The organism is Occallatibacter savannae (genome assembly GCF_003131205.1).
GTDB classification, from domain to species: Bacteria; Acidobacteriota; Terriglobia; order Terriglobales; family Acidobacteriaceae; genus Telmatobacter; species Telmatobacter savannae.
Genome location: NZ_QFFY01000005.1, coordinates 345,899 through 403,569, shown reverse-complemented (window position 1 = coordinate 403,569; position 57,671 = coordinate 345,899). Strand labels below are relative to the sequence as shown.

General features: G+C 59.3%; 47 protein-coding genes (2 of these 47 running past the window's edge). 22 read left to right on the top strand and 25 right to left on the bottom strand.

Annotated features, from left to right (window positions below):
• The 3 genes in view from DHV10_RS19685 to metG are tightly spaced (at most 26 nt apart) and all read right to left on the bottom strand, a layout consistent with a single transcriptional unit that may run on beyond the window.
• On the bottom strand, positions 1-611 hold the 5' portion of the coding sequence (locus DHV10_RS19685; protein WP_239461941.1) for a TatD family hydrolase. It extends 217 nt beyond the left edge of the window; 611 of the gene's 828 nt are visible here — the first part of the coding sequence; it begins with the start codon at positions 609-611; the stop codon falls past the left edge of the window.
• Between the two features lie 22 nt (positions 612-633).
• Positions 634-900: a hypothetical protein gene (locus DHV10_RS19680; RefSeq protein WP_109488096.1), complete on the bottom strand. Its 267-nt coding sequence runs from the start codon at positions 898-900 to the stop codon at positions 634-636.
• Between the two features lie 26 nt (positions 901-926).
• Positions 927-3,239 (bottom strand): methionine--tRNA ligase, encoded by a 2,313-nt coding sequence (gene metG, locus DHV10_RS19675; protein ID WP_109488095.1) that lies wholly within the window; start codon positions 3,237-3,239, stop codon positions 927-929.
• A gap of 326 nt (positions 3,240-3,565) precedes the next feature.
• Here metG and DHV10_RS19670 point away from each other — a divergent pair, with 326 nt between their 5' ends.
• The gene (locus DHV10_RS19670) at positions 3,566-5,545 is read left to right on the top strand and encodes an arginine--tRNA ligase (RefSeq protein WP_109488094.1); all 1,980 of its coding nucleotides are present in this window, start codon (positions 3,566-3,568) and stop codon (positions 5,543-5,545) included.
• 131 nt (positions 5,546-5,676) lie between these two features.
• Positions 5,677-7,293 carry a formate--tetrahydrofolate ligase gene (locus DHV10_RS19665; RefSeq protein WP_239461940.1) on the top strand — a complete coding sequence of 539 codons (1,617 nt, stop codon included), beginning with the start codon at positions 5,677-5,679 and terminating at the stop codon, positions 7,291-7,293.
• Positions 7,294-7,431: 138 nt separating this feature from the next.
• Here DHV10_RS19665 and DHV10_RS19660 read toward each other — a convergent pair whose 3' ends face one another.
• Together DHV10_RS19660 and smpB are read right to left on the bottom strand one after the other, a co-directional pair.
• A complete protein-coding gene (locus DHV10_RS19660) occupies positions 7,432-8,958 on the bottom strand; it encodes a leucyl aminopeptidase (protein WP_109488092.1) in 1,527 nt (508 codons plus the stop codon).
• A 67-nt stretch (positions 8,959-9,025) separates the two neighbouring features.
• Positions 9,026-9,577 (bottom strand): SsrA-binding protein SmpB, encoded by a 552-nt coding sequence (smpB, locus tag DHV10_RS19655; protein ID WP_109488091.1) that lies wholly within the window; start codon positions 9,575-9,577, stop codon positions 9,026-9,028.
• A gap of 200 nt (positions 9,578-9,777) precedes the next feature.
• On the opposite strand from smpB, the gene DHV10_RS19650 reads away from it, so the two are divergent.
• From DHV10_RS19650 to DHV10_RS19630, 5 genes are all read left to right on the top strand, one after another.
• On the top strand, positions 9,778-12,186 hold the full coding sequence (locus DHV10_RS19650; RefSeq protein ID WP_109488090.1) for a cohesin domain-containing protein: 2,409 nt from the start codon (positions 9,778-9,780) through the stop codon (positions 12,184-12,186).
• Between the two features lie 13 nt (positions 12,187-12,199).
• Complete coding sequence (locus tag DHV10_RS19645) at positions 12,200-12,670, top strand: type II secretion system protein (protein ID WP_109488089.1); 471 nt, start codon at positions 12,200-12,202, stop codon at positions 12,668-12,670.
• Positions 12,671-12,770: 100 nt separating this feature from the next.
• Positions 12,771-13,172 (top strand): competence type IV pilus major pilin ComGC, encoded by a 402-nt coding sequence (locus DHV10_RS19640; RefSeq protein WP_109488088.1) that lies wholly within the window; start codon positions 12,771-12,773, stop codon positions 13,170-13,172.
• 14 nt (positions 13,173-13,186) lie between these two features.
• Positions 13,187-13,663: a hypothetical protein gene (locus DHV10_RS19635; RefSeq protein ID WP_162601699.1), complete on the top strand. Its 477-nt coding sequence runs from the start codon at positions 13,187-13,189 to the stop codon at positions 13,661-13,663.
• An 11-nt stretch (positions 13,664-13,674) separates the two neighbouring features.
• Positions 13,675-14,457, top strand: coding sequence for a urocanate hydratase family protein (locus DHV10_RS19630; RefSeq protein ID WP_162601698.1), 783 nt, complete (start codon positions 13,675-13,677; stop codon positions 14,455-14,457).
• Between the two features lie 7 nt (positions 14,458-14,464).
• On the opposite strand, the gene yihA is transcribed toward DHV10_RS19630, so the two are convergent.
• Positions 14,465-15,049: a ribosome biogenesis GTP-binding protein YihA/YsxC gene (gene yihA / locus DHV10_RS19625; protein ID WP_109488085.1), complete on the bottom strand. Its 585-nt coding sequence runs from the start codon at positions 15,047-15,049 to the stop codon at positions 14,465-14,467.
• A gap of 157 nt (positions 15,050-15,206) precedes the next feature.
• On the opposite strand from yihA, the gene DHV10_RS19620 reads away from it, so the two are divergent.
• Positions 15,207-15,485: a hypothetical protein gene (locus DHV10_RS19620; RefSeq protein ID WP_109488084.1), complete on the top strand. Its 279-nt coding sequence runs from the start codon at positions 15,207-15,209 to the stop codon at positions 15,483-15,485.
• 109 nt (positions 15,486-15,594) lie between these two features.
• Positions 15,595-16,005 (top strand): nuclear transport factor 2 family protein, encoded by a 411-nt coding sequence (locus tag DHV10_RS19615; RefSeq protein ID WP_162601697.1) that lies wholly within the window; start codon positions 15,595-15,597, stop codon positions 16,003-16,005.
• Between the two features lie 749 nt (positions 16,006-16,754).
• On the opposite strand, the gene lon is transcribed toward DHV10_RS19615, so the two are convergent.
• The 5 genes from lon to DHV10_RS28360 form a co-directional block, all read right to left on the bottom strand.
• Entirely contained in the window at positions 16,755-19,166 is a 2,412-nt protein-coding gene (lon, locus tag DHV10_RS19605; RefSeq protein WP_109488081.1) for an endopeptidase La, read from the bottom strand.
• A 192-nt stretch (positions 19,167-19,358) separates the two neighbouring features.
• On the bottom strand, positions 19,359-20,633 hold the full coding sequence (gene clpX, locus DHV10_RS19600; protein WP_109488080.1) for an ATP-dependent Clp protease ATP-binding subunit ClpX: 1,275 nt from the start codon (positions 20,631-20,633) through the stop codon (positions 19,359-19,361).
• Positions 20,634-20,686: 53 nt separating this feature from the next.
• The gene (gene clpP / locus DHV10_RS19595) at positions 20,687-21,277 is read right to left on the bottom strand and encodes an ATP-dependent Clp endopeptidase proteolytic subunit ClpP (protein WP_109488079.1); all 591 of its coding nucleotides are present in this window, start codon (positions 21,275-21,277) and stop codon (positions 20,687-20,689) included.
• Positions 21,278-21,385: 108 nt separating this feature from the next.
• The gene (gene tig / locus DHV10_RS19590; RefSeq protein ID WP_239461939.1) at positions 21,386-22,801 is read right to left on the bottom strand and encodes a trigger factor; all 1,416 of its coding nucleotides are present in this window, start codon (positions 22,799-22,801) and stop codon (positions 21,386-21,388) included.
• Positions 22,802-22,942: 141 nt separating this feature from the next.
• Positions 22,943-23,197: a CPCC family cysteine-rich protein gene (locus DHV10_RS28360; protein WP_109488077.1), complete on the bottom strand. Its 255-nt coding sequence runs from the start codon at positions 23,195-23,197 to the stop codon at positions 22,943-22,945.
• A gap of 128 nt (positions 23,198-23,325) precedes the next feature.
• Here DHV10_RS28360 and DHV10_RS19580 point away from each other — a divergent pair, with 128 nt between their 5' ends.
• Complete coding sequence (locus DHV10_RS19580; protein ID WP_109488076.1) at positions 23,326-24,453, top strand: Gfo/Idh/MocA family protein; 1,128 nt, start codon at positions 23,326-23,328, stop codon at positions 24,451-24,453.
• 3 nt (positions 24,454-24,456) lie between these two features.
• Here the strand turns inward: DHV10_RS19580 and DHV10_RS19575 are convergent, their stop codons facing one another.
• Positions 24,457-24,936, bottom strand: coding sequence for a nuclear transport factor 2 family protein (locus tag DHV10_RS19575; protein WP_109488075.1), 480 nt, complete (start codon positions 24,934-24,936; stop codon positions 24,457-24,459).
• A 109-nt stretch (positions 24,937-25,045) separates the two neighbouring features.
• Complete coding sequence (locus tag DHV10_RS19570; RefSeq protein ID WP_162601696.1) at positions 25,046-25,963, bottom strand: hypothetical protein; 918 nt, start codon at positions 25,961-25,963, stop codon at positions 25,046-25,048.
• A gap of 143 nt (positions 25,964-26,106) precedes the next feature.
• Between DHV10_RS19570 and efp the strand changes: the two genes are divergently transcribed.
• Positions 26,107-26,667 carry an elongation factor P gene (gene efp, locus DHV10_RS19565; RefSeq protein ID WP_109488073.1) on the top strand — a complete coding sequence of 187 codons (561 nt, stop codon included), beginning with the start codon at positions 26,107-26,109 and terminating at the stop codon, positions 26,665-26,667.
• 61 nt (positions 26,668-26,728) lie between these two features.
• Here efp and DHV10_RS19560 read toward each other — a convergent pair whose 3' ends face one another.
• Positions 26,729-29,176: an ABC transporter permease gene (locus DHV10_RS19560; RefSeq protein WP_109488072.1), complete on the bottom strand. Its 2,448-nt coding sequence runs from the start codon at positions 29,174-29,176 to the stop codon at positions 26,729-26,731.
• Positions 29,177-29,423: 247 nt separating this feature from the next.
• Between DHV10_RS19560 and DHV10_RS19555 the strand changes: the two genes are divergently transcribed.
• The 3 genes from DHV10_RS19555 to DHV10_RS19545 all read left to right on the top strand — a co-directional run bounded on the left by DHV10_RS19555 (position 29,424) and on the right by DHV10_RS19545 (position 32,755).
• On the top strand, positions 29,424-29,849 hold the full coding sequence (locus DHV10_RS19555; protein ID WP_109488071.1) for a BlaI/MecI/CopY family transcriptional regulator: 426 nt from the start codon (positions 29,424-29,426) through the stop codon (positions 29,847-29,849).
• Between the two features lie 3 nt (positions 29,850-29,852).
• Complete coding sequence (locus DHV10_RS19550) at positions 29,853-32,189, top strand: M56 family metallopeptidase (protein ID WP_109488070.1); 2,337 nt, start codon at positions 29,853-29,855, stop codon at positions 32,187-32,189.
• A gap of 74 nt (positions 32,190-32,263) precedes the next feature.
• Positions 32,264-32,755, top strand: a complete 492-nt coding sequence (locus DHV10_RS19545; protein WP_109488069.1) for a DinB family protein — start codon at positions 32,264-32,266, stop codon at positions 32,753-32,755.
• Positions 32,756-32,816: 61 nt separating this feature from the next.
• Here the strand turns inward: DHV10_RS19545 and serA are convergent, their stop codons facing one another.
• From serA to DHV10_RS19530, 3 genes are all read right to left on the bottom strand, one after another.
• On the bottom strand, positions 32,817-34,403 hold the full coding sequence (gene serA, locus DHV10_RS19540; RefSeq protein ID WP_109488294.1) for a phosphoglycerate dehydrogenase: 1,587 nt from the start codon (positions 34,401-34,403) through the stop codon (positions 32,817-32,819).
• A gap of 321 nt (positions 34,404-34,724) precedes the next feature.
• Complete coding sequence (locus DHV10_RS19535; protein ID WP_109488068.1) at positions 34,725-35,906, bottom strand: pyridoxal-phosphate-dependent aminotransferase family protein; 1,182 nt, start codon at positions 35,904-35,906, stop codon at positions 34,725-34,727.
• A 211-nt stretch (positions 35,907-36,117) separates the two neighbouring features.
• Positions 36,118-37,143: a FecR domain-containing protein gene (locus DHV10_RS19530; RefSeq protein WP_162601695.1), complete on the bottom strand. Its 1,026-nt coding sequence runs from the start codon at positions 37,141-37,143 to the stop codon at positions 36,118-36,120.
• 201 nt (positions 37,144-37,344) lie between these two features.
• On the opposite strand from DHV10_RS19530, the gene DHV10_RS19525 reads away from it, so the two are divergent.
• The 3 genes from DHV10_RS19525 to DHV10_RS19515 are packed head-to-tail and all read left to right on the top strand — an operon-like array spanning position 37,345 to position 40,979.
• Positions 37,345-39,537, top strand: coding sequence for a glycoside hydrolase family 36 protein (locus DHV10_RS19525; protein WP_204101477.1), 2,193 nt, complete (start codon positions 37,345-37,347; stop codon positions 39,535-39,537).
• A gap of 48 nt (positions 39,538-39,585) precedes the next feature.
• Positions 39,586-40,068, top strand: a complete 483-nt coding sequence (locus DHV10_RS19520; RefSeq protein WP_109488066.1) for a GatB/YqeY domain-containing protein — start codon at positions 39,586-39,588, stop codon at positions 40,066-40,068.
• A gap of 47 nt (positions 40,069-40,115) precedes the next feature.
• Positions 40,116-40,979: a hypothetical protein gene (locus DHV10_RS19515; RefSeq protein WP_109488065.1), complete on the top strand. Its 864-nt coding sequence runs from the start codon at positions 40,116-40,118 to the stop codon at positions 40,977-40,979.
• Between the two features lie 66 nt (positions 40,980-41,045).
• Here DHV10_RS19515 and DHV10_RS19510 read toward each other — a convergent pair whose 3' ends face one another.
• A complete protein-coding gene (locus DHV10_RS19510; protein WP_109488064.1) occupies positions 41,046-42,446 on the bottom strand; it encodes a DUF4382 domain-containing protein in 1,401 nt (466 codons plus the stop codon).
• Positions 42,447-42,753: 307 nt separating this feature from the next.
• Complete coding sequence (locus DHV10_RS19505; protein WP_109488063.1) at positions 42,754-43,302, bottom strand: hypothetical protein; 549 nt, start codon at positions 43,300-43,302, stop codon at positions 42,754-42,756.
• Between the two features lie 854 nt (positions 43,303-44,156).
• On the opposite strand from DHV10_RS19505, the gene DHV10_RS19500 reads away from it, so the two are divergent.
• Positions 44,157-45,341 (top strand): VWA domain-containing protein, encoded by a 1,185-nt coding sequence (locus tag DHV10_RS19500; RefSeq protein WP_109488062.1) that lies wholly within the window; start codon positions 44,157-44,159, stop codon positions 45,339-45,341.
• A gap of 4 nt (positions 45,342-45,345) precedes the next feature.
• On the opposite strand, the gene DHV10_RS19495 is transcribed toward DHV10_RS19500, so the two are convergent.
• A complete protein-coding gene (locus DHV10_RS19495; protein ID WP_109488061.1) occupies positions 45,346-46,197 on the bottom strand; it encodes a transglutaminase-like domain-containing protein in 852 nt (283 codons plus the stop codon).
• A gap of 160 nt (positions 46,198-46,357) precedes the next feature.
• Here DHV10_RS19495 and DHV10_RS19490 point away from each other — a divergent pair, with 160 nt between their 5' ends.
• Positions 46,358-48,832, top strand: a complete 2,475-nt coding sequence (locus tag DHV10_RS19490) for an ABC transporter permease (RefSeq protein WP_109488060.1) — start codon at positions 46,358-46,360, stop codon at positions 48,830-48,832.
• A gap of 67 nt (positions 48,833-48,899) precedes the next feature.
• Here the strand turns inward: DHV10_RS19490 and ppdK are convergent, their stop codons facing one another.
• From ppdK to DHV10_RS27295, 3 genes are all read right to left on the bottom strand, one after another.
• On the bottom strand, positions 48,900-51,635 hold the full coding sequence (gene ppdK / locus DHV10_RS19485; protein WP_109488059.1) for a pyruvate, phosphate dikinase: 2,736 nt from the start codon (positions 51,633-51,635) through the stop codon (positions 48,900-48,902).
• Between the two features lie 284 nt (positions 51,636-51,919).
• Positions 51,920-52,396 carry a YkvA family protein gene (locus tag DHV10_RS19480; RefSeq protein ID WP_109488058.1) on the bottom strand — a complete coding sequence of 159 codons (477 nt, stop codon included), beginning with the start codon at positions 52,394-52,396 and terminating at the stop codon, positions 51,920-51,922.
• A gap of 193 nt (positions 52,397-52,589) precedes the next feature.
• Entirely contained in the window at positions 52,590-52,955 is a 366-nt protein-coding gene (locus DHV10_RS27295; protein ID WP_162601693.1) for an STAS domain-containing protein, read from the bottom strand.
• Between the two features lie 308 nt (positions 52,956-53,263).
• Here DHV10_RS27295 and queG point away from each other — a divergent pair, with 308 nt between their 5' ends.
• A complete protein-coding gene (queG, locus tag DHV10_RS19470) occupies positions 53,264-54,436 on the top strand; it encodes a tRNA epoxyqueuosine(34) reductase QueG (RefSeq protein WP_109488056.1) in 1,173 nt (390 codons plus the stop codon).
• Positions 54,437-54,474: 38 nt separating this feature from the next.
• Here the strand turns inward: queG and DHV10_RS19465 are convergent, their stop codons facing one another.
• Positions 54,475-55,281 (bottom strand): SGNH/GDSL hydrolase family protein, encoded by an 807-nt coding sequence (locus tag DHV10_RS19465; RefSeq protein ID WP_109488055.1) that lies wholly within the window; start codon positions 55,279-55,281, stop codon positions 54,475-54,477.
• Between the two features lie 193 nt (positions 55,282-55,474).
• On the opposite strand from DHV10_RS19465, the gene DHV10_RS19460 reads away from it, so the two are divergent.
• Positions 55,475-56,233: an ATP-binding protein gene (locus DHV10_RS19460; protein WP_109488054.1), complete on the top strand. Its 759-nt coding sequence runs from the start codon at positions 55,475-55,477 to the stop codon at positions 56,231-56,233.
• A 23-nt stretch (positions 56,234-56,256) separates the two neighbouring features.
• Positions 56,257-56,865: a thymidine kinase gene (locus tag DHV10_RS19455; protein WP_162601691.1), complete on the top strand. Its 609-nt coding sequence runs from the start codon at positions 56,257-56,259 to the stop codon at positions 56,863-56,865.
• Positions 56,866-56,867: 2 nt separating this feature from the next.
• Here the strand turns inward: DHV10_RS19455 and DHV10_RS19450 are convergent, their stop codons facing one another.
• Positions 56,868-57,671: the final stretch of a M61 family metallopeptidase gene (locus tag DHV10_RS19450; protein WP_109488052.1), read on the bottom strand. Its footprint extends 1,128 nt past the window's final position; 804 of the gene's 1,932 nt are visible here — the last part of the coding sequence; its start codon lies off the right edge, out of view; its stop codon occupies positions 56,868-56,870.

The following is a 57,671-nucleotide window of genomic DNA, read 5'->3' as shown; positions in this document are numbered from 1 at the left end:
ACATCGCGGAGCGGCTGCGCTTTGGGGTAGGTCACATTTCCGGCGAAGGAGATGAGGAATCCAAGATCGAGCGAGCGGCGGGCCTGCTCCCAACCGCCGCCGAAACAGTGCATTACGCCTCCGAGGGCAGTGGACGCCCAGTGCTCGTCGAGAACCTCAAAGAGATCGTTCCAAGCGTCGGCTGATTCTTTGGCGCCGCGGCAATGGATGAGGATCGGTCGTTTGCGGTTCGCAGCGATCAGAAGCTGAGCGATCAGGCCCTCCTTCTGAACGGGATGAGGAGCGCCTTCGTGGTAGTAGTCGAGCCCTATCTCGCCGCAGGCGATGACTTCGGGTTGGGCAAGCAGGTTGTCGAGTTTAGCAAGGGCTGCTTCGTCGGCTTCGGGCGTGTTGTGGGGGTAGATGCCGGCGCTCGCATAGAGCCGGGGCAAGCCCGCTTTGCCGTTGTATTTGCGGCAGATCTCCGAGGCACGGTGCATCTCGGCGGGGCCTTCGCCGATGCCGATCGAGAGAACTGCGCCGACTCCGGCCTCCGCCGCGCGGCGAAGCATTTGCTCGCGATCTTCGTCGTAGCGCGGGCTGTCGAGGTGGGCGTGGGAATCAATCAGCAATGAGCAGCCTCAAGGACTTCGTTCACCTACCGTAAATTTCCAACCATTTTGGCTCTTTTACGACAGCTTCGATTGCTTCTCTGACGTTGCTCAACGTGAGGCGGCGAACAAAGATCGCCGGGGATCCAAAGAAGTAGCCGACACCCTCATTCTCCATGCAGCGATAGATGTTATTCGGAGTGGCCAGAAGGAATGTGTATACATGGCCATCATCGAGAGTCACGCTTACGTCGATGTTGTCGTTGTCCGGGTCGATTTCGTTCACATCCGACAAGAACTCAATCTGCATGCGACTTGATCGCCCCTATCATTGAGCTACTTCAAACGCGCACCAAGAGGGACATCTTCGAGGAAGCCTGCGAGTACGGGAGCGCCGTCGGGAGGCAGTGATGCCGCGAGCAACATGCCATTTGACTCGAGACCGCGCATCTTGCGCGGAGCCAGATTGGCGACGATCACAATCTTGCGGCCAATGAGCTTTTCAGGCTCGTAGTATTGCGCGATGCCGGCGAGGATCTGGCGTTTTTCGTAGCCGAGATCGACTTCGAGACGCAGCAACTTGTCTGCTTTTGGGATTCGCTCCGCCACTAACACTTGCGCTACCCGCAGCTCCACTTTGGCGAAGTCATCAATGCTGATGTGGTTTGTCTGCGCCGGCTGTGTCGGCGCCTCGGGAGGGTTTCCCTTGTTCTCCTGCGTATCGAGAGGCTTGTGTTGTGAGGCCGCCGGCGGAGGAGCCGAGTCGAGGCGCACGCTGGTTAACTCCGGCTGCACCTGGCTGACATGGGTCGTGGGCACCGGTTTCTCAGAGCCCGGGGCCTGGGTCGGCGCGGTCTCGTTGCTATGCGGCGTGCTCTCAGTTGGCTTCGGAATTCCTGCTCCAGGCTTCATGCTTGGGTCTTGAACCTGATTCACGGACGGAGATGCCGGCGGTGGGGCGGGAGCGACCGGCAGAGCCGAGGTGGGCGCTTCGGGCTTCGCCCCTTCTTGCTTGCTGGCGGCCTCCACGGCGTTTTTATTGTTTTCGTCTTCGAGATTCTGCATACGGGTGACTGCGTCCTTTTCAGCGCGCGGGAAGAGCGGTGCGGGCTCGCCCAGTTTCGTGCCGGGCTTTAATCCGCCCCACGCAACGTTGGTTAGAAATGCATTCTTCGCAGCGTCGGCGATGTCGCCCTGTCCAAGCTGCTGCCACACCTTGGATGCCGCATCCGGCAGGATGGGATAGACGAGCGCCGTGATGACACGGATGGCTTCGGCTGCAGTGGAAAGGACGCGGGCCTGCAATGAGGCGTGGTCGGCTTCGGAGCGGTCGGCGGGACGCTTCCATGGCGCGTTGGCGGTCAGGTAGCCGTCAGTTTCAGCGACAAGGTTCCAGAGCGACTTGAGAGCTTCAGAGAAGTTCAGCTCGTCGAATAGCGGTGCGAACTCGGCGATTGTTCGGGTTGTGCTTTCGCGAAGAGCAAATTCGGCGGCCGTCTCAGGGCTGGACTCAGGCACAGTTCCGCCGAAGTATTTGTGGACCATGTTGACGACGCGGCTTACGAGATTGCCGTAGCCGTTGGCCAGATCGCCGTTGTAGCGCTGCACCAGCGCATCGAAGCTGAAGTTGCCGTCTTGGCCGAAGGGGATCTCGCGGAGCAGGAAGTAGCGCAGGGCGTCGGCGCCGAGGACTTCGCGCACGGTGTCAGCGCGGACGATGTTGCCGCGCGATTTGGACATTTTGCCCTGATCGAAGAGCAGCCAGCCGTTGGCTTTGATGGAGCGGGGAACAGGGATGCCGGCAGCCATAAGGAAGGCAGGCCAGTAGACGCAATGAAAGCGGCTGATCTCTTTGCCGATGAGGTGAATGTCCGCGGGCCAGAACTTTGCGAAGCGCGCCTGGTCGGCCGGATTATCGGAGCCGTAGCCGAGAGCAGTGATGTAGTTCGCCAGCGCATCGAGCCAGACGTAGACGACGTGCTTCTCGTCGCCGGGAACCGGAATGCCCCAGGTGAAGCTGCTGCGGCTGATGGAGAGGTCTTTGAGGCCGCTGCGAACGAAGGAGATGACTTCGCGACGCGTGGAGTCGGGCTGCATGAAGCCGGGATTCTCTTCGTAGAACTCGAGAAGCTTGCGCTCGAAGGCGGAGAGCTTGAAGAAGTAGTTTTCTTCGCTGACTGTCTCGGTGATGCGGCCGCAGTCCGGGCAGGGAGCGCCGGGAGGGACATCTACCCATGCCTCGTCGGAGACGCAGTACTGGCCAGTGTACGAGCCCTTGTAGATGAACCCACGATCGCGCAGTGTTGCGAAGAGCCTCTGAACGCCGCGCTTGTGGCGGGGCTCGGTGGTGCGGATGAAGTCGTCGTAGGTGAGGCCGAGGCGGTCCCAGAGGGCGCGGAATTCACCAGCTATGTGATCGGCGAAGTCCTGAGGAGTACGGCCCGCAAGCTTTGCGGAGCGCTCGATTTTCTGGCCGTGCTCGTCAGTGCCTGTCAGAAACCAGGTGTCGATTCCCATTGCCCGTTTCCGCCGCGCGATCGCGTCGCACACGATCGTCGAGTAGGCGTGCCCCAGATGCGGGCGCGCATTTACGTAATAAATGGGCGTCGTCAGGTAAAAATGGGCTGAATTGGAATCGGTCTTTGCCATCGAGTCAGGGACAGCTTCCAGCTAAGAGGCTGAAACGATGCCAGAAGCTGCGTCCTCTTCATCTTACGGCATTGAGAGTGCTGCGCTTCAGGCGCTGCAGTGACAGCTACATGCACTGCGGGACGAGAAAGTCGGCAGCTTCAGCCTGTCCGGCGCCCCGCAGCTACGCTCTAGTTCGAGTGCGCGCGGAGGGAGGAGATTCGGGCGCCGCAGGCGCAAAACGACGTGCCTTTTGTCGCGTTACTGACGTTCGCGGCGGCTGAATCGGCAAGAAGTTGTTCTGTTAGAATCAGCTTGATAATCAAGGATTTCCGAGGCATCCAGGCGTGTATCAGGAACTGAAGAACCGGCTCGAGTCGCATCTGCGCGATGTGCTCAAAGCCAAGTACGATCTGGCGGTTGAGAACATTCCGTTGGAGACTCCGCCCGATCTGAAGTTTGGCGAGCTTGCAACGCCGATTGCATTTGAGCTTGCGCGCAAATTGCGCAAGGCTCCTAAAGCGATTGCGCAGGAGATTGTGGCGGAGCTAGGCACGCCGCGCGGGTTTGCTTCATTTGAGATCGCCGGCGCAGGGTACATCAACGCGCACCTCGATCGGACGATTGCGATCAGGATGATGACCAGCGGCGAGGACTCGGAGCCCGCGAAGTCCGACATTCACGCGCTGGTCGAACACACGAGCATCAATCCGAATAAGGCCGCGCACATCGGACACCTGCGGAACGCAATCCTGGGAGACACGTTTGTCCGGCTGCTAAAGGCAGCGGGGCGGCAGGTTGCGGTGCAGAACTACATTGACAACACCGGGGTTCAAGTTGCGGATGTGGTTGTCGGGTTCCTTTATCTCGAAAAGAAAGCGCTGGCTGAGATTCGCACGCTGATCGAAGATCTGGAGCTTCATTTCCAGCGTGTCGACTACTATTGCTGGGACCTCTACGCGCGCACGTCGCAGTGGTACACGAGCGGAAGCGATGCAGAGAACGAGCAGCGCAAGAAGCTTCGCTACCAGACATTGCACGAGATTGAGCATGGCGGCAATGAGACGGCGGCTGTTGCCGATCTGATTTCAACGGCGATTCTGCGGCGGCACCTGGAAACGATGCTGCGACTCGGCATTGAGTACGACTTCTTGCCGCGCGAAAGCGAGATTCTGCACCTGAACTTTTGGGCGCTCGCGTTTGAGCAGCTGAAGCAGAAGGGCGTTCTCTACTTCGAGAATGAGGGCAAGAACAAAGGCTGCTGGGTTATGTCGCGCAGCGGAACGCAGCCGGCTGCGGGCGAAGTGGATGAAGACGCCAAAGTTATTGTCCGGTCGAACGGCACGGTCACGTATGTCGGCAAGGACATTGCGTACCACCTCTGGAAGTTTGGTCTGCTGGGCCGCGACTTCGGATACAAGAAGTTCTTCACCTATCCCAATCATGAGTGCTGGATCTCTGCCGAGAGCGGCGAGGCTGACCATCCGCACTTCGGCGACGCGCAGGCTATTTACAACGTGATTGATTCACGGCAATCGGATCCGCAGGCCAATGTAGTGCAGGCGCTGCGCGGCATGGGCTATACCAAGCAGGCAGACAACTACACGCATTTCGGCTACGAGATGGTGGCGCTGACGCCGCGCTGCGCGGCGGAACTGGGCTATGACGTGCCGGTTGAGGATCGCGACCGTTCGTACATTGAAGTGAGCGGACGCAAGGGATTTGGCGTGAAGGCCGACGATCTGATCGATAAGCTGATCGCGGCAACTCGCGCTGAAGTTGACTTGCGCCAGACTTCGCGCGACGACCAGGAGCGGCAGCAGATTGCGGAGCAGATTGCGATCGGCGCGCTGCGCTACTTCATGCTGAAGTTCACGCGCAATTCTGTTATTGCATTCGACTTCAAAGATGCCTTGAGCTTCGAGGGGGAGACAGGCCCTTATATCCAGTATGCGGTGGTGCGCGCGCGCAATATCTTCCGCAAGGGATCGATCACTCCGGAGGCTGTGCTGCGCGAGTTTGCAGGATCGGATCCGGGTGCGTTCCTGATGGGCGAGGTAGGCGACGATATCTGGTCGCTGTGGCTGCGCGCCGGGCGGCGTTCCGCTGTGCTGGAGCAGTGCATTGCGACTTCAGAGCCGGCTTACCTGGCCAAGCACGCGTTCCAGCTTGCGCAGGAGTTCAACAACTTCTACCACAAGCATCATGTGCTGACGGAGATCGATCCGGAGCGGCGGATGTTTCTGCTGGCGACGGCGGCGATCACGATGCGCGAACTGATTACGGTGCTTGCTATGCTGGGCATTGAAAGCCCGGAGGCAATGTAAGGCGGTTGATGTTGTCGAAGTTCTCTGAGCAATCAGGGATGTAGTGTGCGTCACAAACAGGGATTCGGGCATCAGGAGTATAGTGCTCACCGGCTTGAATAGAAGGACCGGTTGCCATGGAAAATAGCGCCTTGCATACACATACTCTGCTCCCCATTGAAGAGATCGCTCAGAAGCTCTCGCTGCTGCCTTCGGAGTACGAGACGATCGGCGCCCATGGCGCGAAGCTCAAGCTCGAGTTGCTCGATAACCCGGCCTTTCCCGTGCGCGGCAAGCTGATCATGGTTACGGCGACGACGCCCACCACTTCGGGAGAAGGCAAGACTGTTGTGTCTATCGGACTGGCGCAGGGTCTGGAGCGCATCGGCAAGAAATCAATCCTCACGTCGCGCGAGCCATCGCTGGGTCCGGTGTTCGGCATGAAGGGCGGGGCGGCCGGGGGAGGACTCTCGCAGGTTGAGCCAAGCCAGAAGATCAATCTGCACTTTCACGGTGATTTTCACGCGATCACAGCGGCGCACAATCTGCTTGCCGCGATGATCGACGCGCATCTCTTCCATGGCAATGCACTCGATCTCGACCCGGCGCAGATTACCTGGCCGCGCACCATGGACATGAACGATCGCGCGCTGCGGCGGATCACGGTGGACGTGGGCGGGAAGCACGATGGGGCGAATCGTCAGACCGGATTTGTGATCACGGCTGCTTCGGAGATCATGGCCATCATGGCGCTGGCTTCGAGCCGAGCCAATCTGCGGCAGCGGCTCGATGCCATCGTTGTAGGGTCGTCGCGTTCGGGTCGCCCGGTGACTGCCGCTGATCTTGGAGCGACCGGTGCCATGCTCGCGCTGCTGGACGATGCCATCAAGCCCAATCTTGTGCAGACGACGGAAGGCACGCCGGCGCTGGTGCACACGGGCCCGTTCGGAAACATCGCGCACGGTACGTCGAGCATTGTTGCGCAGAAGATGGGCGTGCGGTTGGCGGACTACGTTGTGAATGAGTGCGGATTCGCTGCCGATCTCGGGGCGGAGAAGTACTTCGACATCGTGATGCGCTGCTCCGGAATACAGCCTTCGGCCGCAGTGTTGGTAGTCAGTGTTCAAAGCCTGCGTGCGCAGGGTGAGGGCAAAGTCGAAGCTGGATTTGTAAACCTCGATCATCACATCCGGACGTTGCGCGGTTTCGGTGTGCCAATTGTGGTTGCAATCAACCGGTTCCCGGCGGACAAGCCGGAAGAGTTGGAGATGATCGCGACGGAGTGCTCGCTGCAGGGCGTGCCATGCGCGCTCGTCGAGGCGTTCGCAAGGGGTGGCGAGGGCGCAGTCGATCTGGCGCACAAGGTGGTTTCGGCGATCGAGACCAATCCGCGGCCCGAGATACAGCCCGTGTATCCGCTCGAGGATCCGCTCGATACGAAGATCCTGAAGGTGGCTATCCAGGTCTACGGCGCAGACGGAGTTATCTTCAGCGAAGCTGCGCGCGCGAAGCTCGACCGCTACAGGGAGTGGGGATTTGAGCGGCTGCCCGTGTGCATCGCCAAGACGCAGTATTCACTGACTGACGATCCGAAGCGCATGGGCGCGCCCAAAGGCTGGACGCTGAACGTAAGCGACGTGAGGCTGTCGGCGGGCGCGGGGTTCGTGGTGGCGATTGCGGGCAATATGATGCTGATGCCGGGCTTGCCGAGCAGCCCGCGGGCGATGTCCATCGATGTGGATGCTGACGGAAACATTATTGGAGTTTGAGGAGCCGGTGGTCTTCCTGGAGTTGTCTTTCGCAGCCGTCAGCTATCAGCTTTCAGCCGTCAGGAGATCGCCTCCTGACCAGAGCGCCGCTTTCGAAACTCGACCCGCTGCTGAAAGCTGACCGCTGAGAGCTGAAAGCTAACTCGCGTAGCTCCGCACCCACTCGAGGATCGAGCGCACGCCCACGCCACTCGGTCCCTTGGCGATGAAAGGCTTGTTCTCCTCGATCCAGGCGAGGCCGGCGATGTCGAGGTGGATCCAGGGCGTGTCTTCTGCGAATGCGTGGAGGAACTCGGCTGCGGTGATTGCGCCGCCCCAGCGACCGCCGGTGTTCTTGATGTCGCCGATGTCGCTGCGGATGAGGTCGTAGTACTCGTCGGCGAGCGGCATACGCCAGAACTTCTCTCCTGACGTCGAAAGCGCAGTCTGGAACTTGTCAAAGGTGGCGTCATCGTTCGAGAACGCGCCGCCATTGATCATGGCGAGGGCGACAACGCAGGCGCCGGTGAGCGTAGCGGCGTCGATGAGGTGGGTTGCGCCGAGGCTCTTCGCATATGTGATGCCGTCGGCAAGGACGAGGCGACCTTCCGCATCGGTGTTGATGATCTCAATGGTTTTTCCGGACATTGCGGTCTGAACGTCACCTGGCTTCTGCGCTTTGCCGTCCGGCATGTTTTCCGCCGCGCAGACAATGCCGATGACGCGGACCTTTGGTTTGAGGAGAGCGATGGCGCGCATTGCGCCGAGCATGGCAGCGCCGCCCGCCATGTCGTACTTCATCTTTTCCATGTTGTCGGCAGGCTTGATGGAGATGCCGCCGGTGTCGAAGGTGATGCCCTTGCCTACGAGTCCAAGAACGGGCCCGTCCTTCACGCCCTCGGGCTCGTATTTCAGAACGATCAGCGCCGGAGGCTCGGCGGAGCCCTGCGAGACGCTCCAGAACGCGCCCATCTTCAACTCGTGCAGCTTGTCGGTCGAGTAAATCTCCGACTTGAGGCCGACTTCTTTGGCCATCTCTGCCGCGCGCTGGCCGAGGACGGTTGGGGTCAATTTGTTGCCGGGTTCGTTGACGAGCGTTCGGGTGAAGTTCTGGCTTTCGCCGACGATCACGCCTTCGTTGAACGCGGTTTTCAGAGCATTCTGATCGGCTCCCGCCGGAATTGCGACCGTCAGAGACTGCACGCTGATGTCTTTGCGCTCGGTGCGATAGGTGTCGGCATCGAAGTTGCCGAGGAACGAACCCTCGGCGACAGCGCGCGCGCTGGTCTCGGCGGCAAGGGACACGCCGGAGTCCGCGACGTTCTCGGGCAGAGCGATGGTCAGCTCGCGAATGGCACGCGGCTTGGTGTAGCGCACGGCCGTGCCGGCGGCGTTGCGGACGGCGTGTACGGTGGCTTTGGCTTTTTTGCCGAGGCCGACGATGAGCAGGCGTTTTGCGCTGAGGCCGGTGGGAGAATGCAGCAGGATCGTCTCGTTTGCGCCTGCCTTGTACTCGCCGGTCGAGAGCACGGCGGCAGCGGCTGACCGCACTTTTTCGTCGCTGGTCAGCAGAACGGGCTGCGGTTTTGCGTCAGGGCCCTTGGCGGTCTGAGTGTCTGTGGCGAAGACCGCAAGGAGTTCGGTCTGAATCTGGGCTAAAGGAGAGAAGGAGATCTCAGTGCGCATACTGGATCATTATTTCATTGCGATCCGGTGTGATCTCGCGTGCGCCTCAGGATGACACGGCTTGGGGTTAACGCCCCATGCGGTGTTTATTTGCGTTGATGGCGGAGCGGGCTTCTCGATCGGCTTCGCGACGCTTTTCGGTTTCGCGCTTGTCCCAGTCCTGTTTGCCCTTGGCGACGGCGAGTTCGCACTTTACTTTGCCGTTTTTGAAGTAGAGGCGGGTGGGGATGAGCGTATGCCCCTTGATCTGCGTCTTTGCCATAAGCCGCCGAACCTCGTCCTTATGAAGCAGGAGCTTCCGAGTACGGGTTTCGTCATGGTTGGCTATATTCCCGTGCGAGTAAGGACCGATGTGCATGTTCAGAAGGAAGGCTTCACCATCTTTGACAAGGCCGTAGGAGTCCTTCAGGTTCGCCTTTCCTTCGCGAATGGACTTCACCTCGGTCCCGCGCAGGGCAACGCCAGCCTCGAATTTCTCGAGGAGGAAGTAGTTGTGGCCGGCGGCACGGTTGTGAGCGGCGTCGCGCTCGCCGGAGGCTACCGGGTCCCGGGGCTTGGCCTCCTTCTGCGGGGCCGAAGTGTCCCGGGGTACGATAGTGTGGCTGGTTTGGCGCGGCATGGGGGGAATACCCTTAAACTTTCATCGTAGCATCGCAACCTAACTGCCACATTGCAGTGAGGCTTTGCTAGAATGGGGCATTCGTTTTGGCCGTAACCACCGAGTTCGGGAAGTGTAGTAGACAGAGCGTTTCAAGGATCTCTCCTCGCACGACCAGTCCCGGAGCAGATCCCGATTCTTCTCTAACGCCTGGGAGTCCGATGAAAAGCCGCATCCTTTTTCCTGCGCACTCTGTGTCCGTCGTTTCGAAAGCCCGTCTCTGGATTGTGCTCGCGGGCGTGCTTGCATTTCTATGCGCAGGTTCGGCGGAAAGCTTTGCGCAGTCGGCGAAGAGCTTCTACAAGCGCGGTCAGGATGCCGAAGCTCGGGAAGACTTCGACGGCGCGTTTCAGAACTTCCAGAAGGCCTACACGATGGCGCCGAAGAACGAGGTGTATCGCACCGCCTACCTGAGGGTGCGGTTTACCGACGCGGCGATGCACGTGACGAAGGGCCGCAGCCTGGAAGCGAGCGGCGATCAACAGGCGGCACTGGTGGAACTGCTTCGTGCTGCAGAGATCGATCCGAGCAACGAGGCCGCGCAGCAGGAAATCGCCAAGATTCGGACGAAGCTCTCTGGACAAGCGCCAGTGCAGGCCAACTCTCCCGTGAGCGCGACCACGCAGGCCGACATGGATGCGATTGGCTCGCCTGTACAGCTAAGGCCGATGAATAATGAGCCTTTCCTGCTCCGCATGACAGAGGACTCGAAGACGGTCTATCAGGCCATCGGTAAGGCTGCCGGCATCAACGTGCTGTTCGATCCCGACTACATTTCGAAGCGCATCCAGGTCGACCTCAATAATGTCTCGCTGATGGACGCGCTGCGTATCGTCGGAACGCTCTCCGGCACGTTTTGGAGGCCGATCACACAGAACACCATCTTCGTTGCGGCGAACACGCGCTCGAAGCGCGCGGAACTCGATGAGCAGGCGGTGCAGACCTTCTATCTCTCGAACGCGTGGCAGCAGAACGATTTGAATGATGTTCAGACCGCGCTGCGCAACGTACTGCCGAACGCGAAGGTCTATGGTGTCGCCAGCCAGAACGCGATCGTGATGCGCGCGACGCCAGATGAGCTGTTGCTTGCACAGAAACTCGTCACCGATCTGGATAAGGCACGGCCTGAGGTTGTGGTCGATATCGGCGTTCTCGAGGTGAGCAAGAACTGGGAGCGCAATCTCGGCATCTCCTGGCCATCGAGCGCGAGTGTGCAGTTGCAGTCGCCCTCGGCCAGTACCAGCACAACCTGCCCGACAGGAAGCACGAACTGTACTCCGACCACAAGCACGAACAATCTGACGCTCTACAACCTTGCGCATCTGAATTCCAATGACTTCGCTGTTACGGTGGGCCAGGCAACCGCGAACGCGCTGCTCACGGATAACAACACGCATATTCTGCAGAACCCGCGGATTCGCGCGGCCGATCAGCAGAAGGCGACCATGAAGATCGGTTCGCGCATCCCCATCGCGACCGGTTCGTACCAGACCGGCGCGGCGACGGCACTCGTCAGTTCGCTGGTGAATACGCAATTCCAATATCAGGACGTGGGCGTCAACATCGAGATCACACCGACGGTTCACTACGATCGCGACATTACTCTGAAGATGAGGATTGAAGTGACGGCGCAGAGCGGTTCAGTGACCATCAGCGGCGTGACAGAGCCGATTCTGAGCCAGCGTGTTGCAGAGCAGACGATCCGGCTGCGCGAAGGCGAGGCCAACATCCTCGGAGGCATCAACGAGCAGCAGATTCAGGACAACTGGAGCGGGATCCCGGGGCTGAGCCAGATACCGATTCTGCGTTATCTCTTCGGATCACATGACAAGATCCGCCAGGATGACGAGATTGTCTTCCTTGTGGTTCCCCACGTGGTACGTTCGCAGGATCTGACGCCTCTGAATCTCCGTTCCATCGACACCGGATCGGGGTTGAACGTCGAGTTGCGGCACGCTTCGGCTCCAGTGCAGCCACCGGTAAGCCAGGCTGCTCCCGCGGCAGCGCGGCCTAACTATGGCACGGTCCAGGGAGCCAGTGCCGAGGGTGCGGCGAACACCGCTCTGAATCAGATGAAGAGCACACAGGATGCAGCTCTGGCGCCTCCGGCGGCCAGTTCACCCGCTGCTGCCCAGCCTCCTGCGCAGGCGGGGCCCCCAGGGAACGTGAACCTGATGCTCAACTCGCCAGGAACGGTGGCTAACGGGACTACATTCCAGGTTCCGGTGGTGCTGACCGGCGGTACGGACGTTTCGGCGGTTCCTCTACAGGTTCAGTACGATCCGTCCAAGTTGTCGCTTGTGAACGTGGGTGACGGCGATCTGCTGAACCGGGATGGCCAGGTGGTCCAGATGGCCCACCGGGACGACGGTCCTGGAGACTTGACCGTGAATGTTGCGCGGGCCCCGGGAGCACCGGGCGTGAGCGGTGCGGGGGTCGTCTGCGTCCTTACATTTCAGGCGAAGGCTTCAGGGTCTACGAACCTCAGCATCACACGTGGCGGGGCGATGAACAGCGCGGGCAAACCCCTGCAGGCGCAGACCTCCCAAGCCACGCTGAACGTGCAGTAGGAGCAGCGAATTGATGAAACCGCTACGGCCAATCCGAAAACCTTCGGAGCGGGGCCTGACGCTGGTCGAATTAATCGTCACGGTGGCGATTCTGTCGATTCTGGCATCGGCAGCTATCCCCATTGCGCGGTTTAAGGTCAAACGGGACAAAGAGCGGGAACTCCGCCGCGACTTGTGGGAGATGCGGGACGCGATCGACCACTACAAGGACGCAGCCGATAAAGGAGCGATCCAGACCAAGGTGGACAGCCAAAATTATCCGCCTGATCTGGACACGCTGGTAAACGGTGTAGACATACAGGGGAAAAAGGTGAAGTTCCTCCGCCGTATCCCGGTCGATCCCATGACCGGCAAGGCGGAGTGGGGGCTGCATTCAATGCAGGACGATCCCAAGTCGGACTCGTATGGAGGTCAGAGCGTTTTTGACGTTTATTCGAAGTCGACGGGGACAGCCCTGGACGGAACAAAGTACTCAGATTGGTAGCGGAACCCGCAATTCGGCCCAAATGGCTCACCCGAGGTAACGGCTCGGGGCTTGCCAGAACGGTGCAAACACCAATGGATGTAGGAGAATAGAGTCAGCTATGCGCAGCAAGAGGAAGAACGAGGCCGGCTTCACGCTGATGGAGTTGATGATCGTCATGATGATCATCGGCATCCTGACGACGCTCGCCATTCCGAGTTTCAAAGCTGCGATCAAGAACGCGCAGGAGGCGGTGCTTAAGGAAGACCTGCGCGTGATGCGATCGGCAATTGACTCCTACACCATGGATAAGAACAAAGCTCCCCAATCGCTCGAGGACCTGGTGCAGGAGGGATACTTGAAGGTCATCCCAGAAGATCCAATGACCAAGGCGCGCGACACCTGGACCACGGACACGAGCGACTCGTTGCATTCGCTCGACCAGACCGATCCCGGAATCGACGACGTGCACTCCGGTTCTCAGGAGACAGGATCCGACGGACAGCCTTACTCCACTTGGTAGTTGCGAGAGGGAAAATGGCTCGAAGGACGTCTGGCTCTCTGCTGTTTGTGTGTCTATTTGCGCTTTGTAGCGCTGTGCTTGCCCAGGACACAAAGACGATCACGCTGAAGGTCTTCGATGGCAAGAGCGGCCATCCGGTGATGCCGACGGGATATCAGGTTCGAGCCGATCATCTGAAAGAGATCCACACGGACTGGGTGAAGCCGAACGACGACGGCTCTGCGGAGTTGACCATCCCCGCGGACGTTCACGAAGTCTCCATACACCTGGCCTACGACAACTCGATGGACGTCTATGTCAACTGCGATGCGCAGAAGCCGACTTTCGGCGATGTGTGGTACCTAGTGCCGCAGATCATGTCTGAGGGTATGGTCATGGCGAACGGGTGCGGTCATGCTCATTTAAATGAGAAGTACAAGACCACAGCGCTTCCCGGCGAACTGATTCTTTTTGTGCGTGAAAAGAACTGGTTCGAGAAGGGGAAGGATTAAGATCGTCTTCAGTGCGATCTGAAACCCCTGTACTCGATTCCGCCTCTCTGGCGCTCAAAGCATATTATGCCTATCGACGGCTGATCGAGGCTGCCAGCCGACCCGGCATCGGTGAGCAAAGCCTGGGCGGCAAACTTCTCTACGCCGGTGAACTCGACACAGAGGGCCGGTCAGTCGTGATCGCCGGTAACGTAGCGGGCTGCGCAACGCTTGCGATCACAGCGGATGCCGAAGTTCAGAAGTCAGCGATTCGAGATGGGGTCGTGGATTTTGTGGTCAACTCGCTCGACGAAGCTCTCCGGATACTGAAGAACGAGGTGCGCAAGCGTTCCACGGTGGCGGTATGCATTGCTTCGCAAGCAGAGCCGGTTGAGCGGGAGATGCTGGAGCGCGGTGTGCAGGCCGACTTCACTCGGCAGGATGCATCTGCGGATCAGGCAAGGTCTGCCAATGTGGCATCGGCCGGCACAGCGGACCTGATGCGATCGCAGGCCATTGTTGAATGGACGGTGGAGTCTCTACCGGCGAAGTGGCTGCCCAGGATTGATGCGCTGGCGCTCGAGTCTCTCGACGCTGACGACGAATGGAGCCGCCGCTGGATTCAGCGATCGCCACGTTACCTGGGCCGGGCGGCTTCGAACCTTCGCGTCGTATGGTCCGATCGGGAATTCGCCGCGGCTTTCCTTGTACGCCTACGGCGCGCGTTTGAGGCAGCCGAGATCGGTGTGGCTGCGACAGTATCCGTTGCATCGAACGGCAGGTCAGAGACGCACGACTTCAAACCTGCGGCTTGAAACTGATTCAGTCTTCGAGACCAGTCAAACGCTTCCAAAGCTCCTTGATTCCGGCATTCGTCTTGGCGGATACAGGGAGAACTTCGTCAATGTCGAACTCGCGTTTAATGGCTGACAAATTCTTCGTCCTCTCATTGCCGCTGAGCCGGTCCGTCTTCGTCGCGACGACGAGGAAATCGCGTTCGACGTGGCGGAGCCATTCGAGCAGCTTACCGTCGCTCTGCTGCGGCGGGATGTTTGAGTCGACGAGGCAAACGCAGAGCTTCAGGGTTTCGCGCTCAGCGAGATAGGGCTCGATGAACTTCGGCCACTCTGCTGAAATCGACTTCGAAATCTTGGCGTAGCCGTAGCCGGGAAGGTCGGCGAGAACGACTTGGGGCCGCCCCTTGTCGTCGACAAGCTGGAAAAAATTGATGGCACGGGTGCGGCCGGGAGTGGAGGACACCTTGGCGGCCTTCTCTCCGACAAGCGCGTTCAGGAGGCTCGACTTACCGACGTTCGAGCGGCCTAAAAAGGCGATCTCCGGCACGGACGGTGCGGGGAAGTGAGCTGCATCAAGCGCGGAGAGGAGGAACTTTGTCTGGTATCGCATTCCAGGTTTCAGGATATCGAACTACGCAGAGCCATGTTCCCGATCGCGCCGCGTGCCCGAAGTAATCATCGGTGACGGATGAACATAGAAAGCTGCTTGCGTGTGGCGGGACCTGGCCTATACTGGCCTCACCGCTACAACCTAACTGGAGTCAAACGTGCACGCTTTTGTTGCCATTTGTCTGCTCGCCGCTACCTTCAATGGGTCTGACGTTCACGCCATCAAGTTTGCGGAGCCGCCCGTTACCAGGCCAGCCATCGTTGAGGGCTCCAAAGGCCCCGATCGCCTCACTCTTTTCAACGCAAACGGGGACCGAGTGGCCCAGTGCGAAAAGAAAGACGGCAAATTCTCCAACTGCAAGATGGAGCCTGGCATAACCTTCGACGATGTAATGAACGCCTGGGCCCACGCCTACGAAGACGTCCAGACTCGTTAGATTGCACGTCGAACCGGGACCGTCATTTCGGGCGGAGTTTAGTTGCGGAGTGAGAACTATGGCTCTGAAACTGCTGACAAATGGAGCGGGCGCACTTGTCTGCAGCGTCTTGCTGATCGCAGCGAACTCATCAGGTGCTGACACGCTGGCTGACAAAAAAGAAATCCTCCGGCTCGAAGAGGTTCAGGCCAAGGCGTGGTTGAAACATGATTGGGCCACCATCAGCATGATGGTCGCGGATGACTTCCAGTATTGGTCATTCAAAGGCATTCGCAGAAACAAGGATGATCTGAAGCGCACTCTTGAACAGAGTGGCGAAGGAGACACGAAGATCGAAGATCCCGAAGTGCGAGTTTATGGAAACGCTGCCATCTTTACAGCTCGCATTCTCGACACGGAGAAACTCCCGAATGGACAGACCCACGCTGAGAAAACATGCGTGACGGATGTCTTTATCCGTCGTGCTGGAAAATGGCGCCTTGTCGCCAGTCAGGAAACACCTGTGGCGGAAGGCAAATAGTACAGCGCCTGATGATCCGGGGCAGTCTGCGAGGCTAGAAGTTCGTGGCAGTACCGTAGTGACCTCGTGAAATTTGCTATAAAGGCCCATGCGAATACTCGCTAACGCGCTTCTGCTATTCGCTCTCGGGTCTTTCAGTACCGTGCAAACTCCCCCACTCGACAAAGGGATCTCCTCAACAGAGCAGGCAGCGATCCGCTCCGCCTACCGGTTCATGGCTCACGCATTCGAGCAGCGTCACCCTGAGCGAATGCGGCGGTTTCTTGCAGCCAAGTTCATCGAGACGCGAGAAGGTTCAGAGACAGTCCGAAATCGCGAACAGTTCCTGCAGGAGATAGCAGAAGAGTACAAGCATGCGCAGGCACCCATACACGTACGCTTTCAGTTAGGTGGATTCAAGCTAGATGGAAGCGAAGTTTTAGTCGACGTAGATGAGGACACCACATACCAAGTGCTTGGAAAGGACAGGCGGATCCATGCCGTTGAGTATCGGCAGCGTAGCCGGGACCGCTGGATGCGCCAACCGGGAGATTGGAAGTGCGTGCGTGAATCTGACGAATCACCGTATTCGATTCGTCTCGACGGTCAGAACGCAACACTTCATGACCTCACTGAGCTACTTCCATAAAAGTTGCGATTCCGAGCCGATTGCGCTGAGTTGACAGGTTCCGGGGTTGCATTCCCCGCGCAAGAAAAAAGGGAAGGCCTGAGCCTTACCCTTTTCCGTTGTATCGATCGATGAGATGCGCCTACTGCCGAGCTACCTGACCACCCACAACGTCGCTTGGCGGTGGCACTGCGGCAATCACCTCGTCCTCGGTCTTCGGCGCGGGCAGCGGGCTCTCCAGCGCCAGCGCCAGCACCTCATCCATCGTGTCGACGAAGTGCAGCTTCATCGAGTTCTTGATGTTGTCGGGAAGCTCGCTCAGGTCTTTCTCGTTTGCGCGCGGCAGAATTGCTTCGAAGATGCCGGCGCGCAGAGCAGCGAGCAGCTTTTCTTTGAGTCCGCCGATTGGCAGGACTTTCCCGCGCAGCGTGATCTCGCCGGTCATGGCGATGTCGCGGCGAACTGGGATTTTGGCGAGCGCGCTCGCCAGTGCAGTCGCCATGGTGATGCCGGCTGACGGGCCATCCTTTGGAATCGCGCCTTCAGGTACGTGCAGGTGCAGATCGACGTTGCGGTAGAACTCGCGCGTAAGCCCGAGCGCCTGGGCCTTGCTGCGGATGTAGGCGAGGGCGGCTTGCGCTGATTCCTGCATCACATCGCCAAGCTGGCCGGTGATGGTCATTTTGCCCTTGCCGTCGAGCACCTGAACTTCGGTGGTGAGAATGCTGCCGCCCACTTCGGTCCATGCGAGGCCGGTGACCAGGCCCACTTCGCTCTTTTCGTGAACCTCGGAATCCCGGAAGCGTGCCACGCCAAGGTGCTCTGCAATGCTCGCTGCCGTGATCTCTTCCTTGTGCTTTGCGCCCTTCTTCACGACTCGCCGCGCGACCTTGCGGCAGACGTTTCCGATCTCGCGCTCGAGGTTGCGAACTCCTGCTTCGCGTGTGTACTTGCGGATGATCTCGAGAATGGCTTCGTCGGTGAAGACAATGTTCTTCTCGCTCAGACCGGTTTGCTCACGCTGCTTTTTGACCAGGTATTGCTTGGCGATTTCGAGCTTCTCCTGCTCGGTGTAGCCCTGCAGCCGCAGCACTTCCATGCGGTCCTGCAGCGGAGCGGGGACAGTGTGCAGGACGTTTGCCGTGGCGACGAAGAGTACCTGGGAGAGGTCGTAGTCGACGTCGAGATAGTGATCCTGGAAGCTGGTGTTCTGCTCGGGATCGAGAACTTCAAGAAGAGCTGATGCGGGATCGCCGCGGAAGTCCGAAGCCATCTTGTCGACTTCGTCGAGCAGGAAGACGGGGTTCTTCGTACCCGCGCGCTTCATGTGCTGGATGATCTGCCCCGGCAATGCGCCGATGTAGGTGCGGCGATGTCCGCGGATCTCAGCCTCATCTCGAACGCCCCCCAGCGATAGCCGCACGAACTTGCGGCCTGTCGCCTTTGCGATCGACATACCCAGCGAGGTTTTGCCCACGCCGGGAGGTCCAACGAAGCAAAGGATCGAGCCCTTCGGATTCTTCACGAGTTGGCGGACAGCGAGAAACTCGAGGATGCGCTCCTTGATTTTCTCGAGGCCGTAGTGATCTTCATTCAGAACTTTTTCGGCGAAGTCGATGGACCGCGTTTCCTTGGACTTTTTCTTCCAAGGCACCGCGAGCAGCCAGTCAATGTAGTTGCGGCTCACGGTGGATTCAGCCGACATGGGCGGCATTGCCTCGAGCTTTTTGAGCTCCTGGACTGCCTTTTCGAGAACTTCCTTCGGCATGCCGGCGGATTCAATCTTCTTGCGCAACTCGTCGAACTCGTTCTTCTCGCCGCGGCCGAGTTCCTTCTGGATGGCCTTGATCTTCTCGTTGAGGTAGTACTCTTTTTGCGCTCGCTCCATCTGGCGCTTCACGCGCGACTGGATGTTGCGATCGAGGTCTAGCTTTTCGATCTCGATGTCGAGCACATCGGCGATGCGCGAGAGGCGCGCGGCGGGGTCGAAGATCGCGAGCAGTTCCTGCTTCTCCTCGATGCCGAGCTGCAGATTGGCCGCAATGGTGTCAGACAGTTTCGCGGGCTCGTCCATCCGGACAGTTGCGATGATGGTCTCGTAGTTGAGCGACTGCTGGAGTTTCACGTACTGCTCGAAGAGACCGGTGACGCGCTGCATTAACTGCTCGACAGAAGGCGTCATTTCGAAGTCAGTTTTGCCGGTGCGCACCGTGGCGACGAAGAATCCGTCTTTGTCGTTCACTTCGGTGGACTTGGCGCGCTCCACTCCTTCAACGAGCACCTTGATGTTGCCGTCCGGCATCTTGACGCTCTGCACGATGTTGCAGATCGAACCAACCTGATAGATCTCTTTTGCCTTGGGCTCATCGATCGATGCGTCGTGCTGCGTGGCCAGAAATATCTTGCGGTCTCCATTTAGCGCTTCTTCCAGGGCGCGCACGCTGGAAAGCCGGCCAACCACAAACGGCGTCATCATGTAGGGAAAGATCACCATGTCCCGAATGGGCATCATGGGCAGTTTGCGCGGCTCGTTCTTTTCTTTTGAAGAAGTCATAGGGACACCAGTAAGTTTTAGACGCGCGAACGACACTCTCGATTCAGCCGGGTGCCGCGCGTCTTGTTGGGATTGTACAGCCGTTTACTTCAGCGGGGGAGAATCACGGGCTTAAAGACTCAAAGGTCACATCCGCAATGGAACGTGACCTTTGAGCATACGAAACTGAGTTGTGCTTGAACTTGCGATGGTTTAGCCGGCCTTCTCCAGCAGACACAGCGAAAGATCGCGCCGCTCCACCATGTCCTTCGTGATCTCCAGATCGCGAACCTTCTTGCTCGAAGGCAGGTGATACATCAGGTCGAGCATCAGCTCTTCGAGAATCATGCGCAGTCCGCGAGCGCCAACCTTGCGCGCCAGCGCTTCGCGAGCCACTGCTCCAATTGCGTCGTTGCTGAAGTGGAGGCGAACATTCTCATACTCGAGCAGCCGCTGATACTGCTTGACGATGGCGTTGCGCGGCTTGGTGAGGATCTCAACCAGCGCTGCTTCGTCGAGTTCGTCGAGCACGCCCATCACAGGCAGACGTCCAACGAACTCAGGAATCAGTCCGTACTTGATGAGATCCTGCGGTTCGGTTTTACGGAGCAGCTCGGTGTCGCGATGCGAACGCGAAGTCGCCTGGTCCGCTTCTGCATCCGCAGTTCTGAAGCCGAGTGCCTTCTTGCCGATGCGTCGTCCGACGACGCGCTCTAGACCTACAAATGCGCCGCCGCAGATGAAGAGGATGTTGGTTGTATCAACAGCGGTGAATTCCTGGTGGGGATGCTTGCGTCCCCCCTGCGGCGGAACGTTGGCAACCGTGCCTTCCAGGATCTTGAGCAGCGCCTGCTGCACGCCTTCGCCTGAGACATCGCGGGTGATGGACGGGTTCTCGTCCTTGCGGCCGATCTTATCGATCTCGTCAATGTAGATGATGCCTTGCTGCGCTCGTGTCACATCGCCGTCGGCTGCCTGAAGCAGCTTCAGGATAATGTTCTCCACGTCCTCGCCGACATATCCGGCTTCTGTGAGAGTCGTCGCATCCACAATGGCGAAGGGAACATCCAGCATCTTGGCCAGCGTGTGCGCGAGCAGCGTCTTGCCTGATCCCGTTGGCCCGATGAGCAGAATGTTCGACTTCGCAAGCTCGACTTCGTTATTGCGCATGCGGTTCATCTGCACGCGCTTGTAGTGGTTGTAAACCGCTACCGCGAGCTTCTTCTTCGTCTGGTCCTGCCCGATTACATAGTCGTCAAGGAAGCTTTTCACTTCCTGCGGCTTGGGCAGGTGCCCGGCGGCTGTTGCCGGATGCGCGGAATCTCCCCGGTCGTCTTCAAGGATGGAGTTACAAACAGCGACGCACTCATCGCAGATGTATGCCCGTGGATAGTCGCTGGGCGACGAGATCAGCTTGGCTACCGCGTCCTGCGATTTATGGCAGAACGAACAGCGCAGCGCTTCTTCGGGTCCCGTGCGCGTTTTCATTGTTGGACTCCCCTTGACCTCACGAATTTGATTCCGCTTCCGTTGCGCGGCCTCTACGTCCGGGGCCGGTCGATAATTTCATCAATGATGCCGTACTCTTTCGCCTGTTGCGAGTTCATTATGAAGTCGCGCTCTACATCTCTTTCGATCCTGTCGAGTGGCTGGCCGGTGTGCTTCGCCATCAGGGTGTTGGTGATCTCCCGGATACGCAGGATCTCGCGTGCATGGATGTCGATATCTGTGGCCTGTCCGCTTAGCCCCCCCATGGATGGCTGGTGGATCAGGATACGCGAGTTTGGCAGTGCGAACCGCTTGCCCTTGGTACCGGCGAGTAGAAGGAACGCTCCCATGCTGGCCGCCTGACCAATGCAGTATGTCACCACGTTGTTCCGTATGAACTGCATTGTGTCATAAATCGCCAATCCGGCGGTAATGCTGCCTCCGGGGGAGTTAATGTACAACTGGATATCCTTCTCCGGATCTTCGCCTGACAGGAAGAGCATCTGGGCAACGACGAGATTGGCTATTTGATCGTCGATCGGCGTGCCGAGGAAGATGATGTTATCGCGCAGCAGACGGGAATAGATGTCATAGGCTCGCTCGCCCCGACTCGTCTGCTCAACCACCATGGGAACCAATGCCATTCGGAATTCATCCTTGCGAGGTCAATACTGTTATCGGCAGTATTCCCCGTTCTTTTTGATGGCCGTATGGGCTTTTGCGGTTCAGGCTAAAGTCCACACGGCCTGTGATTAAGCCGGCAGTCGTTCGTACAGCAAACTCGCGGTCTTTTCCCTTTTCAATTGTTCCCGGATTCTAGCCAGCCCGCCATCTTCCGTCAAACGCTGGCGGAGTGTTTCATAAGGTTCACGCGACTGCAGTGCAGCCATGTGGATTTCGCGGTCCAACTCGTCGTCGTTGACGCTAACCCCTTCTTTTTCAGCGATCCGGTCCAGCAGGATCTGCGCCTTCACCTCGGCTACGGCAGAGTCGCGCTGGGCGGTCCGAAGGCGGCCGAAGTCCAGCTTCCGCATCTGCTCAGTGCTCATGCCCTGGGCTGCCAGAGCGCGCAGGCCCCGCTCGAGCCGGGCCTCCACCTGGTCCTGCACCATCGATTCGGGCACCGGGAACTGGAACTTCTCGACCAAGGCGGCGAACAGCCGATCCTTGGTTTCGCCTTCTACGCTGCGTCGCTTCCGGTTGGCCAGATGCTCCCGGACGGCGTTCTCCAACTGCTCCAAACTTTCGTAATTGCCCATCTCCCTGGCGAAGTCGTCATTCACCTCGGGAAGGACCCGCTTCTTGATGGCTTTCACAGTCAGGTCGTAGGCCACCGTCTTACCCTGGAGCTTGGCTTCGGGGTAGTCGGCCGGGTAGATGACCTCGGCCTTGAGTTCCTGGCCGGCCCTGGCGCCCCGCAGGACCTGCGTGAAGGCATCCACGGTGTCCTTGCCGCCGACTTCGACCAGCGTATCCTCGCCGGCGATCGGTGCCGCTTCAGGGTCGTCCGCAATCGTGCCTGAATAGGAGATCTGCGCCCAGTCGCCGTCGACCAGCGGCCGGTCTTCTTCGACCGGTTCGATGGTGCCGCGTGACTCGCGTAGCTGATCCATCTCTTGCTTGAACTCGTCCTCGGTCACTTCGACCGACGGCTTGGGAACGACCACCTGCTCGTATCCGTCGATCGAGACCTCAGGCATGTACTCGAAGACGGCCTTGAGGTGCATCGGCTGCCCATCTTCAATGGTCAGCTCTGTGACCTGCGGTTGGCCGACAACACGAAGCCCGAGTTCCTTGACTGCACTGGCAAAGCGCTCGGGCAGCAGGCCTTCAATAACGTCTTTGCGAATCTCGTTCGCGAACTTCCGCTTGACGACCGACTCCGGCACCTTGCCCGGACGGAAGCCGGGGAGCTTGGCGTAGCGCTGGTAGTTGCGCGTAACCGTGCGGAAGGCTTTACTGACGTCCTCTGCAGGGGCGTCGATCACGACTTCACGCGTGACCTCGGGATTCAGTACAGGGCCATGCTGGTGATCGTGGTTGTGATCGTGCTCGTGATCGTGATCTTCGTGGCCGTGGGCTTCTTCGGGAGTTCCCGAAGGCTCATTGGTTTCGAGAGTGTCAGTGGTGCTCAACGTGGTTTGCCTTCCGGGCGCGACAGGCGCCAAATCTACTGCCCTGCGGGCTGTCGCCAATGGGGAAACAGCGTCGTGTGGCGGGATTTTCCTCAACTAATGGTAAGAGGGTTTACGGAGGGAGGTCAAACCGCCCGAATGGGCAGATTTGCGCTTTGCACCGCACATGCCACTTTACTGTTCTGAGACGTCCGGTTTGCGCACGTACCGGGCAAAACGAGGGTGTGATGCACCGCATCGGGAGTAGTGAATTCGCGCCTCTGCGAGGCTTATGTCCCCATTCACGGTGTTGCGAATTTCCTGGGCGTCGCCATCTTCCTGTCCATCGTCTTCCCACCAGCAGACCGGGCAGAGCGCCAGGCTGTCCGGCGCATCCAGAGTACGAAATCCACAGCAAGGGCATCGAAAGCGCAGCGTTGCCGTCCCCATGACTCAATGGACGGAGTTTTCTGCGACGCAGTTTACAGCTTAGGATCCCGAACCTCTGGGCCTTTCAACACGTCAGGTCTTCAGAGTTCTTGTCTGTACAATCGGCTCTTCAGGGGGAATCGGATTCCATGCGTCGTCTCTTGCCTCGCCGCCTCATCTCAATGTTCGTGCCTGCTCTTCTCGCCGCCTGTGCTGTTTCGATCTCCGCCGAGGAACCCGCGCCCTTGAAGGTGGCTATCGTTGGCCTTGAGCACGGTCATGTCGCCGGCTTTCTTTCGCAACTACCTAAACACTCTGACGTGAAACTCGTCGGCATTGCCGATGCGGACTCAAACCTCTGCGCGAAATACGGCAAGCAGTTCTCGCTGCCCGATTCGCTTTTCTATAAGACCGAGGCGAACATGATCGAACGTGCGCGGCCCGACGCGGTGCTCGTTTACACCTCGATCGCCCAGCATCGCCCTGCAATCGAAGTTGCCGCGCGGTACGGCGTTTCCGTCATGGTCGAGAAGCCGCTGACCATCTCGTTTGAAGATGCCAAGGCCATCCGCCGCATCGCGCGCGAGAAGAAAATCCACGTTCTCGTGAACTACGAAACCACCTGGTACCCCAGCAACCGCGAAGCGTACGACGAAGTTCGCGACAACCGCATCGGCGAGATCCGCCGCGTCGTCGTCCACGACGGGCACGAAGGGCCTAAAGAGATCAATGTTCAGCCGGAATTTCTGAAGTGGCTTACCGACCCGCAGCAGAACGGGGCCGGCGCGCTCTACGACTTCGGCTGCTATGGCGTGGACCTCATGACGTGGCTTATGCACGGCGAAACGCCTGAATCCGTCACCGCGGTGACGAATCAGGACAAGCCCGAGATCTACCCACACGTCGATGACGACGCGACCATCGTCCTGAAATATCCCCACGCTCAGGCAGTCATTCAGGCGTCGTGGAACTGGCCTTTCAGCCGCAAAGATATGGAAATCTATGGGGCGAATGGCTATGTCATCACTGTGGCCGCCAATGACGTGCGTGTGCGCCACCAGCACGAGAACCAGGAGCGCACAGAGACGGCACCCGAACTTCCAGCCAACGAACGCGATTCGCTCTCCTACCTCGCCGCAGTGCTCCGTGCGAAGATCGCACCGACAGGCGACCTCAGCGCGCTCGATACGAACGTGATCGTCACGCAGATACTGGATGCCGCCCGCGAGTCGGCCCGCACGGGACAGACGGTACCGTTGACCCGTATCGGCAATTGAATTTCAAGGGTGTTCAGCATCGGTTCGCAGATTCGATGCGTGGATGTGAACGGTCTTCCAAGCGCTTCCATAACGCTTGAACAGGATCGTCCGCCGGTCGATCTCTCCTGGGTTGAGGATGTGAAATGTAACAATGGCCACGTCTTCACTGGGGAATTCGATTCGTAGGTCCTTTGGCTCGAGTTGCATGAATGGCGGTCTACTCCGACCGGAGGACTTCCGGATCCTGTCGAACACGCCGGCCCAAGCCTTATCAAACTGCTCTTCTGTCTCAACGCGTCGCGTGTTTGGAGCAGCCGGATGGAACATCGTCGGATCCGGTCCGAAACAGGCACGGAAGGCTGGCCAGTCCAGATTGTCAAATGCCGTCAGGAAGATCGTCAACGCCTCACGAACCTGAACATCTGAGGACCGATCGCCGGCAGCATGCGCTCCCGAAGGTGCCAGCAGCAAAGCTGCGAAAATCGCACTCCACAATTTCATCTGTACCTCTCGAACTGTGACGATTCGGATTGAATTCAGGTTCCTGCAAGATATGCGATCTGATCGTTTATTTTGCACTTACAAAACATCGGCTGTGGCGCTCGAGGGCTCAACCGTCTCCGACTCTGAAGAGTCCAGACTGGCCGCTTTCCGCTGGTGCGATTAGCAGGCGCGCCGAACCGGCTGCGATCAGCAACAGTCCAATCCAGGACTGCACATCCACATGCGGCCGGAGCAACGCGAGGCTCATCACGTTTGCCATCAGCGGCGCGATCAAAAATCGCGTGGTGATCTGTACGGCACTCATCCGCGGCATAAGCCAGAACAGCAGCGCAAGAGCACTCACATCGAGAGCCGACCACGCGCCCAAGGCTGCGCTGCCGGCTGCCTGTTGGCGAACAGCCAATCCCAAAATCCCGAGTACCAGGGCCGCCGATCCTGATGCGGCGGCCGTGAACGTAAATATCGAGGGACTCTGCCGCGCCATGCGCACCGCTGCGCAGTTGGCTGCAGCGATCAGTGCAGCCGTTGCGACCACCAAGAGCATGACGAAAGCGGTGGCGTATGAGTGGGGCAGTTCCACAGGGAAGACAAGGAACGTGCCTGCAATAGCAGCCATGGCGGCCAGAAAGGCTCCCCTGCTTTCATCTCCCTCTGCCGCGTTGATCCCGAGGTACGGCTCGAAGATGACGGCAAACAATGGCGTCAGCGAGAACAACGCGACTCTGGTCGTATCGCCGACTCGGCCGCTGCCGCCAATCGCCACAAGCGCCGGGACGGCGAAGAGCCCAATTCCAACCAGCGTCGCCCTCAGTACCATCGCCGAGGCCGGCCATTCTGCGCGACGCAGCAGCGCAGCACCTGAGGCGACGACTGCCAGGGCCCCAAGTACGGCAGTCTGCGCTGCCAGGGAGGAAACCAGCCATAGACCTGACGCACCTGGCTCCAGATCGGCCCTGACCCACCCCAGAGCCCAGAACATACAGAGCGCCAACAACGCGCCGAGCGGCAGCAACTTGCGTGGCAACCTTCGCCTTAACTTACGCTTCGGGGTCGGGGAGTTCGAGAGAACCTTTCGCATCTCCCCTAAGCTACAATGGAACCTGGGCCGGATCCGTGCAGTGGCGCGCGATCGCCTATTTTCCAGGTAGAGCAAGGAGTTTTCTTTTTATGGCGATTCCCGCCACCCAAATGCGTCCGGGCATGATCATTAAGCACAACGATGTCCTCCACCTCGTCTTCAAAGTGGAACATCGCACTCCGGGCAACCTGCGCGCTTTTATTCAGGCAAAACTTCGCAATCTCAAATCTGGGGCTATGTTCGAACACCGCTTCCGCTCCGGGGACGCTATCGAGAAGGTCGTCGTTGACGAGGTTGCCATGGAGTTCCTCTACTCTGACGGCGACGACTATTACTTTATGAATCCGGAGAACTACGAGCAGACTATGCTCAAAGGCTCCACCCTCGGCGACGCAGTCGAGTACCTTACGCCAAACCTGCAGATTCGCGTCAGCTATCACGACGGCAACCCGGTCGGTATCGAGCTGCCCACCTTCGTCGAACTAACCGTCGTCGAGACCGAGCCCGGCCTCAAATCGGCAACGGCCTCCTCTGTCACCAAGCCCGCCAAGACCGAGACCGGCTTGGTCGTCCAGGTGCCTCCTTTCATCAACGAAGGGGAGAAGATCCGCGTCGACACGAGCGAAGGCGCCTACCTCAGCCGCGCATAGTTCCCTTCAAGCGCAAATCGGAACGCCGGGAGCTAATCCCGGCGTTTCTGTCTTTGCACCATCACTCGCAACGCAGCGCGATCGTTGGCTGCACATGGGCGGCTCGAACCGCAGGCACCAGGATCGCAACGACCGACGTTACCAGCAGGATCGATGAGACGAGCAGGAACGTGAGCGGATCTGAACCGCTGGTTCCGTAGAGCAGGCTTGCGGTAAAACGCCCCAGCACCAGCGAGATCGCAATTCCAATCACGAGGCCGATACCGGTCAACATCATCCCCTGTCGAAAGACCATCCCCAGCACCATGGGCGGCTTTGCCCCGAGCGCCATTCTGATCCCGATCTCGCGCGTCCTGCGCCGCACTGAGTAGCTCATCACGCCGTACAGCCCGATCGATGCGAGCGTGAGGCCAACTGTGCCGAAGATCCCGAGCAGCAGAGCGGAGATGCGCGGCAGCAGCAGTGCTTTGTTGACGTGATCGTTCATCGTTTCGGAGTTGAAGATCGCCATATTGGGATCGAGCGCCCCGATCTGCTCGCGCAAGGCCCTGGATGCCCGTTCGGGATCGCCGCTGGTTTTTACGAGTACTGTGATCCCGAAGAAGCTGATCGCCTTCTGTGGTGCCGCATTGAGTAGAAGATAGACGCAATTGACGGGCTGCTCACCGATGGTACGCAGCTTCGAATTCCGCGCTATGCCAATCACCGTGTATTTCGCCTTCTTCTCATCGCTGAATGTCTGGCCAATCGGATCCTGCCCCGCAAACAAGTCAGCGGCCATCGCTTCATTGATGATTGCGGCGTGCTCATCGTCAGTCGGCACACTGAAATCGCGACCGCGCAGCAATGGAATGCTCATCGTCTCGAAGTAGCGCGCACCCACGCTATTCACATTTGCATTGCTTTTCTTGGCGCCGTGATCCTTGCTCGCCGGAACTTCGAAATCGAAGTTGGCAGTGCCCAGGCTGAGTGGCACCACGCTCATAAAGCTGACCGACCGCACTCCAGGCACGGCCTCGCTCCTCTCGCGAAGCTGCTTCAGGAACTCCGCAGTTTTCTCCTTCGAGTAGTTCTGCAACTTCAGATCAACGCTCATCAGCAGCATTTTGTCCGGCGTGAATCCAATATCGATGGAAGACGCATTACCGAGGCTGCGCAGGAAGAGGCCCGCAGTTGCCAGCAACACCAGCGACAGCGCGACCTGCACCACAACCAGCGAGTTCCTCAGCCGCGAGCGCCCTTCATGCCCCAGCGTCGGCGAGGAGTCCTTCAGCGCTGAGACGAGGTCCGGGTTCGATGCGCGCAACGCCGGCACCAGGCCGAACAGCAGAGCTGTGACGATAGAAAGCCCGAGTGTAAATGCCGCTACACGCAAATCAACGTTGAAGTCGAAAACAATCGGGAAGGGAAGAGGCAATCTGAAATTCGAAATTGCGCGCGCTGCGACTGCCGCCAGCGCAAAGCCGATTGCCGCTCCGGCAAGCGCAAGCAGCAGGCTCTCGGTCAGCAGTTGCAGAACCAGCCGGCGCCTCGCCACCCCCATGGCGAGCCGTATCGCGATCTCTTTCTGTCGGCCTGTAGCACGCGCCAGCAGCAGGTTCGCTACATTGGCGCACGCTACCAGCAGCACCATCGTCACCACGCCCATCAGCACGCCCATCAGCGCATATGCCGGCGTAATTGAGCCCGCAATCAATGCTCCGGCTGATTGGAGCGTGAGTTTCTCATGATTCTTCTCGTCTTTCCGATACGCATCATCGAGCCGCTTCTTGACGACATTCATCAGCACGGCAGCTCGGGCCCGGCTCACGCCCGGACGAAGCCGCGCATCCAGCATGAGCCAGTTGCTGCCCCTGTTATTGCGGCTGCCTGCCAAGCCTGCGAGGTCCGGCATCATCTCTTCCGTCATGCTCAGCGGGACCCAGAACTGCGAGACAATCCCTCGATCAACGCCGTAGAACCCCGGAGGCGCGACGCCTACGACGGTGTAGCTATGCCCGTTCAGCACCACCTGCTGATTGATGATCCCGGTATTCCCGTTAAAGCGTCGCTTCCAGAGCGCATGGCTCAACACCACCACATGCCCGCTGCCCAGCACGCGATCATCCTCGGGCAGGATCGGCCGTCCCAGAGCCATGGGAGTCTGCAGAGCCGGAAAGAAATTTCCGCTCACCGTCTGGCCCCAGATACGCTCAGGGGTTCCTTTGCCGCCCATGCTGGCGGGAATCAAGGGAAAGTGCGCCAGAACGCCGCCTTCAAAAATGTCACCCGATTGCGCGTTGTAGTCAATGTAATCGGGGTACGAAAAGGAACGCCCTTCCGAGAACATCACCACGTCCTGAGAGTTCTTGATGGGCAGCACACCCCACAGCAGGCCGTTGGCGACGCTGAAGACGGTGGCATTCGCGGCAAAAGCCAGGGCGATCGAGATGATCACGACCAAAGAAAACCCCGGCGCCTTTAAAAGACTGCGAGAAGCGAAACGAAGATTCTGTAGCCACGTCTGCATAGGTTCCTCTTCAACCGACAACGACAACCAGTCACGGAAAGTTCCCTCGAATGTAGATGATTCGGGGTTTCGCGCACTGTGATGACGCACAGGCTGCACGGCTGGCGCCGGAAAGGTGATGCCGCGCACCGACGCTGTGAGCTCGACCGAACGTGTCCGAAATTCGGCTCGTCACCATTCGTCACAAAAAGCCGCGCAAAAATTCTTTTCCGCTACCCGCAGACTTTGTGTTACAGTCTGTAACACTATGGCGAGTAACACTCATGATCCCGCCGAACTCGGGGAACTGGAACGGGAAGTCTTGTCGATCATCTGGCGGTTCGGCGCGATCACGGCGGAGCGCGTACGCGAAGAGCTGGATCGGCCGCTGAAGGACTCCACCGTTCGCACTGTTCTAAGGCGCCTTGAAGAGAAAGGCTACCTGGCCCACAGCGTCGAAGATCGCACGTTTATCTACCGGCCTGCCGAGTCACGGCAGAAGGTAGCCGGCCGGGCAGTCAAGCGTATCGTGGACTGGTTCTGCGATGGGTCGGTTGAGGCTCTGCTTGTCGGCATGGTCGACTCCAAAGTTCTCGACCGCGCCGAACTCCAGCGCCTTGCAGCGCGAATCGCGGAAGCGCAGAAGCAATCTGCGAAGTCGAACCATTCCGGGAAGCCGAATAAGGAGGCCTAATCCATGATCTCCTCACTATTGCTGGAAGCTGCCCTTCGTTCCGTTCTCCTTGCCCTTGCCGTATGGGCGGGACTTCGTCTTTTCGGCATCAAGAACGTCCTTGCGCAGAAGGCCGCCTGGGGCTTGGTGCTCGTCTCGGCGCTGGGCATGCCCATGCTGCTGCCCTATGCGGCGCATTGGAGCGTGCTGCCTGCCAACGTGCGCGTCGTCATCCCGGAAGATCCGCAGACGCTGCTTGAAGAATTGCAGGCGCGCATCAAGACCTCACCACAGCCGAAGCCTGCGTCAAAAGTGACTCCATCCACGCAGACTGCATCGTCAGCGGACGAAAGCGGTGTACGTGTGGGAAGCGATAGCCCCGGGCGTCAGCTGTCGGCATCCGCCCAACCCGAACCTGCCGATCCGGAAAAGGTGAGCTTCAACGAATCAGAGAACGCGCCGCAGAACAATGCAGTCCTCGTCCCCCAAGCTGCCCCGCAGCCTCCGCCTGCTCCGCACATCACAGCCAGAACAATTCTGACTGGACTTCTCTGGTTCTACATCGCCGTTGCCGGCGTACTCATGCTCCGTCTGCTCAACGGCCTCAACTCTGCGTTACACCTGCTGCACACCGCAGAGCCGATCGTCATCGAGTCTCATATCTCGACTGCCCAATCTTTAAAACTGCGCAGCAGCACCAGAGTTGCTTCTCCCGTAACCATCGGCTCGAGCATCGTACTTCCCGCTGATTACAGGAACTGGGACAGCAACAAGCTCCGCGTGGTGATCGCCCACGAGCGCTCGCACATCCGCCAGGGTGACTTCTACCTGCAACTGCTCGCCGGAGTTTACGCAGCCGCGGTGTGGTTCAGCCCGCTTGGCTGGTGGCTCAAACGCAAATTGTCCGATCTAGCCGAGGCCATCAGCGATCGCGCGGGGCTTGAAGAAGCCTCCGATCGCGCTGCCTACGCGCAGATCCTGCTTGAATTCGCGGCCGCACCGCGCCCAACCCTCATCGGAGTTGCCATGGCCCGCAATGGATCTGTATCCAAACGCATTGAACGCCTTCTCAACGATGCATCGTTTCGCCAGGCCTTTGCTGGAACCCGCCGGGGACTGGCCGCGCTTGCCGTTGTTCCCGTCGCTCTATTCATTGCGACTGCTCTCGTTCGCGTGGAAGCCGCAAGCCAGCAGGCGCTGGCGCCAGACAAGGTGACGCTGCCGGTAACGGAGGCCATCGCACCTGACGCGCTGCCCGTGTCGCAGGAACCACAGAAGCCCGCCAGACCGGGATCCTCAAGCGACAATCTCCCAGCGCCGGCGCTCGCACCGACGGCTTCTGACGACGTGCTCGCTCCACGGGCCTGTGAAGATTGCGCTCCCTCGCATGTTGTGGCTCCACCGGCACACATACAAGGTCCTGCCGATGTAGCTCCGGTCCCGCCGGCGCACATTGCGGTTTCACCGCGCGTACTGGTCCTTCCAGGCTCTCCGGGCCGCTCGATCACGATGATCGCTCCGGCTGCTCCCGGTCACGCTCGGGTGCTCACGGTTCCACAACTCGCTCCACTTCCTCCTCATTCCTCGTTTGCTCTTGTAGCTCCGGGTGTGCTCGTGGGCGGTGGTCACGGATTCGCGTTTCTGCAGGACGGGCACAGCAGAACCGTGACCCTTAGCAATAACAACAACGGAAAGAGATCGGGATATCGCTACTACGTCTCCGATGGCGGCGACTCTTACGCCATCGTTCGAGGATCGGATCACATCACTATGAACGGCCAGATCCATACAGACGAAATCGAGAAGGCTCGCCAGCAGGCCGGCGGCAAAGACTTTCTCTGGTTCAAGCGTGAAGGCAAGGCTTACGTCATTGACGACCCTGCAACGCTGGCGCGGATAGAAACGATGTACAAGCCAATGGAAGATCTCGGGCGCCAGCAGGAAGAGCTTGGCAAAAAGCAGGAGGCCCTTGGAAAGCAGCAGGAGGAGATCGGCCACCAGCAGGAGCAGGCCAGCGTTCCCACTCCCGACATGAGCCGAGAGATCGCTGAGATCGAAAAGGCAATGGCGCAGTTGAAAGCGAATCAGGGGAAGAACATGACCCAGGAGCAGTTCGGTGAACTGCAGGAAAAGCTCGGCGAATTACAGGGCCGCCTTGGCGATATCCAGGGCGAGATCGGTTCCAAACAGGGCGAGTTCGGCGAGAAGATGGGCGCCCTGGGCGAGCAGATGGGCAAACTCGGCGAGCAGATGGGTGAACTGGGCGAACAGCAGGGAAGAATCGCTGAAGACGCAGATCGCAAAGTGAAGTCGATCATTGACGAGAGCATGAAAGACGGGAAGGCGCGTCCGGTTCAGTAACTCCACTTCCGTTCGACATTTTCGTGCGCATGTCTGAGGTGTAATCTTAGGGGCAAAAAGGAGATCGTATCCTTATGCCCCTTTCGCCTCGGCTCGAAATTGCTTCGCAGAACTTCAAGACCAATTCGAACTTCCTGAAGCAGGGCCTCACTGGATTCACCGACGAGGACTGGCTCAAGCGCCCGAACGATCGTACCAATCACATGCTGTGGATTGTTGGCCACCTGATCTGGTCGCGCTCCGCTGTGCTTGCGCGGCTGGGAGATCAGTGGAGACTGCCTTGGATGAAGCTCTATGCACGGGGAGAGAAGTGCACTGAGTGTCCGGATGCTCCGTCGCCGAGTGAAGTGCTTGCCGCATGGGATGAGAGCTGCGTGCGTCTTCATAATGCTCTCGAATCCGCAACGGAAGAGTTGCTCGACACGCCGGCAGCTAAACCCGGGCCTCCGAGCGCAGATGGCAAGCTGAGCGGGACCATCAACTTCATGGTTCTGCATGAGACCTACCACGTAGGCCAGGCCGCATATATCCGCTCCTGGCTGGGCAAGCAGAGCGTGATGGGCTGAAGAGCAAGGGTCAGGATTTGGATTTTTGGGCGCCCTACATCTCGACCTTTAGACGTGGGAGTTACCCCAGCTGTACCGGCTTCGCCTCGAGCAGCGCCTCAATCGTCTTGAGTGCATCGAGCGTGCTGTTCGGCACCGGTGCATCCACCTGAACCACCGCGAGCGCCTTCACCGGTTTCGCTCCGCTTCTCTCGCGGCCGAGTGCGAAGTTGGCGATGTTCACGCCCTGCTCGCCGAGAATCGTTCCGATCTTTCCGATAACGCCGGGCACGTCGAGGTTGCGGCAGACCAGCAGATTCCCCTCGAGCGGCGCCTCGATATCAATGTCGTCGAACTCGAGCAGGCGTGGCTGTTCGCCGTGAATCACGGTGGCTGTCGCGTGGCTTCGTCCACCGGCTGTGTGTAGCTCGATTGCCAGCAGTGTTGCCGAACCGCCGCGCCGAGTCTCTTCCTTCTCCTCGTGCACGCGGATGCCGCGCTCCTGTGCAACTGCGAGCGCATTGATCCGGTTCACATTTTCTGAGCCCTGCAGCAAGCCTTCAATTGCGGCGTTGCGCACCAGGTCGGTCTTCGACTCCGCGAGTGCGCCTCCATAGGTAAGGTGGATGCCTTCGATGCCGCTCTTGCCCGCCTGCGCCAGGAATGCACCGAGCCTGCCCGCGAGATCGATGAAGGGAGCTAGTTGCACGTATTCCTCGTGGCTCAGCGATGGCAGATTGACTGCATTCTGCACCACGCCGAGTTTGAGGTACTCGCGCACTTGCATCGCGATCTGCACCCCAACGGCTTCCTGGGCTTCCGCGGTCGATCCGGCAATGTGCGGAGTCAGAATCACATTCTCCAGCGCAGCAAACGGCGAGTCCTTGGGCGGCTCAACGGTGAAGACATCGAGCGCGGCGCCGGCAACCTGGCCGGACTTGAGCCCAGCAAGCAATGCCTCATCCTCCACCAGTTCACCGCGCGCGCAGTTGATGATGCGCACGCCTTTCTTCATGGTTGCGATCGTCTTGGCGTTGATAATGCCGTGCGTCTGCGGCGTGAGGCCAACGTGCAGCGTGAGATAGTCCGAGCCGGCGAAGAGCTCATCGAGCGTGACCAGCCGGATGCCGTTTTCACGCGCGACGGCTGCGGAAACGAACGGATCGCTGCCGATGATTTCCAGGCCGAACGCGCGCGCCCGGCGCGCGACTTCAAGACCGATACGGCCAAGGCCCAGGATGCCGAGCGTCTTTCCACGCAGTTCCGAGCCTTGCAGGCTCTTCTTCTCCCACTTACCGGCATGCATCGTGGCGTTTGCCGTCGGCAGCTTTCGCGCGAGCGCAAGCATGAGGCCGATGGTCAGTTCGGCGACGGCAACTGCGTTGGCGCCCGGGGTATTCATGACCACAATGCCGCGCCGCGTTGCTGCATCGGCGTCGATGTTGTCCACGCCTACGCCAGCGCGGCCGATGACACGCAGCTTCGGCGCGTGTTCCATGAGAGCGTCATCTGCCTGCACGGCGCTGCGGACAACCAAAGCATCCGCGTCGGCCAGCGCTGAGGGCAGCCCGTTGGGCAGCTGGTCGTGGGTCAGAACTTCCCATCCAGGCTCAGCCTGGAAGATCGCAAGAGTTGCGGGGGATACCTTTTCCGCGAGAACAATCTTCATCTTTTCTCCCTTGGCAGCTGGGTCCGCCCCGGCCACAAATTCATCGAAACGGATGTTGTGCTTTTCACAGAGGAGGTCGAACATGCGCACCACTGCTGCATGCGGCTTCCCTTCTCCCCGCTCGTACTTGGTGATCGAATTCGGATGCACGCCCAGCAACTCGGCCATCTGGTACGAGAAGAGGTCGAGCTGCCGCCGCGCGATGACTAGTTTTTCGCCAAAGGTGAGTTCGGACATTGAAGCTCCTGCGGAGCAGTGAACAGTGTTCGTTGCTTAGTGATCAGAAAAGATGTTGGATTCAGCAAGCGTTCTGACCGCTGATCACTGACCACTGACCACTCGCGCAGCAAAAACCTTCTGCGCCGCCGCTACTGCCTGGCCGAACTCGATTTTCAGTCCCAGCGTGTCCTTCGCGATGTGCTCCATGGCGCCGAGGAACGCGACCGTGTCCAGATAGTCGAAGAACCCGAGGTGCGCCACGCGAAAGATCTTCCCCTGCATCTCGCCCTGGCCGTTTGCCGTGACCAGCGAGAACTTCGACTTCAATGCCTTGACGACAGTTCCGGAGTCCATTCCCTCCGGAACCGCTACAGCCGTTGCAGCAGCTGCAGGTGCCGTTGGCGCAAACAGCGTGAAGCCGAGCGATACCAGCCCAGCCCGCGTCGCCTCCGCGTTCACAATCGCGTTGTTCACGAGCGCGTCGCGGCCCTTCTCGAGATCGCCGCCCGCCTGTCCGGCGATGTAGTCGAGCGCAGCGCCGAGCCCGGCTACGAGCGCAACAGCCGGTGTGTAAGCGCTCTCTCCCTTGACGGCGTTCTTGCGTTCCTTGCGCAGGTCGAAGTAGTAGCGCGGGTTCTTCGACTTTTCCATGGCCGCCCACGCCTTCTCGCTCACGCTCAGGTACGCCAGCCCAGGCGGAATCATTACCGCCTTCTGCGATCCGCCGATCAGGATGTCGATGCCCCAGCCATCCACGTCAAAGTGCGTCGTGCCTAGCCCCGTTATCCCGTCGACCACCAGGATCGTCTCCGGCGCCAATTCCTTGATAAGCTTCGCGATGGCCTCAACGTCATGCTTTACGGCGGTAGAGGTTTCGGTCGCCTGCATGTAGACGACGCGGTGCTCCGGCTTCAGAGCCGCCCGGATCTGACCGAGTTCGAACGTCTGGCCGTAGGGAGCGGAGACCACGTCGGGCTCGCAGCCGAAGGCTTTGGCCAGCCCCGTCCAGCGCTCGCCAAATTTGCCGGCCGTGAGCACCAGCACCGTGTCCCCCGGAGAAGTCAGGTTGGAGACAGAAGCCTCCATCGCACCCGTCCCGGAGCTCGACAGCAGCAGCACGTCGTTCTTCGTGCCGACGAAGACCTTGAGCTGAGCCAACACCTTTTGGAAGAGCGCCCGGAATTCCGGCGTGCGGTGGTGCATATCCGCCGCTGCCATAGCGAACTGCGCCGCCGGGAGCAGGGGGGTCGGTCCTGGGGTATAAAGGCGGGTTTTTCGAATCATGGAGATACCTCTCTGGGCTGGAAATTCTGAAGTGCTGAACCGGCGAGACGTTGTGCGCTCTAGAGATCACAGAATACACAAAATTGTGATTTTTGTGAATTGTGAATTCTCCGATGTGAAAAACTGGCGTACAGCTCTCTATTTTCTCCGCTTCCAAAGGAAAAGGCTTCGAGAGGATTGCTCCCGAAGCCGGATTCTCGAATGTCGGAGTTTACCGCCGACCACCGCCGTGAAAGCCACCGGCCGCAGCCCCGCCGTGGAGGTCGCCCCCGAGATGCGCACCACCTGCAGGCGCCATCGAGCCGCCGTTATGCATGCCGCCGAAGTGCCCGGGGTTCCCGCGCACCGCACCGCCCACATACCCGTGGCGAACCCCGCCCACGTACCCGCCGCGGTGAATTACCCTTGGGTGCCCGTAGTAGCCGCCATAGAAGCCGTAGGGGTAGTAGCCACCCCAGCCGAAGGGATAAAAGCCCCAGCCAAACGGACTGGCGAACGGCCCCGCCCCCATGTAGGCGTAACCGAACGTCCACGGATTCCAGTACCAGCCCGGGCCCGCGTACGGACCGGTGTACTCGGAAGCCATCTGGTTATTGGCCTCAGCCATGTACTGCGAGCGCAGGCTATTCCAGTTATAGAGATCGTCCTTTGCGTCGTCCTTGTCGAACTTCTGCGGCTTCGGTTCCGCTCCAGCGCTTAGCACGACCTGGTGCTCGCCCTTCACCTTCTCCCACTTGTTGTCGCCCACCTGCACGTGCGCCTCGCCTTTGAAGACCATGGCTTCGGGCCGGTTGGCGTCAAACTCGTAGTAGCCGCGCTTGTTCAGCCGCGTGGTCACGCCCGCATCAATCACCTGCAGATTGTTCTGGTCGTGGATCTCGTCTACCTCGACGGCGGCCCGGCCCTTCTCAAGCTGCACCTGCGTGAGCGCCAGGTCAGGCGAAACCATCTTCACCGTGCTGTTGTCGTCGAGCCGCAGAAACACGCCCGGCATCAGCAGCACCTCTGCTTTACCTTTTTCTGTGCTGATCTCCTGCCCCGGCTCAACGGTCACATTGCCCAGGTCTTTCGTATTCAACTGCGATCCGTTGAGATAGACAGCACCTTCTATGTAATTCACCGTTCCCGGAACGGCCTGCCGTGCCTGCGTTGCTTGATTCCCATTATTTATGTCCGCAGCGAACAGCGGAGTTCCCATGAGCCCCAAGCCGAGCAGCGCAACCATTGCACTTTTCATCAATCGGCTTTGCATGATGTTCTTTGATACCTCTGTTTCATTAGATCGTTGTTGACACAAAAAGTTGCGGTCCAGGGTAGCTAGGCGAGCATGTACTAAATTGCTTTTACAGAGCGTTTGGCAATGAATCTAAAGCGCGTCAGGGATCACCGGCGAGCCTCACCTACTTCGAGTGCGTCGAACTCTGCGATGATGTTGGGCGTGGCGAGAACATCTGCTCTATGGCTGAAGTACTGTCTTTCCCTGTTTGCATGGGCAGCATGCACCACCGGCGCCCTTGCAACGACGACTCTTCCTCAGTCGCTAATAATCAATTCGGATCAGACACTGTTTCTCACGGATGCGCCGAACGGACCAAGGCTCACTTTGCTGGATCGTCCTGACAGACTGCATTTCACCAACTACGCGATTGAGAATCTGCCCACCGCCGTAAAAATCAATGGCAGAGATGTCTCACTGCACTGGCACGTAATCTCGAGGTCAACGGATAACACGAAGCACGTTGTTTTTGTCTACGAATCCGCGACGCCTCATCTCCGCCTCTCGTGGGAGTGGCAGGCTCGCGGCGACCACGGCCCTGTCGAGCACTGCATCACTGTCCAGAACCTCAGCGGGGAAGAGGTATGGCTCCCTATGGTTGACTCGCTGCGCCTGCAGATCCCCTATGAATCCGGACAAAAACTCCGCCACCTCTACGTCGAAAAAGGCGCCGACACTCCCTCCGCCACCGGCACGCACTTCGAAGACATCTCCGACGGCTACTCGTGGACCGGCAAATCCTCCACCTACGCATTCCCGCAACCCGGCGAAGCCCGCGAAATTATCCCCGCTGAATTCGTCTTCGACGCTGAAGCGCCGCAATCGGGCTGGTATGCGGGCATCGAGTTCAGCGGCCGCACCCGCATCTCCCTCCATCGCACCGGCAACACCGTAGAGACGGTCCTCGGTCTCAACCCCGAACCCGGTCCCTTCCGCACCCGCCTCGCACCCGGAGAAAAGTTTGAGACGCCCACGGTCTTCTTAGGCACGTTCACTGGCGGACCCGACGGCGCCGCCAACCAACTCCACACCTGGGTGCGCAACGTACTCGGCAACCCAGGCACATGGCGCGATCCGCAATACCCGCTCACCGTCAACAACAGTTGGGGCGGCGGCATGCAGGTGAACGAAGCCATCGCGCTCCGCATGATCGCCGACGCAAAGCAGCTTGGCTTTGAGATGTTCCACGTCGATGCCGGGTGGTTCCGGGGTGTAGGCGACTGGTACGCCAACCCGCGGAAGTTTCCCCATGGCCTCGCCCCCATCGCCGATGCGGCGCACAAGCAAGGCATGCGCTTCGGTCTCTGGGTTGACTGGACACAGGCCGGCCTCGACACGCAACCCGGCGCGCTTAACGTACGCGATCCTAAAGTCCGCGACTGGCTCGTCACCGATCTCGCACCTGACTGGAAGCCGGAGGAGTTTAAAGGCGAGACTGTCGATCTTGGCGTGCCGGCGGCGCACGATTATCTTGAAAAGGAAGTCGATCGCATCATCACCGACAACCATCTCGACATGCTCGAGCACGACGGCTACCTCGTTGCGCAGGGATGCATTCGCAGAGATCATCCTCATGCTCCGCCGAACCAAAGCACGCAAAAGGTCATTCATGACTCCGGCTTCGACTTCGTCATGGCCGACAACGCGACCGACGTCAGCTACCACGCGGTACGCGCGTACTACGACATCTACGCGAAGATGCGGAGCGAGCATCCCGGCCTCATCTTCGAAGTCTGCAACGACGGCGGACGTATGGTCGACTTCGGGTCCGCCGCGCACGCCGACTATTTCTCTATAACCGACACCTACGACCCACTCTCGAATCGCCGCGCCTTCTACGACACCAGCTACATGCTGCCGCCCGCCATGCTGGAGAGCTACGTCGAGAAGTGGCCGACTCCGAACACCGACAATTTCCTCTACATGCTTCGCAGCGGCTTAATGGGCTGGTTCACGATTATGATCGACACGACAGCGTGGACTCCCGAGCAGCATGAGACCGCCAAAATCGCGATCGCACTCTACAAAGAAAGGATCCGGCCTCTGATCCGCGATGCGCAGCTCTATCACGTTTCCATGCGGCCAGATGGCGTTCACTGGGATGGAATGCAGTACTGGGATCCGGCGCGCAAACAGGGCGTCCTCTTCGCATTCCGCGGGACTATCGATAACGAGGACAATCACACCTTCGTTCTCTCCGGCCTCGACACAACGAAGCGCTATCGCCTCCACTGCAATGACGGGTCAGCTCCAGATCGCACAGCGGAGGGCGGGGAACTGATGATGCGTGGGGCCCGGGTACATCTCGCCAATCCGCTCAGCTCCGAGCTGGTCTTCATCGAAGAGGCGAAATGATCCGCGCAAACCTGCTCGTTTAAAATCGACCAGTGAGGATGGAAACCCATGAGTGAAGCAGGCGCACTGGAAGCGCAGATCAGCCAGCAGGTCATTACCGCAATGAAGCTCCACGATGCCGAGCGCACCGGCACGCTTCGCCTCATCAAGACCGCGCTGAAAAACAAGTCCATCGACAAGCGCGGTCCGCTCACTCCCTCCGAAGAACAGCAGACGCTCGCCACCATGATCAAGCAGCGACGCGACTCCATCGACGCCTACACCAAAGGCAATCGCCCCGAGCTCGCCGCCAAGGAAGCCGCTGAAATCGTCATCATCGAGGAGTTCCTGCCCAAGGCTCTCGACGAAGCCGGCCTTCGCGCTCTCGTTGCGGAAGTCATCGCAGAACACGCCAATGCGACAGGTAAGGCTCCAACGCCGAAGGACATGGGCCCTGTCATTAAGGCTGTGCAGACGCGACTCCAGCAGGCTGGTGTCCGGGCGGAAGGACGCATAGTGAGCGAAGCCGTGAAAAACGCCCTCGCGGGGTAGCTGCATCTAAACCGGAGCTGTTCGCGTCTTCCTCAACAGGAGCGGTCATGAACCTTCCCCGTCATGCTGTCTCTCTCTTTTTGCTCGTTGTAGCGCTCGGCGCATCCGCGCGCGTCTCCGCGCAGGGGCCGCCTTTCCAGGTGGACGATCCGGTGCCTGTTGATTTCAAACACTACGAGTTCTATATCTTCGGATCCACCGACGGCACTCCGCTTGAAACGGACTACGCCGGCCCGGGGTTCGAGTTCAACTGGGGCGCCATCCCTCGCGTTCAGCTTCACATGGTCCTGCCGTGGGGCGGCATCCATCCGTCGGACGATGCATCGGCAACCGGCCTTCTCGACATGGAGTTCGGTGCAAAGATCGCCATCATCAAAGAGTCGAAACACATTCCGCAGATCGGCACCTTCACCATGTTTGAAGTACCAACCGGCAACGCCGACAAGGGCCTCGGCGTAGGCGAAGTCTGGTACAAGCTTCCAGTATGGCTGCAGAAGAACTCCGGGAAGTGGCTCTTCGATGGGGGCGCTGGCGAGGTTGTCGTTCCGCAGACCGGTTTCCACGATTTCCCCTACGGCGGTTTCCTCGTCAAGCGTGAAGTTGCCAAGAAGCTCGAACTCGCCGCCGAGATATTCTCGCACGGCGGAGAAGGGCCCGTCACGCCACAGACGAAGTCGTCCACCATGCTCGATGCGGGCGGATACTGGCACCTCAAAGGTGAAGACACCATGCAGCTTCTTTTCGCCTACGGCCATTCGATCGCCGGCCAGACAGAGAACTACGGCTATCTAGGCCTCTACTGGACGTGGGGCAAAGGCGACAAAGCCGGCACCGATCAGGACAAGGACAAAGATAGAAAAGCCATGCTGGATAAGGCCATGTACTCCGGCCATCTCCAGCACGGCTTCTGAATTCCTGTCGAGCCCCGGGGCCCCTGACGTTCAGGGACCGGGATTACGCTCGATCAGCAGCAGCGATCAGTCCAGATCGTCCACGTAGTGTCCGATTAGCACCGTATTGCCATTCGTCGGATTCTTCAGCAGCAACCCGACTACTCGCACATTTGTCGCGGATGAAACATCTCCAAGGTGGGCGAATCCATCGCGGAACTCGCAGTTGTCGGCTATGTAAACGGTGACCGTCTGCGGAATCAGCAGCCCCGCAAATCCCTTCACCTGCATCTGGAAGCTGTTGCTGTTAGCGTTCACCGAGCCGGGCATAACCGTTCCGTTGAAGCCCCAGTGCCGCAGCACGACGCGCTTCACCGTCACTGCATCCGGATTTGTCGCGCCACTCGCCGGGCCGCCGACCGAGATATGCTGTCCGGGCAGAAGCTGGCTCTGGTTTAAGAGGAACTGCGCTAGCCGCCCATGCCCCCAATAGATCGAGTAGGTCTCGCTCCCGCTCAGGTCTACCGTCGCAATCTGCCCGAGGCTCAGCCCTGTTGTTGTCGGCAGCAATCCGCGCACGTAAAGATCGAAGCTCGTTGCCGGACCGCTCGACGGATTCACGTAGGTCACCTGTCCGCTCGCGTAAAACCCGCTCTTCGAAAGAATCGCGATCTCATCCGCGTTGATGGTTGCATCCGCGCGATCGAGCGTTCCCGAAAGCTGCACAATCGTGCTCGAATTCAGATCGCTGAACTGCGCGTTGCCGTCCCACTCCGTTTGCCCGTTCACGTTAACGGTGAACTGGCGCCCGTGCGGCCCCTGGATGGTGAATGACTGGGTGCCCGCATTAAAGCTCACCACGGCCGCGTCAAATTCGTCGAGATACGCGCCCTTGTCGTTGTTGTTGACCGCCTCTATATCGAAGGTCGGATTGACCGTGCCAGTGATCTGCCCGTTGCTGTCGACTGCGATCGATTTGCGCAGCAGGAAGTCGAGGTGCAGCCCAACGGGCGCACCCGCTTGCGCCACCACCATCGGATTCGGCAGCGTATAGCTGACTGTGCTGCTGCTCAGCGTTGCGGCCATGGTCTTGATGGTCGGCTCCGCCGTGGTCGTATCGAGATAGCCGATGGTTGCGTTCGACAGGGCGATCGATACTTTGCTGTATGTACCTTCCGGAACCTGGTTCATATCGATCAGCGTCTGTAATCCGTTAAATCGCGCAAAGTCTACCGTGGGCGTCCCGCTTGTGAGTTGGACCGTGTTTCCGTTCGTATCTGTTGCCGAGATCCCGATGTTAACCGTGAACGAGACCACGCTCGCCATCGGCGCATCGGTCCCGACCACAAACGATGCTCCCGTCTTTGCCTGCGAGTTGGTGTTAACGGAGGTTGAGTTGTAGCTGCCGCATCCGGCTGCAAAGATTGCTGCCACTACCAAAGCCGCCACCGAAGCGAAGGTACGTCTTCCAGTTCTTGCAATCAACATTCCAGTGTTCCGCGCTTTCTGCGATCGTCCGTGGCCTCACGGAGTTCGCGGGATGGCACACAGCAATCGAGGGGTACTGATTCTTTTTGAGTTGTGGGCTGTGTCCCTGTATTTGCGCCAACACCGCGCGCAACTCGAAAGTTGCGGGTCGTTGCTCATGAAAATTTGCGTTCCATTATGTCAAGGCGGGATCAGGCCGGCAGGAGTTACCGCTGTAGAATTCCTCCTCGGCAGCCCTCAACCTGAGCGGCAGATGAGCGTCTATTCTTAAACGCGTAATTGACTCAGGCGGGTCCCGCCGTCCCCTCTACGCCAGCTTGATTTCGAAAGTGCAGTGCGCGCCGCCTCGGCGGGGGGAGGTCAGCACATTCGCGGTCACAGGGCGTTGCGCGACGGTTTCGAACAGCGTGCGGTTGTTCTCCGCCGAGCACTCGCAGTAGGGATCATCAGGCATCGGCGCGCGTTCGGGGCTCCACCCGCAAACGCACTTGCTGACGGGATAAACCAGTGAGATTGTGTTCCCCGACCGCGTGCAATTTGTTGGCCCAACGATTTTGCCCATCAGTTCAACCAGTTTGTCGACGCTGCCGCCGCTCTCCGCGATGAGGTCCTGTCTGAACTTCAGATTTTTGCAGCAGGCGCGCCCCCGCTGCTGCATCAGTTTCACCAGCGTCGCTCGATCCAGGTTCTTTTCTTCCTTGCGGAGAAAATCCGAAAGGAACTGCCGTACCGCGCCCGCATCCGCCATGCACTTCGCGTCCTCACACGCCCCGTCGTTCGCAGCGCCGGCAATCCGCCCGCACGGCACCGCCACGCCCAGAACAACCAGGCTCTTCAGGAAAGTCTTGCGATCCATAGAAACCTCATTGATGAAAGCTGATTTTGTTCTACTCACCGTATTTGCGAATGTGCAGTGCGTCACGCATTCTGGTTCAATCCGGATTGGAAGGAAAGGGAACAGGACGGCGAGCGGGAGTCTGCGGTCCGCACCGATTCTCCCGAATCAATGCCAAAGTCCATAGTCAGTTGCCGACCCGACCCGCCCAGAGTACCCTTGCACCCATGAACTGGCATCGTGGGCTCCTGCTGGCTGGGATCAACGTGGCGATCGCAATGCCCGGTGTGGTCCGAGAGTCAATGCAGTTCTGGCAGAACACAGCTGGCAGCGTCGCGCGTGCATCACCGAGTCGCGTCGAATACGTGATGTTTCAAGAGGGGGTACCAATCTCTCTGGATCCGTGCAATTGGTCCGATCTCGGCCATTCACGTTTGATAGAGGTCGGAGGGTTCGCGAATCTGCCCACGGCGCTATTAACAGGTTGGCATGATCCATGCCTGACCCAAACGCGACTCGGAAGACTCAGTGCGCGAGTGGTTGGTGGAAGGAATCATAGCGCCGAAGTTCTCGACTGTCTCTGTCTCGCCATCTTGATATCAACCCAGTGGCTGCTCGTTGGAGGACTTCCAATAATTCAGCCAAAACGCTGGTGGCTTGAACCGGGAGCACTCATTACAGCATCTGCTGCAATCGCTGCAGCTCTTGCGATCATTCCGATTACTCAATCGCTTGCAAGAATTCCGGCTTTGTTCGCTGGTTTGGCCTGGCTTTGGTATCTCGCCCTCCTCCTCTGGGTCCCCGTCCATCTCGCATGGCAATCAACCCTCCACGGTCTGCGGCGTCTAAGCTAACTGAAAGTGTGCTCTGAACCCATGACACCGAAACGACATCTCCCCCGATTGGCCGTGCCGGCTTTGCTCTTCGCCTCTGCGTCCGTACTGCTCGCCGCGCAACAGAGCCCCTCCGGCAACGCAAATCCCGCACCCGCAGCCCAATCTGCCGACAAGCCGGCACACACCCTTCGCACGCCGGGCCACGAGGTCCAACTCGCCGTCACGGTCCGGGACAAAAAGGGCGCCCTTGTTCCTACCATCGACAAGAACGACTTCACCCTGACCGAGGACGGCCGACCACAGGTGATCCAGACCCTCACCCGCCAGTCAACCGAGCCCTGGAGGCTTGGGCTTCTGGTGGAAACCGCACGCCCGGTCGGCTCCGCGCTCGAGGAGGTTCGCAAGGCCGCTACCCAGTTCGTCGACGCCATGCTGCCGGCTCAAGCCTCCGCCGGCAGCGCGAACCAGCTCTTCCTCATTCACTTCGATCGCCAGGTCGAACTCTCGGAAGACTTCACCGCTTCGCGCGACAAACTCCACCAGGAACTCGACGACCTCAGCGCTACCCGCGAGCGCCATGACGATACCGAAGGGCCCGAGACCACCGGGGAAGACCGAGACCGCCCCACCCGCACTCGCAATGCCAGCCAGCTCTACGACGCCATCTTCCTTGCGTGTGACGAGTTGATGAAGAACCAGCAGGGCCGCAAAGCCATCGTCGTCTTTTCTGATGGAATCGACCGCGGCAGCAAAGACACGCTGAATGACGCAGTAGACGCCGCTGATCGCGCCAACGTCGCCGTCTACACCGTGCACATGCGCGGCCAGCAGGAAGAGGAGAATAACGGATTCAGCCGCAACCGCCGCGGAGGGATAGGCTTCCCCGGGGGCGGAGGCGGCGGCTATCCGGGTGGAGGCGGTGGGTACCCCAGTGGTGGCGGCCAGCGCCGCGAGCCGAAGCCCATTGTTGATGGCAAGAAGCTTATGGAAGAGATCGCCCGCCGAACGGGCGGCCACGGCTACGAAGCGAAGAAACGAGACGACGTGGTGCCGATTTACAAGCTCATCAGCGAAGAGCTGCAGGGCCAGTACGTGCTCACGTACACACCCGACAAGGCCGACACCGACGGCGGCTTCCACAAGGTCGTTGTCAAAGCGGAGAAAGGCGATCTGCAGGTCACCACGCGCGAAGGCTACTACGCTCCGGGCGGGGACTCTCGATAACTGATCACCGGCCGATGGAGGAGGCTGCTGCCACAGCCTCTTCCGTTGCATCGGCCTGCACCTGGTCCGTCACCACGCTGAAGTGCTTTAGATTCGCCTCTCCGAACGAGGTCGTGATTGCCACATCCGACGCATCGCGTCCGACTGCCATTAGCACGCGACCGATGCGCGGAGTGTTGTGCCGGGCGTCAAAAGTCCACCAGCGGTCCTCAAGATACACCTCGAACCACGCGCTGAAGTCCATGGGGCCGCCGTAGGGCACGCCGATGTCGCCCAGGTATCCTGTCGCATACCGGGCCGGGATGTTCATTGCGCGGCAAAAGGTGATGGCGAGATGCTGGAAGTCTCTGCATACCCCGATGCGCTCTGTGTATACGTCCAGAGCAGACTTTGTGGGTCGCGCATGCGGGTAGCTGAAACGCACCTTGGTATTGACCCAGCTGCAGATCGCCTGCACGCGAGCCCACCCCGGACTCACGTGTCCGAAGAGGTCGAAGGCAATGCTCGAGAAGCGGTCAACCTCGCAATAGCGGCTATTAAGCAGATAGCAGAGGAAATTGTCGGGCACATCGCCGACCGGCACCTCGCGGGCGTGCTCGTTTACTTCGTCCGGCAGGCCGGAGTCGGCAATCAGGGTGGAGTTGGACAGCCGGATTCGGCCGGGCTGGGCGACAAAGCGCGTGCAGCGGTTTCCAAAGCCATCGATGTATTCCGTGGCGTCGATCGGCGGATCGATCTGGAGTACATCGGGTTCCAGCAGGTCCGGCTCGCGCGAAGGGTGAATGTGAAGAAGCGCTACCATCGGCGTGATGGCAGGAAGGTCAAATTGTATGTCATAGCCCAGGCGAATCAGCATTACCTGTACTTAGATGCAAGTTGAAGACTGAATCTGGAAGGGATGGGCAGAATCTCCGCCATTCCGAGCAGGTTCCTGCAAAACGAAGCGGCTCGTCACATCCTTGTCGATCGAGGGGCGCTTCAAACATAGGATTTAGGGGAGCGGCACTGGAGAACCCATGTCAAAGATCATGCGCGAACTTCGCTTCTCAATCCGGCAGTTGCGCAAGTCTCCGGGTTTTGCGCTTATTGTGATCGTCACGCTGGCTCTGGGCATTGGCGCAACCACAGCCGTCTTTTCTCTGGTGGAGCGCGTTCTGCTGCGGCCCTTTCCGTTTGCTGATCCTGAGCGGCTTGTCATCCTTGGAGACCACATCGGTGCTGGAGTGGGCACGCCTGTGACCGCACGCGAGATTCGTATCTACTCCGAAGCGACAACGGCTTTCAAGTCGATGGGGGGCTACGAGCCGACCGGCTACGAACTCTCCGGAGGCGAAGCGCCTGAAGCAATTCCTGCAGCCCGCCTCTCGTTTGGCGTCTTCGATACGCTCGGCGTTCACCCGGTGCTGGGCCGCTTCTTCACCCGCGCAGAGGACGAAGGACATCAGCCGGTTGTGGTGATCAGCTACGCTCTTTGGCAGAATCGCTTCCATCGCGATCCCGGTGTTCTCGGCACTGGCATCCAGCTCGACCGCAAGTTCTACACCATTGTGGGCGTCATGCCCCGCAGCTTCGACTTTCCCGTGGACACTACGCGCCTGAATCAGGCGCAACTCTGGGTTCCGCTCAGCCTTACCGCGCAGGAACTTTCCGACGCAGATGCTGGGTTCTTCGGATATCAAATTATCGCGCGCCTAAACGATGGAGTCAGCCTTGCCTCCGCCGCGCAGGATGCGGAGCGTGCTTCGGACGAGGTGATGCGCAACTACCCGGCTACGATGTCGTCCGTTCGCATCCGCAGCGAGGTGACATCGCTGCGTGATTACGTTGTCGGTCAGGTTCGTCCCGCGCTGCGCGGACTGTTCGCAGCGGTGGCGGTTGTTCTACTGATTGGGTGCGTCAACGTCGCCGTGCTGATGCTGGTCCGCGCCATTCGTCGCCGCCGCGAATCGGCGGTGCGCCTTGCTCTGGGGGCGCGAGCCTCGGCAATCGTACGCGAATCGTTCCTCGAAGGCCTGGTCCTGAGCTTGATTGGCGCGGTCTTCGGAATCGGCATCGCCGCCCTCGCGCTGCGGCTTTCGCTCCGCTTTCTCTCCGACTCACTGCCGCGCGTCAATTCCGTTGCCATCGACTGGCGGGTTGCCGTCTTCGCCTTCGCCCTCGCGCTGGTCACCGGTATCCTCTCCAGCCTCGCCCCGGCGTTTGCGGCCGTGCAAGCCAACATCACGGACGCCCTGAAGGAGTCAACGCGCGGCGGCTCGACCGGCCGGCAGCATGCGTGGCTGCGCTCGTCGCTGATTGCGGCGGAGATCGCCATTGCGCTCGTACTGCTTACAACATGCGGCGCGTTCCTGCGCAGCTATCAGAAGATGTTGGCGGTCGATCCGGGCTTCAGAGCCGATCACGTGCTCGTCGCCGGATTCCAATTACCCAAAGATCAGTACCGGTCCTACATTGCCGAGAACAATTTCAATCGCGAACTGATGGACCGGCTCTCCTCGAAGCCCGGCACCGTTGCAGTCGGTATTTCGAGCATGGTGCCAGGCTCCGGCAATTACGGTCGCGGTGCTTACACCATCGAGGGCCAGCCCATCGAAGGCTGGAAACTGCAGTGGGCCGTCTTCGCGACGATCTTTGGCGACTACTTCAAATCACTTGGCATTCCGCTGCTCGAAGGTCGCACCTTCACGTCCGCGGACCGCGCTAATGCGCCTCTCGTGGCCATTGTGAATCAATCAATGGCGAAGCACTGCTGGCCGGGACAGGACCCTATCGGCAAGCGCATGCACGTCGGCAATCCCCACAAAGGCCTGCCCTGGGCTACTGTCGTCGGCGTAGTAGCCGACGCCAAGGTTGCCGCACCCGACGCGCCCAGCGAAGACCAGTGGTATGTGCCGACGGAGCAGCCTGCGACTCTGTTCGGCGCGGATCCATCGACAAACGTGGTAGGACCAACCGGAGGCTTCATCACGCTCCGTTCGACGCTTCCCCCCGAGCAACTGATACAGACCCTTCGCGAGACAGTCGCCTCGATCGATCCGCTTCTTCCTCTGCAGCAGGTGCAGTCGATGGCGCAGGTAGTCTCCGACGTTGAGGCACCGCGCCGATTCAACACGGACCTTATCACTGCTTTCGCGTTTGGAGCGCTGGTTCTCGCGGTTACGGGTATCTATGCGGTCGTCGCGTTCTCCATTTCCATACGTGCACAGGAGATTGCCATCCGAATGGCTCTTGGTGCGCAGCGGGGCAGCATCGCGCGCCTCGTCCTGCTCTCCGGCGCAAAACTAGCTCTCGTCGGATGCGCCGCAGGCCTCATCGGCTCCTACGCTGCATCTCGAGTTGTCGGCAACTTCCTCTTCCAGGTGAGCCCGACCGACCCGCTCATCTACGCCGGCGGCGCAATCATCATGATCGTCGTAGCGCTGCTCGCATCTGCTGTGCCTGCGGCCCGGGCTGCCTCGAGTGATCCGGTCAAAGCTCTGCGCGCCGTGTAGTTCAACGTAGAAATAAGAAGGGCGCCCGCGTTGCGGACGCCCTTCATCACTGGCCTTGTTATTGTGTTTACTTGTTCGTGTGCGAAGTTCCCGTCGCCTCTTCCACCGCAGCCTGAGCCGCAGCCAAGCGGGCGGTGAGGAGCCGGAACGGTGAGCACGAGACGTAGTTCAGCCCGATCTTGTGGCAGAACTTTACGGACTCGGGATCGCCGCCGTGTTCGCCGCAGATACCAACCTTCAGCGTCGCCCGCGTGTTGCGTCCCTTCGCCGTCGCCGTCTTCACCAGCGAGCCAACGCCATTCTGGTCGAGAGTGGCGAACGGATCGTGTTTGAAGATGCCGGCCTTGAGGTACGCAGGCAGGAAGTTGTTGATGTCGTCACGCGAGATGCCATAGGTGGTCTGCGTCAGGTCGTTCGTTCCGAAGCTGAAGAACTCGGCCTCTTCCGCAATCTGATCTGCCGTCAGCGCAGCGCGCGGCAGCTCGATCATCGTCCCGACCATGTAGTCCACCTTGGTCTTCTTTTCCTTGAAGACATCCTCAGCAACGCGCCGCACAATCGCAGCCTGATTCCGCATCTCTTCGATGGAGCCGATGAGCGGAATCATGATCTCGACATGTGGATCGCCGCCCTTCGACTTCACCTGGACAGCCGCTTCCAGAATGGCACGAGCCTGCATCTCCGTGATCTCGGGGAACGTAATGCCGAGGCGGCATCCACGCAGTCCGAGCATGGGATTCATCTCGTGCAGTTCTTCCACGCGCGCCAGCAGCGTGCGCAGTTCCTTCAGCTTCGGCGACTTTGGCTTCGACTCTTCGAGGCGCGCGATCTGAACCAGCAGATCTTCGCGCTTTGGCAGGAACTCGTGCAGCGGCGGATCCAACAGGCGGATCGTCACCGGCAGAGCTTCCATTGCCTTGAACAGACCCACGAAGTCAGCCCGCTGCATGGGCAGGAGCTTCTTCAGCGCTTCGCGGCGATCCTTCTCGTTCGTCGCCAGAATCATCGTCCGCATGTGACCGATGCGATCTTCTGCAAAGAACATGTGTTCCGTGCGGCAGAGCCCGATACCCTCTGCGCCGAACATCCTTGCCTGCTTCGCGTCGCGAGGAATGTCCGCATTGGCGCGAACCTTCAGCTTGCGGGCAGGATCGACCCAGCTCATGAACTTGACCAGATCCGGATCATCCGGCTGTGCAGGCAGCGTTTTCAACTGGCCAGCGATCACGCGCCCGGTGGTTCCGTCGAGCGAGATCCAGTCGCCCGCCTTGAAGGTGCGACCCTTTACGCGGAGTTCCTTCTTTGATTCGTCAACCGTGCAGTCACCCGCACCGGCGACGCAGCACTTGCCCATGCCGCGCGTAACAACCGCAGCGTGAGAAGTCATGCCGCCGCGCGACGTCAGAATGCCTGATGCCACTTCCATTCCGGCGATGTCTTCCGGAGTGGTTTCGCCGCGAACCAGGATGATGGTCTTGTAGTCGCCCTTCTGGTGATGCTTCACAGCATCCTCAGCGGTGAACACGATCTGTCCCACAGCCGCACCCGGCGATGCCGGCAGACCGGTCGCGAGGACTTCTATCTTCTCTCCCTTTTCGACGAGGCGCGGGACAAGGAAGTCATAAAGCTGGTTGGGCTCTACGCGGAAGATGGCTTCTTCCTGCGTAATGAGGCCTTCGCGCACCATGTCAATAGCCACGCGAACAGCCGCGAGGCCGGTGCGCTTGCCGTTGCGCGTCTGCAGCATGTAGAGTTTGCCATCCTGGATGGTGAACTCGAAATCCTGCATGTCGCGATAGTGTTTTTCCATCTTCCAGGTGATCGCCTTCAGGTGGTCGTATACCTGCGGCATCGCCTTCTCGAGTTCGCTGATTGGCATCGGTGTGCGCACACCCGAAACCACGTCCTCGCCCTGCGCGTTCATCAGGTACTCGCCGAAGAACACGTGCTCGCCCGTTGCAGGATTCCGCGTGAAGCCCACGCCGGTGCCGGAGTTCTCGCCCAGGTTGCCGAACACCATGGCCTGCACGTTGACCGCCGTACCTAACCAGTCGTCGATGTGATTGATGCGGCGATAGGTCTTCGCGCGCTCATTCTGCCAGCTCCGGAACACGGCATCGCGCGCTGCGGCGAGCTGCTCCAGCGGCTTCTGCGGGAAGTCCTTGCCCGTTTCCTTCTTCACCAGCTTCTTGTATTCAGCAATGATGTCTTTCAGCGCCGCAGGCGACAGGTCGTAATCGAACTTAACCTTCTGCTTGGCCTTCATTGCATCGAAGATGTGCTCAAACTGCTTCTTCGGGACATCCAGCACCACGTCGCCGAACATCTGGATCAGACGACGGTAGGAATCGTAAGCAAACCGCGGGTTGCCGGTGCGTTTCGCCAGCGCTTCCACGGCCTTGTCGTTCAGGCCGAGGTTCAGGATCGTGTCCATCATGCCCGGCATGGAGAACTTGGCGCCGGAGCGGACCGAAACCAGAAGCGGATTGTCGCCCTGGCCGAGCTTCTGGCCCTGCAACTCTTCGAGCTTCTCGAGCGCAGCCAGCATCTCGGTGTCGACCTGCTTGCTGACCTTTCCCGCACGCATGTATTCGCGGCAGGCTTCCGTCTGAATCGTGAATCCCGGAGGCACCGGCAGCCCAGCAAGAGTCATCTCGGCGAGGCCTGCGCCCTTGCCGCCCAGAACGTCCTTCATTTTGCCGTTGCCGTCAGCTCTTCCGTCGCCGAACGAGTACACATACTTGGTTGTGGTTGAGGTTGAGCCCGCCGCGGCGGACTGCTGATCCACTACGCCCTGCGTCATGGAATTAAAGCCTCCGGTGTTGATTTCTTCACGAATAGCCCGGAAAGAACAGCGCCCAGATTTCGCTGGGGCTTACCCCTCGACGGGCAGAACGAAAGTCTGGCTTCAGAGCCTTTAAGAGCTGATTTGACCAGGTGCGAACGCTCATCCCGGCACAGGGCTGTGTCTTTTCGGCTATTCCTTATCGCAAGTAGAAATAGCGCGGCAAGTATACACTTGCATGTGCCACTCGTCACAGACCCTCAACGTGTAATTGGACTTACGCGTGCTTTCAACTTCAGATTCTACGCGGCTGATCGCAGGTGCGTATCACCAAAGGAGATGCGCGACAAACCAACGACGAGATCGCCGCCAGCCTCTTTTGCACTCGTTGACAATCCTCGCCACAGGTGCCGCCGCACTGCAAACCACGCAACGGCAATTCCGCAGCACCACAGGGCTACAATCAGCACCGCGGCGGTTTTGTTTTTCGCGACGACGTAATCCGACTGTTCCGCCCTCATCCGATACTCGTCGAGCACCTGCGGCGGGATCATCCTGACCAGCAGAAGTAAGCCAAGAGGCACGATGATCAAGTCGTCGAGATACCCGAGCACCGGAATGAAATCAGGAATCAGATCGATGGGGCTGAGAGCATAGCCCACAATCGCAATCGCGAGCAGGCGTGCATACCGTGGGACGCGCGGGTCTCGCCTCGCGAGATAAAGCGCGGTTACGTCCCGCCGGATATCCTGCGCCCTGGCCTTCCAACGCTCCAGCATTCAATCAAGTCTGACAGGAATGCAAGCCAAGTCGAAGTGGCTTCTCGAGAAAGAGCTCGGCAAGAGAAACGTGACGTAGGTCTCTGCCCCCATTCATCGCAAACTTACGCGATGATCGGAAGTTCAGTGGGCTCGCTCTGATCGATAGGCAAGGAAATGGAGAAGGGGACTTCGATACCAGCCGCGTCAGGTTCTACGCGGCCGGCATCTCGTAGCAGTTTGCGCCTTCGGGGCAGGGCACAAGTGTGGTGGCACCTACGTGCGAAATCAGAATGCGATCCAGGCCAACGATTTCGAGAATCTCGGCAACGCGCGCCGATGCATTCACGATCGCGAACTCGTGTCCTGCGGCATGCGCGACGCCATACAGCGAAATCAACGAAGATATTCCCGCCGCATCGATGCGCTCGATCTGCCGCATGTCCAGTGTCACGGAGTGCTGCCGCACCACGGGCTCCAGTTCCTTGAGCAGGCGCTGTTCTTGCCCGCGCACCAGTTCGTGAAGATTGCCCGGTACCGCCAATTGCGGCTCAACGACGGATTGATAATTGCGTGTCATAAATCGAAACCTCCTTTGATACGCCCAACAGGGGCGTGTCTCAGGAAAAGCCAACTGATCCAGGGGAGTCAGCTTCTCTTGTCCTCTTTCTTGCACCTTCCCAGCCAAAGATCGCCAAACCCAATCTGCTGAATCCACACGGGATACAACCGGCCTCGGTTCTGGCTTTCTCCGCTGAGTGTTCGATCGCCCTGTTTCACGTTCACAATCGAACAGTCCCACCGAAGGATCTGGCCTGTGTCGCTCTTCTGTCCGGATCATCCTGCATATCACTACGCAAGGATGACGCGCTGGAGTTCCAAAAATGTATGGAAATTTTCCATATATTTGATTCAGCGGGTGCATTGTTGGATTCCAAATCTACAAACCTCACGAGAGAGGCAGCTTACGCACTAGCCACCGGGTGCGGTTTCACTAACGCCGGCTTGGTCCCTCTGCCGCACGCCGCGGAGTCTCGTGATGCGAGCCGTTTCACATCGTGGATACAAGCAGGGCGCGCCGGGAGTATGCGTTATCTCGAACGCGTAAGTGAAACCAGCGAACTCGTTCGCGCGCGTGTCGCTGTTCCGTTCCCGTGGGCTCGCTCCGCGATCGTCTGCTTCGCGAGTTACAACTCCGCGCATCCGCGCTCAACCGAAGATGCTCCACGCAGCAGCGGATGGATTGCGCGATATGCATGGTCATCCCGCATCGACGAAAAAGGCGAGCGCCGCCCGAGCGACTATCACAAAGTGTTACTGAAGCGGCTCAAGTCTCTCGATGCAAAACTCCGCGAGCGCTGCGGCGAATTCGAATCGCGCGCCTACGTTGACACCGGCCCCGTCGTCGAGCGATCACTTGCCGTCGCCGCCGGCCTTGGCTGGACAGGGAAGAACACCTGCCTTATACATCCCAAACTGGGGTCGTTTGGATTTCTATGCGTGCTGCTGACTTCCCTCGACGTAGCCGCCGAAGATCGCACTCCGCAGATGGTCTCGGATCACTGCGGCACCTGCACCCGTTGTCTCGATGCGTGTCCCACAAACGCGCTCACCGCTCCCTACCAGATGGACGCGACGAAGTGCATCTCTTATCTCACCATCGAGCACAAAGCTCCCATCGCGCCTGAACTGATGTCCGGCATGGGCCGCCAGATCTTCGGCTGTGACATCTGCCAGGACGTCTGCCCCTGGAACCGCAAAGCCCCCATCAGCGCCGACACCGAACTCCAGCCCCGCGAAGAACTCGTCAATCCCTCGCTCGAGTGGCTCGCCTCCCTCGACGAGCAACAATGGGAACGCCTCTTCAACGGCTCCCCGGTTCGCCGCTCCGGTTTTCTCGGGTTCAAGCGCAACCTTGCGGTTGCAATGGGCAACGCTCCCGGTGCAGATGAGAGCCTTTTGGAACGCCTGAAGCTATGGTCTGAAGACGCTGACCCAGCGCTCCGCACGGCTGCTGAATGGGCATTGCACAAGCACTCGCAGGAAAGTACGATCGAGTAGCCCCGGTTTAAAGGGGAGCGTTACGCTCGAACTCTCAGCTAAGGCCGCTCTGCCTTCGCGATGCCAGCTTCAACCAACGGAACCATCATGTCGTATCCCGCCTGCGTGGGGTGCACGCCGTCTTTACTCAGGTTTGCCGGCAGCCCATCGCGGGCGTCCTTCATCGCGGAGTGATAGTCGACGTAAACGTAGTTGTGCTGCGCCGCGTAATCCTTAATCCAGGCGTTCAAGGCATCGATCTTTGGCGCGGGCATGAGCCCCGGCTGCCACGGGTAATCGTACGCAGGCAGAATGGAGCACAGTACCACTGCGACGTGATTCTGGGCCGCCATCTCTGCCATGGCCGCGATGTTGTTTTCGGTTTCGTGCGGGGTCATCGGCCCGGTATTTCCGGCGATGTCATTAGTTCCGGCCAGAATGACCACCACTTTCGGATGCAGATCGATGACATCCTGGTGGAAACGCAGCACCATCTGCGGCGTGGTCTGCCCGCTGATGCCGCGATTGATATAAGGCTTCGATGCGAAGACGCCGCCGGGCTTGTCGAAATGCCATCCCTCGGTGATGGAGTCGCCCAAAAAGACGACGCGTTTTTCGCCGGCTCCTGGAGCGCCCAATGTTTCGTCGGCTTCTTTGAACCGAGCCAGCCAGGGGAAGTCGGTGAGGAGTTGCGCATCGTGCTTACGCCAGTACTCATTATCAGGATGCTTCTGCACAGTGGGCGCCGGAGCTGGCGCCTTTGTCTCCGGAAGGTTTGCGGGCTCCTGCGCGGAGGTGCGATTGAAGGCGGACGCACCGGCGAGTGCGAGCACTGCAACTGCAAAACGGATGGAAGCGCGAGTCATAACAGAAAGCCTCTGGAAAGGAAAAGAAATTGGCGAACTAACAATCTTACAGTGGGTGCCCAGCTCTCTCGCTAGTCAGTTTCAACGCATGTTTGGGCATTGCCTCTGCAAATCGAGAAATGCTTTTCCACGATCATGGCCGTCTTTCCCACCGCAGCACGCTACCCTAAACTGCGCTAGCCTGATAGGAGCAATGACCACCTGCCCAATCTGCGACGGCATCGGCCTGATCCGCGTGAAATCCGACGCAGGCCTGTGGGTGTCGCGTCCTTGCGAGTGCCAGCAGTCCCAGCGCGAAGAGCGGCGCGTTGGAGCGGCGCACATCCCGGAGCGCTACCGTCACTACACGCTGGACGGCTACGAAACGGACTTTCGCGGAGCCAATCCGTCGATTGGCAAAGCGCTGCTGACTGCCCGCCGTTTTGTCGACGAGTTTCCGCACGATACCGGCGGCAAGGGATTGCTCTTTACCGGATCGATCGGTGTCGGCAAGACGCACCTTGCTGTGGGCGTTCTGCGCAGGCTCGTTCAGGAGAAAGGCTGCAAAGGGCTCTTCTGCGATTATCGCGAACTGCTCAAAAATATCCAAAATAGCTACAACCCGCAGGTTAATACTACGGAACTGGAACTGCTCAAACCCGTGTTCAATGCCGACGTGCTGGTGCTTGACGATCTCGGAGCGCAGAAGCCGAACGAGTGGGTCTGGGACACGGTTGCTCTGATTCTCAATACGCGCTACAACGACAAGCAGACCACCATCATTACAACCAACTATTCCGACCTACCCGCGGGCGGCTCAGCGCTCAGCAGCGCGGAACGAGCAGCGCGCGAGCAAACTCTTGGCGATAGAATCGGCGACCGCATGCGATCTCGTCTTGCTGAGATGTGCATCAAGGTTGAAGTCACCGGTGAAGATTTCCGGCAGAGCGTCAAGCGCGCCCGTTTCGGCTGATGCACAACTCGCAGGAGACGAATGTGGTTGGCAAGCTGGAGATGATTGTCGGGCCCATGCGCAGCAACAAGACCGCAGAACTGCTGCGACGCATCGAGATCCGCCGCCAGTACGCGCATCAGTACGTGTTGTTGCTGAAGCCCAGTGCCGATACCAAGGCAGCTGCCGGTTGGGTCGAGAGCCGGAATCGAAGCGGCTGCGGCAAGATGGAAGCGGTGCAGTTTCCTTCAGCCGATCCGTGGTCGATCCTGCCGATTCTCGAGGCTACCGAGCAGCAGATCGGCAAGCGCGTCGAGTGCATCGCGATTGACGAAGGTCAGTTCGTTGCTGACCTCTTTCTCTTCACGAAGCGCCTGCTGCAGTGGGGCCACGATGTAATTGTCTCTGGGCTCGAGCTTGACTTCCGCGGAATGCCGTTCGGCGAAATGCTACAACTCTCCTGGCTTATTCGCACGTACGCCGGAAACCTGACAGAGCTTGTCGCGTACTGCAGTTGCGGAGCCAAAGCTCTCTACCCGCAGCGGCTCGTCGACGGCAAGCCTGCACCTTATGACAGCCCCATCATTATGGCCGGCGACAACTATGAGCCCCGCTGCGACGAGCACTTTGTTCTCCCCGGCCGACCGCACTGAGGCTACTCCGATTCATCCTTTTTCTGCTCCGGAGCCTTCTCCGGGGTGGTCAGCGGCTTGATGATGTCATCGAGATACGCCGGCGTGCCGTCTACGCGCTCCAGGGCCGGATAGCGCTCTCCGTCGTGATAGTCGATCTGCATGGTGGAGACAAACGAATCGGCCTGCACGATCACCCGGATAGGCTTCGACGAATTTTTCGCGTCCCGGATCGCGTTACGTAGCGCATCGGCTGAGTAGATGTTGTCGTTCACCGCTATGATTTTCTCGCCGGGAGCGAGCCCAGCCTTATCGGCAGGTCCGTTCCAGAGAACATCCCCGATCGTGCCATCGGCGGCGAGCTGCAGCCCGATCGAATACCAGCAATCGATGCCGCTTCGGTGTCCTTCAGCTGCCTGGATCATGCGCTCGGACTTGGTGGGCTTGTCGCGATAGATCAGCCTGTAACCGCCCTGCTCCAGGCCCGTAACATCGGCGCGTGGATTGATGCGATTGACCCGATCGTGCAGGAACTTCGCCCAGTCATACGAGACCACTTGATCAAGGTCCTGCACCAGTTCATCAAAGGTGTAGGTCACGATGAGCGGTCCGGTGTTGCCGCCCTTGCCCAGGAAGATCTTTACAAAATCGTTGAGCGACTTCTTGTTGCCGGTCATTTTCCGAATGAGAGTGTCGGCGTCGAGCCAAAGCAGCTCGCCTTCGAAGTAGTAGTCCTGCCCGCGACGCCAGTTCTCCCATGCTCTGTTGCCGCCGCGCAGTATGCTGGCCGCGACCGCCGTGTCCTCTGTCGGTCGCCATTCACGACC

Excerpts from the sequence above, each read along its gene's own strand:
- DHV10_RS19465 (WP_109488055.1), bottom strand. The coding sequence starts at position 55,281 with ATGACTCGCGCTTCCATCCGTTTTGCAGTTGCAGTGCTCGCACTCGCC.
- smpB (WP_109488091.1), bottom strand. The coding sequence starts at position 9,577 with ATGCCGCGCCAAACCAGCCACACTATCGTACCCCGGGACACTTCGGCC.
- efp (WP_109488073.1), top strand. The coding sequence starts at position 26,107 with ATGGCGATTCCCGCCACCCAAATGCGTCCGGGCATGATCATTAAGCAC.
- DHV10_RS19530 (WP_162601695.1), bottom strand. The coding sequence starts at position 37,143 with ATGAAAAGTGCAATGGTTGCGCTGCTCGGCTTGGGGCTCATGGGAACT.
- DHV10_RS19545 (WP_109488069.1), top strand. The coding sequence starts at position 32,264 with ATGCCCCTTTCGCCTCGGCTCGAAATTGCTTCGCAGAACTTCAAGACC.
- DHV10_RS19535 (WP_109488068.1), bottom strand. The coding sequence starts at position 35,906 with ATGATTCGAAAAACCCGCCTTTATACCCCAGGACCGACCCCCCTGCTC.
- queG (WP_109488056.1), top strand. The coding sequence starts at position 53,264 with ATGGAAATTTTCCATATATTTGATTCAGCGGGTGCATTGTTGGATTCC.
- DHV10_RS19460 (WP_109488054.1), top strand. The coding sequence starts at position 55,475 with ATGACCACCTGCCCAATCTGCGACGGCATCGGCCTGATCCGCGTGAAA.
- DHV10_RS19495 (WP_109488061.1), bottom strand. The coding sequence starts at position 46,197 with ATGCTGATTCGCCTGGGCTATGACATACAATTTGACCTTCCTGCCATC.
- DHV10_RS19575 (WP_109488075.1), bottom strand. The coding sequence starts at position 24,936 with ATGAAATTGTGGAGTGCGATTTTCGCAGCTTTGCTGCTGGCACCTTCG.
- DHV10_RS19650 (WP_109488090.1), top strand. The coding sequence starts at position 9,778 with ATGAAAAGCCGCATCCTTTTTCCTGCGCACTCTGTGTCCGTCGTTTCG.
- DHV10_RS19480 (WP_109488058.1), bottom strand. The coding sequence starts at position 52,396 with ATGCTGGAGCGTTGGAAGGCCAGGGCGCAGGATATCCGGCGGGACGTA.
- DHV10_RS19550 (WP_109488070.1), top strand. The coding sequence starts at position 29,853 with ATGATCTCCTCACTATTGCTGGAAGCTGCCCTTCGTTCCGTTCTCCTT.
- DHV10_RS19635 (WP_162601699.1), top strand. The coding sequence starts at position 13,187 with ATGGCTCGAAGGACGTCTGGCTCTCTGCTGTTTGTGTGTCTATTTGCG.
- yihA (WP_109488085.1), bottom strand. The coding sequence starts at position 15,049 with ATGCGATACCAGACAAAGTTCCTCCTCTCCGCGCTTGATGCAGCTCAC.
- DHV10_RS19640 (WP_109488088.1), top strand. The coding sequence starts at position 12,771 with ATGCGCAGCAAGAGGAAGAACGAGGCCGGCTTCACGCTGATGGAGTTG.
- clpX (WP_109488080.1), bottom strand. The coding sequence starts at position 20,633 with ATGAAAACGCGCACGGGACCCGAAGAAGCGCTGCGCTGTTCGTTCTGC.
- DHV10_RS19560 (WP_109488072.1), bottom strand. The coding sequence starts at position 29,176 with ATGCAGACGTGGCTACAGAATCTTCGTTTCGCTTCTCGCAGTCTTTTA.
- DHV10_RS19680 (WP_109488096.1), bottom strand. The coding sequence starts at position 900 with ATGCAGATTGAGTTCTTGTCGGATGTGAACGAAATCGACCCGGACAAC.
- DHV10_RS19645 (WP_109488089.1), top strand. The coding sequence starts at position 12,200 with ATGAAACCGCTACGGCCAATCCGAAAACCTTCGGAGCGGGGCCTGACG.
- DHV10_RS19555 (WP_109488071.1), top strand. The coding sequence starts at position 29,424 with ATGGCGAGTAACACTCATGATCCCGCCGAACTCGGGGAACTGGAACGG.
- DHV10_RS19660 (WP_109488092.1), bottom strand. The coding sequence starts at position 8,958 with ATGCGCACTGAGATCTCCTTCTCTCCTTTAGCCCAGATTCAGACCGAA.
- DHV10_RS19520 (WP_109488066.1), top strand. The coding sequence starts at position 39,586 with ATGAGTGAAGCAGGCGCACTGGAAGCGCAGATCAGCCAGCAGGTCATT.
- DHV10_RS19515 (WP_109488065.1), top strand. The coding sequence starts at position 40,116 with ATGAACCTTCCCCGTCATGCTGTCTCTCTCTTTTTGCTCGTTGTAGCG.
- DHV10_RS19510 (WP_109488064.1), bottom strand. The coding sequence starts at position 42,446 with ATGTTGATTGCAAGAACTGGAAGACGTACCTTCGCTTCGGTGGCGGCT.
- DHV10_RS19500 (WP_109488062.1), top strand. The coding sequence starts at position 44,157 with ATGACACCGAAACGACATCTCCCCCGATTGGCCGTGCCGGCTTTGCTC.
- serA (WP_109488294.1), bottom strand. The coding sequence starts at position 34,403 with ATGAAGATTGTTCTCGCGGAAAAGGTATCCCCCGCAACTCTTGCGATC.
- DHV10_RS19580 (WP_109488076.1), top strand. The coding sequence starts at position 23,326 with ATGCGTCGTCTCTTGCCTCGCCGCCTCATCTCAATGTTCGTGCCTGCT.
- metG (WP_109488095.1), bottom strand. The coding sequence starts at position 3,239 with ATGGCAAAGACCGATTCCAATTCAGCCCATTTTTACCTGACGACGCCC.
- lon (WP_109488081.1), bottom strand. The coding sequence starts at position 19,166 with ATGACTTCTTCAAAAGAAAAGAACGAGCCGCGCAAACTGCCCATGATG.
- DHV10_RS27295 (WP_162601693.1), bottom strand. The coding sequence starts at position 52,955 with ATGACACGCAATTATCAATCCGTCGTTGAGCCGCAATTGGCGGTACCG.
- DHV10_RS19505 (WP_109488063.1), bottom strand. The coding sequence starts at position 43,302 with ATGGATCGCAAGACTTTCCTGAAGAGCCTGGTTGTTCTGGGCGTGGCG.
- clpP (WP_109488079.1), bottom strand. The coding sequence starts at position 21,277 with ATGGCATTGGTTCCCATGGTGGTTGAGCAGACGAGTCGGGGCGAGCGA.
- ppdK (WP_109488059.1), bottom strand. The coding sequence starts at position 51,635 with ATGACGCAGGGCGTAGTGGATCAGCAGTCCGCCGCGGCGGGCTCAACC.
- DHV10_RS28360 (WP_109488077.1), bottom strand. The coding sequence starts at position 23,197 with ATGGGGACGGCAACGCTGCGCTTTCGATGCCCTTGCTGTGGATTTCGT.
- DHV10_RS19490 (WP_109488060.1), top strand. The coding sequence starts at position 46,358 with ATGTCAAAGATCATGCGCGAACTTCGCTTCTCAATCCGGCAGTTGCGC.